A 57,671-nucleotide genomic window follows, 5' to 3' on the forward strand; every position below is an offset into this window, starting at 1 on the left:
TTGGCTTCTGCTTTAAATGAACCGGAGCAGGCTGATATTTCTCTGATGTGTGCATCGTTGGATCAACATTTACAGGGTCGTTCTCCTCATGAACAGCTTCGAGTAGCTGGGGATGCGATCAAGGATATGGCTGAGGTTTGTCTTCAACGGGCAGAGCTAATGATCCAGGGTTGGGAAGAACGATACAACTCTGAAGGTCCAGTGCTGGATGAGGATTTTTTAGCTGGGATGGTGCAGCAGACCATGTTTTTGGATATCTCTGATCTTTGTCGTCAGCCGAAATCACGGAAAAGTCGCCAGGGGTTCACGGGGGAGCCTGTTGAGTCAGTTGTGGGTGATGTTAGCAAGGAATCAGTGCTGGAGTTTGTGGATGAACTGGAGAGTGGGAAGGAAGTGGCACTGAAGGTCAGTCACGTCGATGATGTTGGAGCATGGGTGAATGCGATCGCACAGTATTTGGAGAGGGCTTCGGAGGCGTTGTCGTTTGCGGAATTGGTGAAGGGGCTGGGGATGCCTACTGTTGTTGTGCTGATCGGGGTGCTTTTAGGGGGCTTTCAGATCGAGCAAACCAGAGATTTTTATGGGAGTAGCATTTGGATTAAAATTTGAAATTTTTGAAAATGCAAGTGGGTCAAGACAAAGCAAGTTGGGACTGGTCGTATGGATGCATTCAAATATTTAGGCTGCTGCTGGAGGGCGCAGGGCAATTAATTCTGATGCTCTTTTCTTACCCAAGATGCTGGAAAGTTGGAGTTCTGAACAAGTCCAAACATCCTGACTTGACTTAACACCATTGTTTAAGAGGGCAAGATATTCACCACGGTACAGACGCAAAGGAACCGACAGAAGCCCAAGAGCCTCTGTTGGGAGACCTACCTCAAGCTGCTGCTGCATTCTGTCTACCTCCTCATCAGAAGGATTATTCCCAATATGTATCAGAGCAGCTAGCTGATGTGCTGAGCGTAAATAAAGCCGAGTTGCATCGGCAAATTTTTGGATATCACCATACCCAATTTTTCCTTGATATGGATTAGGGGTATATAGCCGTTCTATCTCCTCGATGGCTACTCCATGCACCCAGTCCCAAAGCAATGAAGCACGTTTACACCTTGCAAAATAGTCAAGCTCTCCTTGTGCTAGGTGTTGCAGAAGTCTAACAACTTCAGTTCCATAGCGCTCTGAAGCTTGTTGAGGGCGGATAGATTCACTTCTGCCTTTCTTCATCATTGGAGTATAGCCACCATCTGACTCTGGAAGCTGCTGCAGAAGAGCGACCAATGTAATTACAGATAAATCATCAGTTTGAATACTACGCACTAAGCGGATTAGGCGCATGGCTGAGTCAAACGACAGAGCAGACTCACCAACGGCCCGACCGAGAAGAGTCAACTGAATATAAACATCCTCTTCTTCGATCAAGTCCTGTTCCATCATTAACTCAATCAGTTCCTCCAGATGTTGTTTCATACGATCTCGCCAACTGGGATCTGAACGATTGGCAAGATACCCTCCATAGGTATTGGAAAGAACAGCCACAATCTCAGCTCTTTGAACTCTCTCCATCTGTGCTAGCAATCTGACAAGCCACGTCTTTAGACTTTGTGAATCTAACGAAGATCGGATAGGCTCCAACTGCCCTTGAACGTATTGCCGGAACAAGCTCTGCCTTTCGTAGCTGTTGTCAGCCAGTAGAATGGCTTGCCCTCGTGAATTACTTGTATGTCCCGGTCTACCAGCACGCCCTGCCATATTCTTGTATTCAGCCACAGTGAATTGTCGTCCATCTTGGCCAACGAATTCATGTTCAGCCAATATTACAGTTGAGGCAGGGGTATTAATCCCTGCTGCAACAGTTGTTGTGGCCGATAGTACTCTGACCTGTCCATCTAGACTTCTGAAAGCTTGCTCAACGACTTCTTTCTCTTCCCGTGTCAAGTTGCGATTATGAAATGCAGTGCCCCCATGTAGGCATTCCCGGAGAGCTTGAGACGTTGTAGGAAGGTCATATTGGGGTAGGACTGAGATCGCTTCGGTTGCAGGAGACAACCCTAACTCTTTCGCCAGATAATTGGCACATCCTTGTGCTGGCCCTTTCTGATTACGAAAAACAATAACGTTCTCTCCCTGCTGCACTAACTTCTGGACCAATGGCACGATGACATCTTGACTACTCGCTTTTTTTCTTCTGACCTGTATTTCACTGGGAGAGAGAAGCTGAGTGACCTGCTCATTTCCATCGGTATCAACAAACTGGAATATACCTGACCGATCTAGGGCACCCTCAACCAGCGGTACTGGCCGCTCTTGAGAAATTAATTTGTCACAGTCTAGCCATTCATCAAAATGGTTAACATCACCCACTACTGCAGAAAGAGTGATGAGCTGTATCTGAAAACCTCGCTGCTTGGCAGATAGAAGATATGTGAGCAGAAGTTCCACGCTTATTCCACGAGTTGGATCCGTTATAAACTGAGCCTCATCAAGGACGACTAGACCAAGCTGATTAAGCACCCCAGTATTGCTCACAACCAAGTTCAGAAACATTTCGTAAGTCAGTAAGGCTAAATCGTATTTGCCTCGAACAAAGAGATCGGTTTGATCTACATAATCACCACAGCAGCGGATAACCCGCATTCCGAGGCCATCACCATACACTTGAGAGAACTGCTCATATTTTTCATTTGTGAGCGCTCGGTATGGAAGTAAAAATACAGCCTTACGGCCTTCGCATATTGCCTGGATTGCAGCCAGCTCACCCACAAATGTTTTCCCCGAACCAGTGGGTGCGATCGCTAATAGTGATGAACCATCAAGAATTCGATAATCATTGATCGCTTGAAGCTGGAGGTCATTCAGGGTGGGAAACTGCTTGGCCCACTGGTTCAAGATTGTTAGGGGAAGGCCAAACCCGGCTAATTCTTGAATATCAGCATCTACTCTTAACCCCCCTTTTTGAGGGAACTTAGTATAGAAATGCGGCCCCGGTTTAATGGGTGGAAGAACCAGCCCTCCAGTAACATGGCCAAAGAGGACCGGAGTTTGCGCGATTCTCATCTTAATCGCAACGCTTCTGGCCTTCTCAACGACCTGGGCACTCATTTCTACTAAATCAATGGTCGGGGATGTTGTTTCTATGAACGTATCAATCAATGCCTTGGTGAGTAACCCATGCCCTTCACCAGGAACCTCATAAGCCTCTTCACTCTCCCTAGATGCCGCAAGTAATATTCTTCCCTCTCCAGCCAAGGTAGAAACGGACATGCTGATGCTCCTTGATACTGGGATATCTCCTAAAACTTTTGCTGGTGCCCCTCCACTAAAACAACAGTCAAGGATAAACAGCACTGCTTTAGCTTGAGTTTCCCGAAAATAGTGTGCTAGCTCCTCCATCGGGATTGTGGTGTCTGCTGGATCAGTGCGGCTCGTGTCATGAGCCACGATTTGATGATTGGAAGTACCATGCCCCGAGAAAGAAAGGATCACGGTATCGTCTGAAGTTGCCGCTCCCAAAGTGGACTGCAGCAGTTGACGAATTCCATGTAAAGAAGCGTCCTTATCGGTGATGAGTTTTGCTTGAATGTCAGGGATGGAGTCACTGAACAAGGCCCACAGTGCCTCAGCATCTCGTCTAGCACCTGTCAATTCAGGAATTGTGATGTCTGCGAAGCGATCTACACCGATAAATCCAGCCAGAAGAGCCATTTTGATGAACCAAGCAATGCGAACCTATATATAGTAGTCAAAAATAATTTATTCTGCCTTCAAACACTATATATGGACTAAATAATTCTTGCTATCATCAAATCTGTCTCCTGTGACTAACTCCGGCATAGCTCGCCGGAAACTCAGATTGATGGGAAATGGCAATCAGTATTTTTTTGCTTTTGATTCGAGCTGACACAGGCAAAGCCGGAATAACAGTCTGACTATGGGTACCATATACCTGAAGTAACCCACTATTCTTTAATGCCCAGCCTTACCAAAGTCGCTGAACTCACTGAGATCGCAACCTCAACCCTTGGTGAGTTCGCAACTGTGAAGTCATGATTATGCAGCAAAATCAATGATGGAAACGTAACAGATATGCCTGCTTATGCTGCAACTCCGAGGGCAGTCATCACCGTGGGTTGCCATTATTGTGAAGATACATATTTCATCCAAGCCTGAAGCAGTTCATCTTCAGATATACCTCTGAGTTGATCTGTGTGTTCCAGCATTGCAGCAATAGCAACCCGAATTAGTGTATTTTCTGTAATCCTCTCCCCAGAGTTTTTTCTGGCCCTATTGAGCTGCCTTGCAAGCATTGTCAATTGATCTAAGTGCTCTTGAGGTAAGCGAATCTCTTTTCGCTCCATTGTCAGATACTTTGGAACTTCGTTACTTACAGACTCAGGAAGTTCTTGAGTTCCTTTAGCTAGTTCTACCTGATGGCTAGACACATAATTATCTTTGACTTCAGAACTTTGTGAGTTAGATTCTTTGGAACTAACAGAGTTCGTAAGTTCGTTACTTAGTAAATCTGTTATTTTGCGTTTAGCCATTATTTTTGACCCTTCAACTCTCTTACAAGTTCATCAACCACTTTTCGATAGTCGTTTGCAGCTTCTTTCCCACCAGAACCTTTGTATTCAGTAATGAGTTTGCCATCTAGTATTGCCCTTTCATGAGCTACCAAATAGCGCACTACAGCGTTAAAAACTGGAATATCTTCATCCATTAGTTGTGACTGCATGTCTAGTGCCTCATTGATCCGACGACTATCTACACGCGAAAGCAATACACGGTAGGCAGTTTCTGAAGGAACTACCACTTGCCCAATAGTTCTAGTTAGCTCTCTAATATCTAACGGGGAAGGAGGTGATGGAAGTATCGCAAAATCAGAAAGCTTAAGAGTGATGGTCAGTGTCTCATTATCCAAGCCAGGAGGTGTGTCGCAGAGTATATAGTCATACCCACCTATTTTCCTTAGCTTAGATATGACATTGTGATCAGTTTCATGAGCCACATCAAATCCTGGTGATGCTCGATCACTTATCCAAGACAAGCTACCCTGTGGGTCAGTGTCTATAACTAAAACCTTTGTCTTACGCTTTTTTGAGAGGAATGCTGCAACACTCAATGCCGTAGTTGTCTTACAGCTCCCCCCTTTTCCTGAAGCGATTGTGATGATTTGCATTACCACCTAATTAAAGATACTTGCAGTTTTACATAAAGTCTGTAAGTTTGTAACCCATAGAATTCCTGGCTTACAAACTTACAGACTTATAAGCCTTTGGACTATGCAGCAGATTGTATGTATCCATGCCTAGTCAATGATCTACAGACTTACGAATTTACGAACTTCGGAACTTACTGAGATACTGAGTTGTAAACTTTGGAGACTACAAAGCATGTGACTTTGTTACCCACAAGTTTGTGAGCATATAAGATACTAACTTATATAGTTACGAGCTTACAGACTTCCATAGTGACAAGCCTACAAATTTAAAAGCTGCCAGATATAAACAATCAACTTACGAGTTTACTGACTTTGAAAGTAACAAACTTACAGAGTTGCTGATTTACAGAGAATATAGCTCAGGTATCTATAAACAAGCACAAGCTTTACTCATTTCAATCAAACAAACGAAGTTACGAACTTACGGACTAACATAGTTACGAGCTTAAAAAGTTAAAAACTGTCAGACAGAAACAACCAACATACTGATTTTCAGGCTTTGGAGACAACTAGCTTACAGAGTTCGTAACTCTGATACCTGTAAACTTATGTACTTAGTTAGTTACAGAGTTACTAACTTACGGAGTCTTGAACTTTACACACTACAATCTAAGGAAGTTACGGACTTACAGACTAATCTAGCTACAGACTTACAAAGTTTTTAACCATCAGCTATGAACAACCAGCAAACAGACTTACGGACTCCGAAAATAACAGACTTACAGAATATCAAGCTTACGAAATATTTCTCACCCCTAGACCCAAGCTACCCGCTCTCGATCCAGGTATATGCATACTGTCTTTTCAATTAACTCTGTCTTTTCAATTAACTGGGCTTAATCATAGAGTTATACCTAGGAACGGTAAACCTCAACAAGAGCAATTACAAACAGGTTAAGCAGTCAATAAATCAACAAGCTCAGCCTTCTTGATACCCTTTGGTACTGTAATTTCTCGCTGTATAGCCTCTTTTTTCAGATCAGAAACTTTCATCTGTTCGAGTAGATACCGCACATTATTAAGATAAGGTGGAGCGCATGGCTTCAAATGAAGTATCTGATCTAGTCCTTTAAGCTTTGAAGGAGTTAAACCACACTTCAGTTTGGTCAAAGGCTTGTAATCATGCCAATAGAGACGTTCTTTAGATGAAAAAATAGCACTGGCAAGCTTTGTAAGATTTACATCTACTAACTTACACTGAGGTAAACACGCTGCTGTCTCAAAGGCTTCTAATAACTCAGCTTCTGATGCAGTATTTAAAATGATTGGGTTTATTTCAATGGGTAAAGGAGCTGCATCAAACACTTCTGATAATACTTGAAGCTTACTCTTCGTAAGACCACACTTAAGCTTCGTCAAAGGTGTGAGCGAAGACCATCCCCGCCGGCCAGCAGCCTGGTAAATTCGATCTGCTACTAGTGCAATGTCTAACTTACCTAATTTTCCACGCAGATGCTGTAACGCAGCAAAAATCATGTCATACTCAGCGCTACAGATATTGATTGTGAGAGGTATTTGACCAGTTAATAGCTTCACTTGTTCTTCCGCTGAAGCATCTTCTGGAACAACAGCAACCCATACATACTCTTGTCCAGCAGCTTCCATTGCTAGAAGAATATGCTCATTACTTATCGCCTGATATTGTCGAGGTTCCGGTTCTTGCACTATTACTGGGATCCAATTTCGTAAATCTGGCTCCTGCAATATTGAGGAAAGTGCTGCAATCTGAAAACCGGACCCCTGTGATTCATCAGAAACTTGGACTTGTTCAATAGGTACTTGAATAAGCTGTCCAATATCTTTAAGGCTTAACATTAGAGCAATACCTCCCGAATCAGATGTTCATAAACCTGCTTAGCACGCCGATATCTCAATGGGGCAGGAACATATTTGGGGCCTTCCAATGGGGCACGACAAATCTCAATTTTGTATGGCAATTCAAAGCAGTGTTGACCTCTTCTAAATCTTTTTGGTGGCATATAAAAGAAGTTATTAAAAGCATCTTTCCACTCATTGTTCTTTGCAACTATATCTGCTAAATATCTATAACAGTTTCGGGCTTGTGCATCAGTATGCTGATATTGGTTAAGCACAAGGGGAAGTAAGTTCGGCCCTCCTTCCTCAAGAGCAGCCCGCCTCTGATTAACTTGAGGGATGAAATTGGTTACTAGAGCTTCTAAATTCCTGAGAGATGCACGGTCAATATGACTAGCTGGGACTAACAAGGTGTCAGACGCCTGAACACCTGCTTGGGCAAACCATCTCCAATTGGGCGGCATATCAATCAGAATATAGTCATAGTCTTTTGATAATTCTTTTAGGCGATTTCTAAGAAACTCAAGACGAATTTCTTGCTGAATTTTTACATCATGTGACTCTAGAAAGCTTTTATCAGCAGGTATAAGGTCAAATTGTACCTGTTGTTTTCCTTGGCTGAAAGAACAATGCTGAATAATGGCTTTACCGGGTACTTTTCCTTTTAAGAAATTCCATACTTTCCCTTCAACAACTGGTTGTTGAAGGGAATCCGTAAGATCTGCTTGGTTAGGATCGAAGTCAACTAGCAAAACCTTTTTCTGACTTTGTGCTAGAACAATACCCAAATTAGTGGTAAGAGTAGTTTTCCCAATTCCACCTTTGTTGTTGTAGACACCAATAATGATTCCACGCTTATCTTCTTGAAGAATTCTCAATAAGCAGTTTGAAACTTCCTGAGCGTTTTGAGTATTTAACGAAAGAATAGATGTTGCAGGGTGAACAACCTTGTGAAATCGCTTAAATAGTTGTAATTCCCAACCGTTAGATATTAATCCAAAGTGAGCACTCATTGCATTGTTACCAAGCAGTTGCTCTTTCAATTGTGCAAAGGCTTTCCAGTAATGAGGGCTGTTAAGAGACAGTTGTTGGCCTGTTGATTTCAGCTCAACCAGTAAAAAGGGATCTTTTTGTTGCTGAAAGAAATTATTGCCTTCTTTATCTGGGTAACGGCAAGCGATATCAGATTTTCGTGATGGGCTTGAATTAGCCTTGAATTGTGGGACTCGATCAAGCTGTCCAAACTCAAGAGTTACCAGTAGCTTCTCTATGATAGGGGTTACAACATTACCTTCATCTCCAGACCCTCTAACTGTTGGTCTTGAATCTAGCTGTAATTTCAATTCTGCTAGTGCATGTTCACTGATCTTTGGCATTAATTTAAGCATTCCCTGAAAAATCGATTATTTCCGCTGCTCGAATTGAAATAATTTTCTGAGTTAGCTACAACAAACCATGCACAAAATTTAAATATTTGAAATTTGAGATGGATTATTTTTTAGTGCTTTAAAAATTATGCCCAGTAAAGAATACTTATTCATACACTCAATTAACTTTGTATAGCTAAGTACCTTTGGACGATTGTGGGAAGGTAAAGATGATCTGCTTGAGGCACGAAGAAATAAAGTATCAAAGCTTAAGTCATGTCAAAGCCTAAATCGATTCCAACCTTTCGCTTAAATGCCCGTATAGTAAAGGTTATAATCAACATCGACTAAAACTTGTCATTTTTTTAAAGGGGTTTGCAAGCTACTCAATAGCGACTTACACAACAACCAGTCACCCCCAAACCATACTCACCCGCTCCCGATCCAACTACACCCCGATCATCTCCTCGATCCGCTCAATGGTTTCCCCTGGCCGCAGACTTAAAACCTGCAACACGTCGAATGTGTACTCCAATTCAAGGGTGTACTCGAAACAAAATTCAGGCGTTGCAAATGAAATTTTGATGAATGGCTTACTACTGCCTTCGACGGTGATCCATTAATTCCCTGAGCTGCTTCGGGACACCGTGAGATACTCAAGTTGACCCTTTTGCCTGATCTGCTGAACCAAGTTCTTTGTTTGTCATCAAGCTCAATGATTTTTCGATCAGCACCTTGCCTAACAATCGAGGATGAGTTTTATGCCATGGATTGGACAAACAGGGATTTCGTCTTCTCGATTCGTGCGATACCAATACTGATTGCATTTTTCGACGTGACAGACATACCGAGGGTATTAGACGACAATCGAGCTGACGGATTAATGACGATGTCACGTCGGCTATAGCTATGAAGAAACCAGGCATCCCCTGAGAAGGATAAAACTAGATCTCAATTCCCTAGAAATGATGTGTGAGATCGCGTTTCTAGAATTCAATCTCAAGAAAAAAGACACTTTTTACATCCCTAATCAATAGAGGGCTGTACAAGTGCCTAACAAAAGAATTGATTCCTATCATACTCGTGTTTATATGAACGGAAGAGACCTCGGCTTAAAACAAGCTGATGCAGCTTACATTGCCGAAATATCTACAAGAACCGGACAACGAATTGAGGCCGGCACCCATCAACCTAATCGCGGCCGCCTTCAGGACCAACGCACCGTTCCCGACCCCTTAGCTGATGTGTGGGAAGACGAGCTAGAACCAATGCTGCGTCGAGACCCACGCCTCAAACCCATGACCCTGTATGAGTACCTGCAGGATAAGTATCCAGGCCAGTATCCCCAAGTCCTGCGGACCCTACAACGTCGGGTGAGAACGTGGAAAGCCTTACATGGACCAAGCCCTGAAGTGATGTTTGAATTGCGTCATGAACCAGGGGTACAAGGGTTCTCCGATTTTACAGAACTCAAAGGCATCACGATTACCATTGCCGGCAAACCCTTTGAGCACCTGATTTACCATTACCGTCTGGGATACAGCGGCTGGCGATATGCCCAGATCATCGAAGGAGGCGAAAGCTTTGTCGCCCTCTCAGAAGGATTGCAAAATGCCTTTGCAGCCTGTGGAGGTGTTCCTACACAGCATCGTACTGATAGTTTGAGTGCAGCCTATCGCAACATGGGCGGCCGCCGGTCCAAAAACCTCACTCGTCTGTACGACGAACTGTGTGACCACTATCGGCTAGAACCCACTCGTAACAACAAAGGTGTAGCCCATGAGAATGGCTCCATTGAATCTCCCCATGGTCATCTGAAGAACCGAATTAAGCAGGCGATCTATCTGCGCGGCAGTGCAGATTTTACGAGCGTTGCTGAGTATCAAGCCTTAATTGATGCACAGGTTGCCAAGTTGAATCAGCAGTGCCAAACCAAGTATGAGCAAGAGAAAGACCATCTACAACCACTGCCCAAATATCGAACCCCTGACTATGAAGTGCTCACGGCTAAAGTCAGCAAACGCAGCACCATCGATGTTCGCTGCATTCTATACACCGTCCCTTCTCGACTGATTGGTCGTCAATTGGAACTGCATCTATACCATGACCGGATTGTCGGCTATCTGGAGCGACACCCGGTGGTGGAATTGCCGAGGAAGCGCGTCAGTGGCAAAGGCAAACGTCGCGACCGTTGCATCAACTATCGCCATGTTATTGGTTCAATGCGATTGAAGCCTCGTGCTTTTATCTATTGCACCTGGCAATCAGACCTACTTCCCAATCCTGAATACCGCCAAATCTGGGAACAGCTCAAAGCCCAATTTGACCTGGAGCAGGCTGCCAAGATCATCGTGGAAGCCCTGTATATTGCTGCGGTTCAAGATAAAGAACAGGCCGTAGCAGTGTACTTACAGCAGCAGCTTCGCTCATCCAGCCTTACCCTCAATCGCCTGAAAAAACAGTTTGAGCCGCCTCAGATGAAGCAGGTTCCTGAACTCAGCATTGAACAACATTCACTTGAACTTTATGACAAACTCCTCCCCTCCTGCTCAGTCCCCGCTGAGCCCCTACCAGCACCTGAGCCTCTATTTAAAAAAGCTCAGGCTCTCCCACATGTTGACCCATTGGGAATCTATCGAATCCCAAGCCATGCAGGAAAACTGGTCTTATGCGGAATTCTTACTAGCCTTGTGCGAAACGGAGGCCCAACGAAGAGAACAAGCTCGTCTAAAACGTGCCCTCACCGAAGCCAGGCTCCCAAACGCAAAAAGTTTTACCAACTTTGACTTTAGCCATTGTCCCCAGCTCAATCCAGCTCCCTTGATGCAATTAGCCGCAGATCCGGGTTGGTTGGAGCGCGCCGAGAATTGCCTTATTCTGGGGCCCTCGGGTGTTGGAAAAACACATCTGGCCACTGGGGTGTCCAAAAAGATGCTGGAATTCGGTAAGCGGGTGAAGTTCTTTGCAGCCAACGCATTGGTCCAGCAACTGCAACAGGCGAAGCTCCAACTGCAGCTGCATCCAATGCTCAAAAAACTGGACCGCTATGATCTGTTGATCTTGGATGACTTGGGCTATTGCAAAAAGTCGGAAGCGGAAACGTCCGTTCTGTTTGAATTAATTGCGCATCGCTATGAACGAAAAAGTTTGTTGATTACAGCGAATCAACCCTTCAGCCAATGGGATGACATTTTCACTGATTCGATGATGGCGGTGGCTGCCATTGATCGCTTAATTCATCATGGCTTGATTATCGAAATTCAAGCCGATAGTTATCGGCGCAAATCAGCGACTCAGAGAACGGCTCAAACTCAGTCTCAACCTCAAAAATCCCAGTCCAAATAATCGAGCGATCACTGGTTGTCATTTCGATCACGGGTTGTCGTTTTGTTCTGAAGGTATCGTATGAGGTCTGAAAAAGAGCTAACGCAAAGGGAGTGTACGCCAAATAATACGGTTCAAATTTGGGGGTTGATCCGCCTTGTGGTTGTCGCGACATCGCCTATGGGGTTGACATCCAATACGAGGGCTTTCGACAGGATTCTTAATTCCTGAGAGAGGATAATAGATTCTAAGGGCTTTGAGAATATCTTCAGCAGGATGCCCTTCTTCTAGATATAATCTCAACCAATCGCGGGTGGATTCATTTTCAGCCAATAGGCTTGAGAGTTGAATATGACTCCCTTGTTGGATGGAGTAATCAGTCATCAGCCCCTCTAACTGCCTCTCTAGTCGTTGAGCACTCGGAGCATCAAGAAGTTCTGAAATATAGGGTTGGATCGCCTTAGCTGCTTTACAGATTTCATCAGGTGAATATTTCATTATTCGCTATGCTCGATTACTCGTTGAATCTTTTTTAGATTGCCCCAAAGATGACAATCGCTTCTTATTCGTTCATCAATCACTTGATAACTCTTGCCCCCAGATCTGAGCCACCCTCTCTCGATCCAGATATACTCCAATCATCTCCTCAATCCGCTCCATTGTCTCCGGTGGCCAAAACTTAGTTACTTCAACAAATTAAAGTCTCTTTTAGTTCTGATACTGCCTCAAAGCAATATCCAGACAGCTTTCCAGTGTTTTTGAGCAAATATACTCTCTTCAGTAAAAATACTGGATTTTCTCCCTTTTTCGGGTCAAGTTTATTCTCTGATTTCAGTATTTTTAGCGTATTACCTCTAAAAAAGAAAAACTATTCTTACTCTTGGCTCATTAACTGGTTCTGGTTCAAGTCAACTATTTCGGTGAATGAGTCGCATATAAACGTGCTATTCATTCACTAATTGGGGGGATCACTTTTTATGTCAGTTGCAGTAAATTCCAACAAAGAGCATTCATCATTTCTAAATTTCATTCCAAAATTTAGGAGAACCTTAAGAACATTTCATCATACTCTTGATAGCAATAGTCCAGAATTTTTTATTGACTCAATTGATGATCAACCGGGCTTCTATCAGATGACATCTCAAGGGCCAAGGCTCAGGATTGGGCAGTCCATTGAAGTCGAGCATTCTGGACAATATCAGACTTATCAAGTGGATGATATCGAATTCTACAATGAACTTTCAGATATTTGGACGGCAGTATTGCATAGAATCTAGCTAATTTGCCTAAATCGGTTGGGAGTAAGCGAGAAAGTAATCCTTTGCATTATCACCCCCAAACCCTACTCACTCGCTCCCGCTCCAACCACACCCCGATCATTTCCTCGATCCGCTCAATAGTCTCCCCTGGCCGCAGACTTAAAACCTGCAACACGTCGAACGTATTCTCTAACTCCAAAGCGCACTCGAAGCAAAACTCGGGCGTTTCAAATGGAATTCTGATGAAGGGCTTGCCAATTTTAAGAAATAGATCCTCAGCTCAAGAGCCTTCAGCATCTATCCATCCCCTAACTGTCTCAATGGGTATTCCGATGGGTGCAAACAAAACTTTCAGAGTCTCTACTCCTCCCTCCTTCAAGGCATTCTGTAAACGCTGCCGAAAAGTTGGATCTATCTTTATTCTCTGCTCAACCACAGTCTGTATATCTGTCGGATTAGTTTTCTGCAACTGACTCAGTAAATCCTGAATTTCTTTTGCCGATTCAGCCGGGGTTTGTTTTATTTCTGGAGCGTAGTTGTGTTGAGTGGTTTGTTGAATTCCCTCATTTACTCCAGCCACATTCCCAACTGGAGCATTGATGTTTTGAGTAACTTTATCTTTGTTTGCCATGGTCTGGACCATTGAAAGTAACTGGGCATTTTTTTGGCGTTCAAAAGCTAGAGATTCTTTTGCTAAATCTAATGTTGCACCTTGGAGCTTCATTTTCTCAATAAATTGTTCTTCAAGAACCTTTAGTTGTTTACCATATAACTCTTTAGCTTTAGTTTCTATCGCACTCTTGTTAGCCTCAGGTGGTGCCTCCAGTCGAACAACAAAGGCTGCGCCTTTCTTTTCAATAGCTTGAATGCCAACCTCATATTCATTGAACTTGGATCGGAGTAGCTGAAAAGACTGAAAAAAGGCTTGCCAGTCAATACCATCAACAAAAATAAGATCAATCGTTTCAAGAGACTTCTGGACTAAAGCAACAAATTCACCTGGGCAGAAGTTTCCTTGGAAGGGGCGACGTTCTTCTTGATTTACTTTGAGATAGATGTAATCACACACCACACCTTCAAAGCCAGTCTTAGAATTAATACTCCAATCCTGAATACAAGCCCCTGTCAATATTGCATTTTGAAGTTTGCTGCCCAGGAAATTTGCTCGGTAAAGATTTGAGTTTCTAAGGTTAACACCACTGAGGTTAGCATCATTAAGGTCGGTACCACTGAGGTCTTTTCCTTCCCCACCTTTATTTACCAATTCGTGAACCAACTTCCATTTAGCGTCAATCTTTGTTTCAGCAGAAATTTTGGTATTCCTGAGGTCGGCACCACTGAGGTCGGCATCACTGAGGTTGGCATCACTGAGGTCGGCACCACTGAGGTCGGCATCACTGAGGTCGGCACCACTGAGGTCGGCACCACTGAGGTCGGTACCACTGAGATCTTTTCCTTCCCCACCTTTATTTACCAATTCGTGAACCAACTTCCATTTAGCGTCAATCTTTGTTTCAGCAGAAATTTTGGTATTCCTGAGGTCGGCATCACTGAGGTCGGCATCACTGAGGTCGGTACCACTGAGGTTGGTATCACTGAGGTCGGTACCACTGAGGTCGGCATCACTGAGGTCGGCACCACTGAGGTTGGCATCACTGAGGTCGGTACCACTGAGGTTGGCATCACTGAGGTCGGTACCACTGAGGTTGGCATCACTGAGGTCGGTACTACTGAGGTCTTTTCCTTCCCCACCTTTATTTACCAATTCGTGAACCAACTTCCATTTAGCGTCAATCTTTGTTTCAGCAGAAATTTTGGTATTCCTGAGGTTGGTATTCCTGAGGTCGGCATCACTGAGGTCGGCATCACTGAGGTCGGCACCACTGAGGTCGGCATCACTGAGGTCGGCATCACTGAGGTTGGCACCACTGAGGTCGGTACCACTGAGGTCTTTTCCTTCCCCACCTTTATTTACCAATTCGTGAACCAACTTCCATTTAGCATCAATCTTTGTTGCAGCAGAAATTTTGGTATTCCTGAGGTCGGCACCACTGAGGTCGGCATCACTGAGGTTGGCACCATTGAGGGCGGCACCAATGAGGGCGGCACCAATGAGGGCGGCACCAATGAGGGTAGCACCCCTGAGGTCGGCATAAATGAGGGTAGCACCCCTGAGGTCGGCATAAGTGAGGTTGGCATCCCAGAGGTTGGCACCACTGAGGGTAGCACCCCCGAGGTCGGCACCACTGAGGTTGGCACCCCCGAGGTCGGCACCCCAGAGGTATATAGACTCACCTGTATTCTTTTCTCTCCATTGATTCCAAGCCTCAGCACCCTGCTTCAATAAATCAACTTGTTCTTGATTAGCCATCACACTCTCAAGACATTCCTGGATCAGTCAATACCACTCAGCTCATTTACCAAACTGATGAATGATACCCACATATTCTGAATTGTACTAGCCCCAAAAAGATAGAATCCTGGTTAGAAAGTCAATGATTTATGAGCTGATCCATCATCTCCACCCAAAATCACCCCAGATTTCCCCTCGATTCCATCATCACCCCTCTCTTTCTGCCCGATTTCCTGATCATTTCCACAACCAAACTCATCGTTTTCAGTTCGCTTTTCCATTTCTGTAATTAGATCACTGTCTTTCTTACAGATTTCACAACTTGGTCTATTCTTCTCCAATCGTTGATTCCATTTCGCCTGAAACGCCTTCAGCATCTGGTCTTTGTACGCTTCATTACCTGAATAGCGAATCACATATAGACTCACGGATTCCTCACTGCCCACCTTGACCAATTCATGGGCCACTCGCTTAACCAACTTGTTGACAATGGCAACGGCACTCTGACCTTCACAAACCACATTACGGAAGTGTCGATAAATCTGATAGCGATATTCCAATGCCTTCACCTTGATGTCTTCCAACCGCTGATCGGCCTCCGACATCACCATGATTTCCATCCGCATCCGGGCCTCCACCTGCTCATTCAGAAACCTAACATTGCTCTGTCATTGGAAAGCTAACGTAAAGTATCACCACTGAACTGCTACTTCAAAATCATCAATAAGCCTAAAAATCACCTACTGCGCTGCAAGCAGACAGGGTACGGAATACTATTTCCTTCAAAACCGTAGATTTGGATTGGAATCCCATTTATTCACTTGAAACGGCGGGAAATCTCCCCCCCCCACTAGATTAAAAAATAGTGCCTAACTTTTGTACTTAGCCATTATGTTGGCAATACTCTTCCCCGCAATTTCGCAACCTTCAGATAAACAAAGCTATCATCATGAAGAAATCAGGATAATCAATATCAACAATGAAATCTATCAAGGGATTTTGGCTTTTTCTGGACACTGCTATAAAAGATATCCCTTGGGGAGATGTAGCCCTGCACGGTATTGAAGCCATGAAGGCGTTGCCGGATGCTTCAAAAGCTTGGCAAGACAATGCTGATAAGATTCAACAGCTTGCCCCTTTTGTGCAAAAGGCAGAACCACTGATCAAAGCCCTTGATATTCCAGTGACAAAGTTGGTTATTTCTGGGCTGCCATTTATATCTGCTGGCATTAACTTGCTGAAAATTGGGATTGAACTGGCAAAAGTGGAGTCAACTTTCGAAAGTTCAGTCACAATTGTCGCCCAACTCGCCTATCTCCAGAGTTTAGAAATAGTGTTGGTGAAACAGGATGAGACGATCAAAGCGAAACTAGCGCAGCTATCTCTCAAGGATGTTGTCGAGAAACAGCTTTCCAAATTTTATAGAACGGAACTGACCCTCACTGAGGCAAAGACAGCCACTACCCAGTTTCGAGAGTCCATATTAGTCGAGAAGTTTGGAGAAGCACTGACAGAGCAGTTGCAACAGGTCGGGCTGGACAACAGCCAAACTCAGCGATTAACAGATCAGGTTATTTGGGGGAGTCATCGGTATTTCCATCTGGCGATTGTAGAAGCTGGGGAGAGTGTAGAACCTCTAGCAGAGTTTTACCGTACTGGTGGACAGCAAGAGCTAGAACGCTACACAGCTATCGACGAGTATTTAGAAACGCAGATTAAACCAACACCGCTGGAGCAAGTCTTTGATGAGAGTGCCCCCAGAGTAAGCTTTCAAGATATCTACGTACAACTGGAGGTGCAGCCTTTAACTCAAGAAGGTGAGGTAAAACGTGGTGCTAGCCCCATCTGTAGTCATGAATGGACCAAGAAAATCCTAGAACAGTCAGCCAACCAGACCCGCAAAGTGATGTTTATGGAAGGTGAAGCAGGTCGGGGTAAATCCGTATTTTGTCGCATGATTGCTGATTGGGTGTATTCGGAATTTGGAGATGCTTTTATTCCCTTGCGGATTAGGCTGCGAGACTTACGGGCACTAGCTAACAACTTAACTGAAACTCTAGAAGACTGCCCAGATTTAGAGCAGGCAAAATTCGTGCGTGGGGAATCAAACTGGTTAGCGGATAAAAACACGCGATTTTTCCTTATTTTGGATGGCTTTGACGAAATACTGCTTGAAGGGCGTACCAGCGGAGGTTTAAAAGAGTTTTTGCAGCAGGTGACAGATTTTCAGCGACGTAGCCATCATCAGTTGTTAGTAACAGGACGACCCTTAGCACTGCAAGGAATCGATAGACTTATCACCCAAAACAAGGACTTGGAACGGGTGCGTCTGAAACCTATGAGTGATGAGTTGAGAGAACTCTGGCTGATAAAATGGCAAGCCATATTTGGAACGAATCAGGTCAATCAATTCCGGCAGTTTCTGACGGCCTGTCCTCAAGACATCACTGATACTCTGGCCCGTGAGCCGCTACTGCTCTATTTGCTGGCTCGGCTGAATCGCGAGGGGCATCTGACCCAAGAGATGTTTGCAGATACACAAAAGGGCTTCAATAGCGAAACTCAGGCCAAGCTGCAGATTTATCGGGAATCGGTGAATTGGGTACTAAAGAAACAGCGGCAGGATGAGAACTTACGGCTTTCAGGGTTGGACACCTTGGATGATTTACGGGAGGTATTACAGGAAGCAGCTTTGTGTGTGGTGCAGTCGGGGAATGAAACGGCTCGACTGGAAATGGTGAAACAGCGGTTTAAAGGCAGCAGCAACCCTGTAGCTGACTTGCTGAAGCAAGCCCAAGAAACCACTGGGCAATCAGAAAATAAGGCACTAAACAACTTACTGACAACCTTTTATCTAAAGCCGGGCGAAAAAGATAAACGAGGTTCAGTGGAATTTGCCCACAAGAGCTTTGGGGAATATTTATTCGCAGAGCGATTACTGATCGCCTTTGAAACGTGGACAGAGTTAGATAAACGAAAACGGTTCCGGCTAGATGAACGATCACTGAATGAGCAAATTTACGATGTATTTGGCCATGGCGGCCTGACTCAAGAAATTGTCGCCTACGTGATGGTGCTACTTGAGGAGGGTAACATTGACCGTTTACAGCTGTTCACACGACTCAGTCATTTCTATGACCGCTGGTGCCAAAATGAGTTTTTAGATGCTCTTCCACATGAGAATATTCCGCAGAAGAAAATGATACAACTTCTGGATCAGGATATCACTACCGGATTAAAGCAAGTGGATGTATTTACGGGCTTAAATGCGATGATTTTTCTGTTTAGGCTACATGCATCTACCCAGCCCAAGGACTATCCCTATCTTGGAGACGATACATCTCAACACGAAATCTATTTTTACCCCTGTGGTAAACCTGAGCCTGAAGGCTTGCAAGCAGACCGTCTTCTCAAAATCATTCGTTACGCAGATTCACTCGTACCAGGGATTTTTAACGAAACCGTTGGACCTTACCTAAGCAGCGCCAACCTCAGCAGCGCCAACCTCAGCTTCGCCGACCTCAGCAGCGCCAACCTCAGCTTCGCCGACCTCAGCTTCGCCGACCTTACCAACACCGACCTCCTCAGCGCCAACCTCAACGGCGCCGACCTCCGCAACGCCAATCTCAACAACGCTGACCTTCGCAGCGCCGACCTCAACAGCGCCAACCTCAACGGCGCCGACCTCCGCGATGCCAATCTCAACAGCGCTAACCTCAGCAGCGCCAACCTCAGCTTCGCCGACCTCAGCTTTGCCAACCTCAGCTTTGCCAACCTCAGCTTCGCCGACCTCAGCAGCTCCAACCTCAGCCGAGCCCTGGTTTCTGACTTAACACAGATCGATTATGAGTGGCTATCAGGTTCTAATGATGAATATCTTATTGTTCTTAGAACTCATCAAAACTTTAATATAAGAATTTTCGATTCAGATATAAACTCTAATGATCTTTCCCAACTTCAAACTGCATTAGATGAATTTACTAAAATCTCTGGGTATGAAGAAGTAACTGTAACACGAGAAGAATTAGGTTCCTTCTTCAAGGATATTCGATATAAAATCGCCCGATTGTTTTATGATGATGTGCAAAGAGAAGCAATAGAAACAGGACAAGAGCTTTATCGCACAGGTAAAGCGAATATCTTAACTCGATTGGAGTGGAAAGGAGTTGAATCTTCCAAACAACTGGCTGAAGCAACAGCTGCATTATTGGAAAATGTTGATAAATTCGACAATGTTGTTTTACAAGCTGGGAAAATTATCGTAGTAAAAATTACTGATGAAAATGGGAAATCAACCCTTTGTTCAAGAACCGTTTCTTCAGAGATTAAATTCCTACTAGAACGAACCCCTCAACTGATAGATAATCCCCAAGCTTTATACGATTTGCTGACTAAGAACCCAGAACAACTACAACCAAGCATTGAGAATCGGACGACTTTACCAGCTCCCTCCGAACCCCTCAAGTAACTCCCGTGATCACCCCCAGGACATGGCCACTCGCTCCCGATCCAACCACACCCCGATCATCTCCTCGATCCGCTCCATAGTTTCCCCTGGCCGCAGCTTGATTACCTGCAACACATCGAACGTGTCCTCCAACTCCAAGGCGCACTCATAGCAAAACTCGGGCGTTTCAAACGGAATTGTGATGAATGGCTTACCAGTAATTTCCACGGTGATCCAGAATTTCCCTGAATTGCTTATGGAAACGGTCAGATATTCAAGCTGACCCTTCTGCTTGGTCTGCTGAACCAGATTCTTTTGTCTGCGCTCAAGTGCGTGAAACTTAGACTCAAATGCTCTGGAGACTCTGGGGGGTCTGACTCTTCCTGGTGTTTCCCGAGCTGTATATCCTCGCTGTGTTCTCCGCACAAAATCGGGTTCTCGGTGAATGTGGATAGGGGCTGATTCACGCTTGCGCTCATCTGTACCAACATCTGGAGATGGCTTGCGTCTTACTGGCTGATCATCTTTCCTGGCAATCGTTGGGAACGCAGTCTTGTCTGAATATGCAGGGTTTGATTCGATGTTTATTGGGGGTTTCCCAGTCGATGAGATTGTTGGCTTGGGCTTCAGTGAGACAAGTTTGGGGTTCATACAACTATCCTCTGCCAAGATAAAATCAGTGTAGCTTCTGGGGATATGCTCTGGTGGATTTCAGGGGAAAGCTTAATTTGGGGGTAGGTGATTTACAGTGGGGAAACTAGAGGTAAAGATTATGCTGCGATGACTAACCAAGTGCTAGTTGAATTACTGAAACGCGGTATTGGAGTTTGGAATTCGTGGAGAGAAGAAAACTTATATGAAAACCTAGACTTTCGAAGAGTTCAACTCAGTGGTTCATATCTCAGTGAAGTTGACTTCAGTCATGCCAATTTTGAAATTGCGTACCTCAGTAGTGCAAAGCTCAGTTGCGCAAACCTTGAAGGCATCAACCTTAATCGTGCCTACCTTGGTGGTGCCGACCTCTACAGTGCCAACCTTAGAGGAGCTAATCTCATTCGAGCAAACTTCAATGACGCCCATCTTAAAGAAGCCGACCTGACTAATGCTAATCTCTCTGGTGCCCATCTTAGGGGTGCCAATCTCTTGAACGCAAACCTAAGCGGTGCCTTACTCAGTCGTGCCAACCTTGAAAACGCTGACCTAAGCTACGCCAACCTCGAAAACGCTGACCTAAGCTACGCCAACCTCGAAAACGCTGACCTAAGCCACGCCAACCTTAAGAACGCTGACCTAAGCAGTACCCACTTAAAAAGAGTAATTGCCCTGGATACAAGTTTTCTAAAATCAACATTAACTGGAATCTGCATACAAGACTGGAATATCAACATTAACACGAACTTTGATGATGTTATTTGCGAATACTTTTTTCGTTCATATAATCCTGACTTAACCCAACCAAGTAACCGCCATCCACTCAGCAGAAACTTCGATCCCGGTGAATTTGCTATCTTGATTAAAATGTCCTTAGAGACCATAGACTTAATTTTTGTAGATGGAATTGATTGGCAAGCATTTCTCCAGTCATTTCAAGACTTACGTTCTCAATTTAGTGAACAAGAAATCGCTATACAGGCTATCGAGAAGAAGGGTACAGCATTTGTCGTTCGCCTGGAGACACGACCTGAAGCTGACAAGAATGCTATTGAAGCTAAAGCAAAGGAGTTATACAGTGGAAAGCTTTTGAGAATGGAGCAAAAGTACAAATCTGATTTATTAGCAAAAGAGAGTGAAATAGCTATCTATAAAAAACAAAGCGCAGTTTTACTTGAAATTGTTAAGTTACAGGCAACAAGACCTATAGCAGTCGAGGCTACAGCCGTGGCAGAGAAAGCAACTAACCAAACTAAAATTAAAGACAGTACTATCGGTGCCATGCACAGCGGAAGCGGCAACATCACCAACTTTTCTCAGGCTATTGGCAGTAATCTCCATGAAATCACTAAAATAATCAAGAAATTAAAAAAATCGGCAAAAAATATACCTGAAGAATATCAAGAGGATCTTTCAGAAGATTTTGACGATTTGGTAGATGCTATCAATAACTCTGAAAAGCGAACTGAGAAAAGATTACGAAAACGAATCATGGCTTTATGGGCTATCGTTTGTGCCATCGCTGTAGGAGTCGCTGGAGCGACTGACTTTAGCAACAATCTTGTCGATTTAGCTCAAAAGTTAAATGTGCCCTTAACTGTCGAAGTAATAAAACAAAATCCACATGTTCTTCAGGAACCAAATCAACCTTAAGTTCAGTACTTGATTTCACTAGCAAGATCCATGAATTTACTGAAGCTATTGAAAGATACTTCTCTTTACTAGTGCTGATTCAAGCATTACCAGTCAACCAAGCTTTGATTGTCGCTTTGATTACTTTGAGATATCTGTTCTCCAATACAAATTCCTCTAGGGCCTTTTCTCCACCAGCTTGCATGGCTGAAACAACCCTCTGTTTAAATTCGGGTTTTGTAGCTATATTGACGTACTGAATCTGATCAGTTTCGCTAGCTGCGGGATTGCTTTGTTCAAGTTGTTGTAAGTATTGCTGTATTTCAGTAGCAACTTCTACTAGCACTTGCTGTTCAGGTGAAGCATAGTTGTTGACGTTTCCACTACCAGAATGAAGGTTTTCAATCTTTTCAGCGTTTATAGTGGTTTGACTTATAACCTGCTCATTATTCATTTCACCTTCATTATGAGCCGCTACATTGCCAACTTGCGCATTGAAGTTTTGAGTGGTTTCCATCGGTTTACCCGCAAGAGTTTTGATAACATCAGACATTTCTCTATACACTCTCAATTCTCCATGAGCTTCACTTAGCTGGAGCTTTGTTTTGTAAAGTTCTTTTTGAACTGACTCTATTGCACCTTTGTTTGCCTCATATGAAGTTTCCAGACGAACAATAAAAGCATTACCTTTCTTTTCGATGGCTTGTATACCAATTTCCTGACCAACAAACTGGGAGCGGAGTTGTTGAAAAGAATAGAAAAAGGCTTGCCAGTCAATTCCATCAATAAATATGAGATCTATAGTTTCAAGAGACTTCTGGACTAGAGCAACAAATTCGCCTGGACTGAAATTTCCATTAAGCGGGCGACGTTCTTGCTGATTTTCTCTAAGATAGATGTAATCACAGACAACATTATCAAAACTTGTATCACCGTTAATTTGCCAGTCTTGAATACAAGCCCCTGTTAGGTTTGCATACTTGAGATTGCTACTAAGGAAATTGGTTCCGATGAGATTGGTCCTTTTAAGCTTAACTCTGCTGAGATTAGCATGGCCGAGATTGGCATAACTGAGATTAGCCCCCATAAGAATCGCAGAACTGAGATTGGCATTAACTAGATTTGCACCCCATAGATTAGAAGATGTGAGTTGGGCACAGGTGAGATCTGCGTTGCTAAAGTTTGCCCCTTTTAGATTAGTTGCACTGAGATTTGTACTAGTGAGTTTGGTGCCACTGAGGTTGACACTCTTTAGATCGGCACCACTAAGGTTAGCACCACCTAAGTCAAGCTCCACAGTAGCATTCATTTGCCTCCAAGAATTCCAAACTTTCACATCCCCGATTAATAAATTAAGTAACCCTTGATCAATCATCTTATTACCTTAAGAAGTTACTGCTCAGGCTGATGCGCCAGTCTACTTTAGGATTGCTAGCAAAAATAACTCTGAATGCGTTCAGTAAAGGGATATCTTGCTTTCTCAAGGTTGAAATATAACCGTGAACGCGGCAGAACTGCTGGCCACCCGCCAATGAACGGAAGCAGCCCGATATCTTCTGCTTCAACTTCATCATGCGGATATCCCGTTCAGCCTGATTGTTATCAAAAGGCACTTGAAAATCATACATAAACGCCAAGACGGCAGCTTGGTGCTTTTGAAGTCAGTCTAGCAAGTTTTTCGGTGCTCTCTGCTTTGGTTTGCCTCGTTTCTTGGGTGCATTCTCATCGACGGTTGGCATTGGATTCGCCATGATTCCATTGGCTAACACTTGACGATAACGCTGCTCGTAATAATTCTGATGACATTAGCCCTGAATTTTTTATTGACTCTATTGAAGATCAGCCTGGCTTCTATCAGATAACAGCCCAAGGACCAAGACTCGGACCTGGTGAGTCCATCAAAATCGGGCAGTCTGGACAATATCTGGTTTATCAGATGGACAACATCGAATACTACAGTGAGCCTTCTGTTATGTGTATGGCTGTGTTGCGTAAAGTCTAACTCGTTTTTCTAGAGGGCTTGGGAGTGGAAAAGAATTCCCTGGCTCATTCACCCCCTACACTTTGCCACCCGCTCCCGATCCAGGTATTTTCCCACCATCGCCTCAATCCGTTCGATAGTCTCCGGTGGCCGCACCTCGATAACCTGCAAAATCTCAAATGTGTCCTCTTAGTCCAAAGCGCACTCAAAACAATTCTTAGGGGTTTCAAACGGAATTCTGACGAAGGGGTTACCGCTGCCTTCCACGCCTATCCAAGATTGCCCAGAAATGCTTAGGGAAACCGTTAGAACCTCAAGCTAACCCTCTAGATTGGTTTGTTGAATGAAGTTCTTTTGCCTGCGTTTAAGGGCATGGAGCCTGAACGCAAAAGCTCTATAGACTCTGAGGAATGAGATTCTTTCTGATGTGTGCTGAATTAATTGCCCTAGCTTTGTTTGTGTTCTCCAAGTATCCGCGAATAGTTTCTTTTGTTTAAGCTTATATCTCACTGATACCTAGTTGCTTCAACCACTTGACTGGTTTATTTATATATTCTGAAACCGACAACTGCACTTTTACTAGAGCATTAATATCTTTATCGATCTTGATTAATGTTTTTGTCTCCTCTCGAAGACGCTCGTTAAATTGCGAGTAAACTGCAATAAGCTTAAGTTTATTCAAAGGATTTGGATCAATTGCCACATTGTACATGTCGTATAATTGTGCTTTAGTACTTTGAATAGCAGTTATATCTGGATAAATTAGCGTAATTTCCTTTAGTGAATTCTTAGAATTTTTACAATCTCCTAAGCGGTAATGGCACAATGAAAGGCCTAGGTAAGCAACTGCTAGACGAAAATTCTTCTCTAATCCTATTGCTCGATTGAAGCTTAAGCGTGATTCTCGTAGTAAACTAATTGTCTCTTTTTCCGAAGAGCTTGCTTGATCTAATGAAATCAAGGCAGCGGATAAATCAGCTTTTGTAAGTCTGTCTAACTTAGCATCCACTGAGTCAATTAATCCAGTTAAAGCAGCTATCGAAGAAGCAACCTTTCCTGCAGAAAATATTAATCCTATATCCAATAGTAGTTATCCTCTTTTATTGATTAAAAAAATTTTATTAATTTATCAATATTTCATTTAAACAAAAATATAAATTTAATATTTTCTAGATTTAAAATCTAACATCATTCAAATCCCACTATTCAATTTTAAGGAATTGCAGCTCAACTCAAGATTCTTAAGCATCTATCCATCCTCTCACCATCTCAATAGGTATTCCTATCGGCGCAAATAAAACTTTCAGCGTCTCCATTCCTCCTTCCTTCAAAGCGTTCCGTAAACGCTGACGGAAAGTTAGATCTGACTTAATTTTCTGCTCAACCACAGCCTGAATATCTGTGGGGTTTTCCTCCTGCAACTGAGCCAGTAAATCCTGAATTTCTTTTGCCGATTCAGCCGGGGTTTGTTTTATTTCTGACGCATAGTTGTGTTGAGCAGCTTGTTGAATCCCTTCGTTTACTCCAGCTACATTCCCAACTTGAGCATTGAAATTTTGGGTAACTTTATCTCTGTTTGCCATAGTCTTGACTATTGAAAGTAACTGAGTGTTTTTTTTGCGTTCAAAAGCTAGAGATTCTTTTACTAAATCTAACGTTAAATCTTGGAGATCCATTTTCTCTATATATTGCTCTTCAAGAACCTTAAGGTGCTCACCATATAATTCTTTAGCTTTTGTTTCAATTGCACTTTTGTCAGCATCTGGTGATGTTTCCAAGCGAATAACAAAGGCTAAGCTTTTCTTTTCGATAGCCTGGATATAAATTTCCTGGTCATTAAACTGGGAGCGGAGTTTCTGGAAAGACTGAGAAAATGCTTCCCAGTCAAAATTGTCTAAAAAGATCAGATCAATTGTATCCAAGGATTTTTGTATTAGTGCGGCAAACTCACCTGAAACAAATGCCTTATCTGGATCAATAGGACGCCTTTCAGTTGGAACTATTTCATTAGTTGCATCATTAAAAATTGACTTTAAAAAAATAAAGTCACATACAACCTCTTCAAAATTAGTCCTATTATTGATATTCCAATCTTGAATGCACCCACCGCTTAGGATTGCACGTTGAAAATTTGCACCCAAAGCAACTGTTCTAATCATTTTAGAATTTTTGAGTTCAGCCATACTCAAATCTGCATCAATGAAATTCGCATTTAAGAGGACCGCCTCATTGAGATTAGCAGTGCTAAGATTGGCCTTATAAAAATTTGCCTGGGTGAGATTAGAATTACTGAGGTTTGCACCTATAAGGCTAGCTTTACCAAGATCTGCATTCAGAAGATCTGTATTTTGCAGGTTTGCGTTCTTGAGGTTAGCACCTCGAAGATCGGCATCTCCGAGATCTAAATTACTGAGGTTTGCCTCTTCAAGATTACCGCCAGATCCAATTAACCACAATTTTTCTACTTGTTTAGGATTAAAGCCCCTATCCCATGTTGTAAGTTCTGAGTAAAAGGCTTCACTGAGATTTGCTTCTTCAAGTTTAGCGCCACCGAGATTCGCACCACGAAGGTCAGCTCGACAAAGAATACTTCTATTGAGATTGGCTACGATAAGACTAGCTTTTCTAAGATCGGTGCCGGAAAGATTGGCATCTTCAAGGTTCGCTCGAACAAGGTCAGCCCCCTTGAGATTCGCACCACTAAGGTCTATTGGTTCATTAGGATTTTCCCATCTCCACTTATTCCAAAGTGAAGTTCCCTGCCTTATTAAATCAACCTGATCCTGATTAGCCATTATGATTTCTCAAGAAATCCTTTAAGCAGTTTATTGTACTCAAACTTATCACCAATAAATTGTCTGTTCTACTATTACCAAAACATAGCAGTTCTAACCTCTAGATATATTTTCCAGAGATTTAGTCGAAATCGCTTAATTCGAGGAAAGAAAATCTAGGTCTGATCAATTAACACCCAAAATCACCTCAGATCCCCCCTCAATTCCATCATTTCCCACCTTCAATTGCCCGATTTCCTGATCATTTCCACCATCAAACTCATCAATATCAGATCGCTTTTCAGTTTCTGTAATTAGATCACTGTCTTTATTACAAAGTTCACAAACTGGTCTATTTTTCTCTAATCTCTGATCCCATTTCGCCTGAAACGCTTTCAGCATCTGGTCTTTGTACACTTCATTGCCCGAATATCGAATCACATAGAGACTCACGGATTCCTCACTGCCCACCTTCACCAACTCATGGGCGACTCGCTTGATCAGCTTATTGACGATAGCTACGGCACTTTGCCCATCACTGATGACATTCCGAAAATGGCGGTAAATCTGATATCGATATTCCAACGCCTTCACTTTGATGTCTTCTAATCGCTGGTCCCCCTCCGTCATCACCATGATTTCCATCCGCATCCGGGCCTCAACCTGCTCATAGCGGGCCTGAGTAAACGCCTGAGACTGCTGCTCAATGGCTTCCACTAAACCTTGCTTTTGGTACTTAAGAGCCTGCTTTTGCTGCTCCAACTGCTCCAGCTCCCCCTTCAGCTTTGCCTTCCTGGGATGGGCCTTTCTGCCCAAAGCCGTCAACTTCGCTTGGATGGCCTTCTGCTCCTGAATGACTTCCCTGATCTGCCCAGCCAGTCCCTTGGCTTCCAATCTCAAAGACTGTCGTTGTCTTTGCACCTGGCGACCCTTTTCCAACGCTTTGTCATACGCCTCATAATCAGCGCTGGTGACGTTGTAGGTATCCACTAAATCAAATACCCCCAAGTCACGAAGTAACTGTACCTGGATGCGATTATTGGTTAACCGATGAGTGAGAACGAACTGACTATTGAGCTGTTTCATAAAATTCCTCCGGTCTAATTCCTCAGCAACTTCAGGGTGATACGACATCCAATGCAACTTCGTGGCACTCTTTAAGCGTCCTCGATGCTCAACACAGACTTGATGAATAAACTCATCCGTTAGGTCCACACCGGGTAACTCATCTTGTAATAAGACTTTCTTGGCATCCAACGTATCTTTATAGGTGGCAGAAGAACTCCCCATCACTCGGATGGCCTGCTCCACCGTGAACCGCTCCCCGTCAGCCGTCCCCAGCATTACCGCCGTTTCCACCTCCATCTGCTTCCGCACTTTACTGAAGGACTCGACGATATCGGCATTGCGTTCACTCAGCTCCTCCATCTCAATCGGATGCCCATGATCTGCCAGCAACAAGGTCAGGGACTCTCTTAGAGCTAACAGTGAGGCAATTGAGCGGGTCTGATATCGAGCAAAACTGACGTTGTGACAGTTGTTGGGGTTCTGCTGGTATGCCTTTAGTGCTGCCAACTGCTGAGCTGTTTCCGGTGACTGGTCATGGATGAGCTGCTGTTCTAAATCAATGGACGCAGCCACATCTTGTCCATACTTGGACTGCAGCATGATGACCTGTTCCACAGACTTAATCGAAGGAATATCTGGGATATGCGCCTTCCTGGTTACATAGATTTCACGAGTGACCTTTGCTCGATATCTCCAGAGCTGCTGATAGACACTGCGGGCATGATTGGATGAGGCGTAGCAAAACACTCGACTGAAATAGGGAATCAATCTCGGTTCATCAATGCTGACCCCACTCTCAGCGGTGGGACTGAGGAACAATGCCGTGGGTTGATACTCTTTGACAAACTCAGTGGGATTGGCCTGGAATATCTTATTCTCAGTGCGCTCCGATGTCTTGCGGTCATGGCGCAGAATACCTTTGGCAAACTCCGGGTTCATGTCTGCAATCATCCGCTCCAGCTTCTCAAGGAATTCCTGAGAAGTGGCAACAACAATAAACCGCTCATCGCAGGCCACGGCATTGAGGATTCTCTCTAGAAACTGAGAGGTCTGACCAGAAAACACCTTCGTGGGAAAGTTATCATCAGGCTTGTACTCATTGACGACAATCTTGGTGTTGTACTTCCCGCCTGTAATGCCCTTGATATAGTCAATGGGAATTTGAGACAGGGAATCTTCTAAGAGAATGATATTGCCCCGAGTTTCTAAGACCCGGTTTGCGATCGCATGAAAATGTTCCAAGATCTGATTCTGCCGATCCCCCAGAGTCTGACCACTGAGAACATGGAACAGAGCAGCATCGGCTTCATCCAAGATGATGCAGCTATCGGGTTCAATATCATCGAGTTCAATCTTGAGAAGACTATCAAAACAGAGCAAGATAGACCGCTCAGAGCGAAAGCCCATGCTGATATTGCCCTGGTATTCCTTATTGAGACGGAATAAGTGAATGAGCTTATAGAGGGTGTTCCCGGCATCATCCTTCTCAGTGAATCGGTCTTCGGTATTAAACAGCAGGTTATTCCGGTAACCGGGCATAATCACCTGGCCCTTGACCTGGCTCACCAGGGACTTCAGCATCTCCGTCTTGCCCGTGCCACACATGGAAGCGATGGCGACGACAGACCCCGGATCAATGGTGCCTAGATCTGAGAGTTCAATGTATCGCTTATTGATAACCGTCGTGGCTTGATCCGATAGGCCATTGAGCTTCAGAAAGAGCTGACCCAGTTCATATTCCAGACCCAGACTATTGAAGAACCAAGTGGGCTTGAACACAATCTGAGCCAATTCCACTGGGGTGAGTTCATCGATATCGCAGGAATTTTCCTTGTAGGTCTGTCCCCACCAGGCCACCTCGACGATATAGCCCCATTCTTCCAGCAAGCGAATGACTCGCTGATACTGACGGAAAACATTGAGGTTCCGTACTGCCCCCGCATCAGGATAGAGGGTGATGATCGGGGATTGCTCAGCATCTTTCGATAAGACGGTCAGAGTTTCTCTCAAAGTGTCAGGAGATGAGGCCCAGAGTCCCCCCGCTGCCCCAATCGTGGGGAGCTGTAATCGTTGAGAGAGGAGATAGGGTTTGACCCCTGTTCCTTCAACGAGGGCAATCCGAGAATAGGGACCAAAAGACTTGTAGATGGCTAAAGGAATCTCACCGTGAACATGAGGACCATTACCGTTGGGATTGCGGCGGGTAGAACTGGACAACCAGATGTAGCGGTTGTCTTCATGAACATTGCGCTTCCGCAATTGCAAGGCCACGATTTGATCGTGGACATCATAGAGAGGCCAGAGATAGCCCCCTTGAGAATTGAGGATGCCACCGGGAAGGACACCGGGCAGATCTGGGGATAGGTCTTTGACTCTCTGGAACTGGCCGACAGACACAGCATCAAACCCATCGATTTCAGCCTGGGACATGCCTCGTCGGCCCATGTCTCCTCGATCCATTGAGCAGAGGGATAGATCAGAGAGGAGTTGTCGATACAGGTAATCGCGTTGGCCTACGGGCAACTCCTTGGCAATCCGTTGACGCCGTTCTTCCTTAGCTTGTTGATCACGGATGGCCTTGCGGGCCTGCCAATTAATAGAGTTGTAGTTGTCATCACCCGTGTGAGGTGCCCAGATCCCCCAGTTACTATCTTTCGAAAGCTTTCTGAACTTATAGCCGTTGATGATACCAACATCATAGGTTTCGGTGAGGCAAAGGATGATATCGCCGCCTTTGCTGCATCTTCCATCATTAGAGCCGCAGATGGGGCAATGATTTTGTCTTTTGAAAGGAATCAGCTTTGAAGTATATCGGGTAGGTGTACCAAAGCCTAGATGAGGTGAGTTCAGAGTGAGTGATGGTGTGGAGGTCATTGATGGCCTCCTTGATGATGCATAGATATATGAGTCGATTTCCAAACCATTAGCAGTTCGGGGAATAAAAATGTAGAAATCATTGAAAGTCCCTCTATCAGTTGTCCGTAGCGAGATAGAGAGGTGTGGCTAGGTTAATTTAAATTACAAAATTCTTGCCAGCACAAAGTCGGCTGTTCTAGAATCAGAACACACCACTCCTGTGGGGCACTAACTTTCTGGCTCGTCCAAAGCTCTCGGTTAGATTCCACAATCTCGAAAAAATATTTAGTTTTTTCCTGGATCCCTAGCTATTCGCGTAGCTGGGATTCCTTTTTTTTAGGGCATCGTCACCTCCTGGGGGGAAATACAAAGATTCTTAGTGAACCATACTACGCTTCAGCCCTCAATACGCAAAGGCTTTAAAACAAAAGATCATCAAGGGTTTCAGAATCCTGGGCAGCATGATTCGATGAGGAAAAAATGGGTCAATTCCTCGAATGAGAATGAAGAAATTTGTTGCTTGATCAGAGAAAATCTAAATTGGTATCTGGGAATTAATTTGGTGGCCGAGGGTGTTCTTTCCTATATCCACCCTCAATGACTTTAGATACACCTGAAGTAATGGACGACATTATTGACCTCCTTTCGTTCGGTCTATCATTGTCCTGTAATCTTCTAACAGACTGAGATACAAGCGCTAATGGCAGCAAGATTATATTGAGAATTACTGGGCTGAATCCCAGATGTCCTCGCCAATCGTCTTGAGTTCTCTCCAGTTGATGGCATCGCTGATTCTCTGGGGTAAGTCGATGCCTCGCGACATTAGCAGCCTCGTGACTGCTACGCCGACGAAAAACCAGAATGTGTTTCTGAGCATTGGTCAGTTCTCCAGGCTCATGAATATGACTCTCCTTATTGGTTTGTTTGAAAATCTGTTGAATAGCTCTGCCGATTTTCCCGCCCAGCCGTGAGGCGTCAACCCTTTTTACAGTAGGCTTCTCGATTCCTTCGGGATGAATTAGCTGGGTCTTGTCAGGTTGTGGGAATCGAACTAGGCAAGATCCATAAGTGATAAGGTGCTTGAGATATTCAAGAGCCTTTTGATAAAGCTGCCTAATTCTTTCGCCAGAAAGCTTGAGCATTGTCCCAATCTCGCGATAGCTATGACCGTCTCTCCTTGCACGGACAATAAAACTTTCGCGATCAGGGAGCTGAGCAATGTAGTCTTTCATATTGATACTCTCGGCAAAATCCCAAGAATCTAGCTGTTCAAGATCTTCAACAAAATCAAGACATTCAATCCCTTGCTCTGTCCCAGTCAAGACATTGAGGCTAGAGGTATCAACTACTCGTGCTTTACTCCAGGCGTTAGTAATTACTCGATGTGAATATCCTGTACGTTCAGCCAGTTCATCTAGAGTGGGTTTTCGTTCTAACTCCAGCTTTAAGTCTTGTTCAGCTTCATCAATTTTTTTTAGGTGTTTCGTAATTTCTCTACTGAGTCCTCTTTGTTCACAAATCAACTGCCTGATTTCAGTTCTGATAGGCTTAACAGCGTAGGTACTGAATTGAAAGCCCCTCGATAGATCAAATTTTTGAATAGCAATGGATAGTCCTAGGGTTCCAGCATTCACTAAATCGTCCCAGTCAACTAATCCGCGATATCGTTTAGCTTCATTGAAGACTAACCGCTGATTCTTTCGTATAAAACGGTCTTCAGCCCTTCTGTCACCAGCCTGAGCGCGTTCAATCTGTGGGTACTGGACTTTGCGGCTAAAAGGTCCGGTCTCCAGGGATTGCGAATTGAAAACATTGGTGTATACCATTGTTTAAACCTTCAGATCCGTAATCTGTGTCTAAGGTTTTCGGACCCTCTGGTTGTTTGATCGCGGTTAGAGGGTCTTTTAGTTTTTTCATCAAAGGCTAACGGTGCAGTTAGCCTCAATCGGTGTTTAAGGTTTCGGACCCTCTGGTTGTTTGATCGCGGTTAGAGGGCAATAGTAATCTTGTGTCGTCGGCAATCTAGGTAGCGAAGATCGAAATACCCTATTACCTAAAACGTGTTTGCAGTGGAGAAATCGTTGATACTTCATGTCACCCCCCGATAAGCATTTGTTTTAATTGCTTGTTCTGTTTGTTTTCAGTCCAGAGGACAGATTGAGAATTGTGTAGCTAGATAGTAAAAATTCTCATTAAATATAGTACATATGTATCAAAAATATCAATCATTCACCTCTTTGTAAATGGATTCTTAGGGTGTGCTTGTCGAGAATCAGGGATAAGGAAGAAATTGTGGCTCGGTGAAGAACAGTTTCTTTGCCTCAAGAACTATTTGAAAGACGCGTTAATTCTTGCTGCACATGACTTAGTTCCTTCCAGGTCTAGCTTTGTTTTGTAGGCAATGAAGGAAGCTACAGGACAAAGAATGAGGGTCCATTGCACAAATTAACTACCTGATTTGTGGATTGAGTCTCCCTGAGCCGTTTTGACGGTAAATTAGGAAGCCAATTTTTTCGCTTCTTAATTGGTATAGATAAATATTACATGTTACACATGGATTATGCAATTAATGATGAAATGCTAGCCTAAAGTTTGAATCTATACGTATTCAGTTGTAAATATAGCTTTACCAATAAATGATGTAATTTTTGGAAGAAGTATGAACAATGAAAAAAGTAGTGATCAACTGGAAACTCGCTGAAGTAATGCAAGCTAATGGTATTAGCCCAACCGACCTTGCTGCTGAGATGAAAATTAGTCGGAATGCCATATCAAAAATGAGAAAGCATTACATGCCACGCATGGATGGTGAAAAGCTAAATAATTTATTGATATCCTTAAACACTTTGAGAAAGCCTGGAAAGAGGCCAATACGAGTAAGCCACTTGATAGTTGAGAGCTATACGTTGGAGGAAATGGAGCGGGCAAAAGTTGGTGAGTCTACATAGATTTTGATCTCATAGCTACTCTCCCTACCCTTCCTGTGTAGCTCATCGGCCACACAGAAAATGCTCAAAACCACATTATTGTCACTTGGATTGTTGGCGATCACATTCTCGTCAGCCCTCGCCAATCCCGCTACAATTCCCATAGACAAGGCATTTAAACACACTCAGAAGCTAGAAGTTTCAGATGTAGATCATCTATTAGACTTCACGGATACCCGCTACCGGGTTATCAAAGCCTTTCCCAGTAACCCTCAACAGTTGCGGGCCTTAAGCCTGTCTCGTAACGATCATCAGCAACTCCTTCTCAAGTGGACTCCCAACGGCACAGCCAAAAAGGCCAGTGTCTTCCTACGAGTCATGGGTCCAGGGGGAGAGCAAACCATCACCCTCTTGGTGAAGCGGTCTGGTAATGAACCGGACAATATCAGAACAGCGTTTGTCCCCAGCCAAACCGTCTCCAAAGATGCCGTGATCGGGGAAGTAGCTGAAATTCCCCCCAAGCCAACTGTTGCACCCATCCCTAACCAACTCATTCGCCCCAACTGGAAATCCCACAATTCACCCAAAACCGCACAGCCTGTTAAAGCTCCCTTAACCCTCACTCACCCGAAATCCCCACCCGTCCTCAAACTCAGGGCGACACCCAAACCCATTCCCAGAATTGCCAAGGTCACTACTACAGGTCGGCCCCTTATCGACCGCACAACGCTAGACAACAAAGCCTTAGCCAACTACCTGTTGAGAGGACTACACCGGGCCAGAGGACTGCGGCAAATCAACCGCCATCACGACAACTACTGGTTCGCTCAATCAATGGCCCGCTATCTCAAACGAGGAGTGTCCGTTGATAAGGCCCTGCGCTGGTCCCGACTGCCTGAAAAAACCTTCAACGACCTCCTCGGCCACGGTGGTGTCAGTCGCTGAAAGTACTGCTGTTAAGGCAAATTTGCACCTTCAAAGCCATCTTACCTATGTTTCTATCGTCCCCCCATCGGAGATTGAATCGTCATGCAATCCCCCTTCCTCCAACACACTCGGCACTATGCCCATAAATACGGACCTCAATGGTCTGCTCCAGTCCTCCTCGTCATCCTCACCCTCTGCCCCGTTTTTCTGCCATTAAATCCAGGCACCCAAATCGCCTGGTTAGAAATCATGGCACTGGTCTGGTCCACCGCCCTCTTCCTGCATCTCTATCAACTCCTCAATATTCAAACCAAGCTGGGCCTCTACCTCTTCTTCTCCGGGATGATTGCCTTGGTTCCCTCTATGGTGAAAGCCCAAAACGTCGGCAATGCCCCTTCCAGTGCCTGTAACTCCGGCTTCTTCCTGATCGGCCCCATGCTCGGAGCCGTGGATACTTCCTTGGGCTGGTTTCTGGGTGGCGTCCTCGCTTACTCCCTTTGCGCCTTTATGATTGCCTTGATGATTGTCTTCTTCCTTGTCGTCATCGTCGGTTTAGTGATGGCTGGGGCAGAATCCCACAACAGCAAACGCACCCTGTTTGAAGTCCTCTCCCAATATCTGAACGTGATCATCACCATGATGGTGATCGCCTCATTGGTGACCGTCTTTAACCTGCAATTGAGTAATAACGGCAACGCCGCTCCTATCCCCGTCGGTGGACAGAATCAGCCCCAAGGCGCGACCTCTGTGTTGAACTAGGAGGACATTACATGACCCAGACCGAACAGATTGAAAAAGAACTGCGCTACGGCAAAATCAACCCCTACATCGGCCCCACTCAATTCCAAGTCCTAAGTGGACAGCAGATTATCACCCTAGCGGCCAGTGGCTGCATCTGCTTTATCCTCGGCTTCTCCATCGGCTGGTTTATGGCTGTATTCCTCTGGTTAGGAATCTTTGTCCTCACTGTGTTGGCCTTGGGCAAAGACTACTCCCGCATCTTTGCCCGCATGAGCAAACAGCGACGGTACTACAGTGACCGTCCGAACTACCAAGTCAAGGGAGGAGTCCCCCTGATGGTGATTGAACTACCTGAACCCTTCAAACTCAGTCAGCTTTTCCGCCGACAGACTAAGCAGAAAGCCTTGAAGAAAATAGAGCCTGAATTTGACCTCAGAGCCTATGGAGAAATGCTCCTCGGTGAAGACATCGGCTTCTATCTTGTCCATCAAGACAAGCATGACCGAGCCATGCTCATTTTTGGCTTCACCCTAAAAGGGATTGACCCCACCCTGTCAGAGCAAGATGCAATGGACAGATTGCAGACCATTGTCATGGCCCTCCAGAAAATTCCTGGCATCGAACTCAAATTCTTCTGGGACGTGGAAGGTTCTGCTGATGCAGTCCTCCTTCATCAACATGATCTCGTCACCCACAACGATCTAGATCTTCTCAGTGAAAAGCTGATCAAAAGTGAGGCTCAAGTCGCCGTTGACCTCGCCGCAGAAGGTAAACTTGTCCATTCCGTCATCCGTGTCTATGCCAAGTATCGCCTCAGCTTAGCCGATGACTATGCCGTCAAAGAAGACCGCTTAGATAAACTCCTCGCCCATACCCAGCCCCTAGTCGGCACCTTCCAAGAATATCTCAACCCCCAACCCGAAGGCTTTAGCTCCAAACAAGCCTGGGAGAAAGTCTTAGACCGGGCCTATCAAGCCGGGTATATCCCCACCGTCAAAGCCTTGACTCAAATGGGCGTCAAACCCCAGCCTATGAGCAAAGAAGACCTGTGGGCCATCGACTGGGAAGACACCCATGCAGAACCCGCTGACCCCTGTCCTCAATCGATTACCTACAGTGAAGCGGGCCTGTCTCCCTTTAATGAAGATCAGCCTCTGCCCTATCACATCCTCGGAGAACTGTTCAGCCCCGAGCGAGGCTTACCCGCCGTTCCCACCCCCTACCTCTACACCCTCTATCACCCCATCAAGGATCAATGGGCTGCTCTCGTCAAAATCAACCAGCTTAGTACCTACAACAAAATCGATAACTTCCTCTCTATTGGTTACATGAAATTCCTCCTCCAAGCCCTAGAGGGATTTCATGGCTATCGCCTGATCTCAGAAATCACCCAGATTGAACCTGACTCCCGCCTGAAGCTCGTCAACTCCGCCATCAAAGAACGCAACCGCAAAGCCATCGATGCTCAACTCCTGCACAGCACCCGCAACGTCCAGGCAGAGACGGATGTGAATGAACTCGTCGATGCCTCCCGTGAACTTAGTTCCGGTCGCTGGCCCCTCAAAGTCAGCCTCGGAATCTGGGTCTATCGAGCTGACAAAGCCAGCCTTACCGCTGCCGTTCAAGACCTGATTCGCCGACTGCCCACCAGCAAAACCGAGCAAGTCAGCAATCACCTGATGACTCATTGGATCTCCAGTCATCCCTTCCACTGGCAAAGCTTGTTCTCCAAACCCCAACTGCGGCGAGAAGAATACCAATGCAATCAGGGGGTTCCCTTGATGCCCCTAGTCCATCCCCAAACCATCGATAAACAGGGTATCCCCTTTGTCTCTCGCGGCGTTGCCATTCCTGTCCATCTCAACACAGCCTTAAAGAAGAATCTGATAGCCATCTTTGGACCCATGGGAGTGGGTAAATCCGTATTGATGAACCGGATGATCCTAGAGAACATCATCCACCGCATCTTTACCGTCGTGATTGATGTCCCCCCTGGAAACGGCAAGAGTACCTATCAGCCGTTTTTGAAGCAGCTTCAGGCCATCAATGTTGCTGCAGCCTACTTCAATATCAAAGAACACATCATCAACGTCCTCGCTGAAATCGATACAAGCTGGGCAGGCGATCTCCTCAGTGTCCAACTCCTGAAGAAAATCAAGCAAAACCACCTCAGTCTCCTGCGGGCCTTAGTCCTAGGAGATGACCTCGACCATCCCCTCTACAAAACCATCAAGTCTGTCCTGGCATTGAGCTATCAAGACTGGCGGGCCTTATCGGAGATTGATCAACGCTATCGCATCGCCAAAGCCGCTGCCTTTGGGTCTGAGCCATCCCAACGAATGCCTATCCTCCAAGACTTCGTAGATTACTTTCCCCAGTGGGTGAGACAGTACAAACAAGACAAAGACTGTGAGGATTTGGAACTGCAAGCCATCGCCATGATCCGCACGGAACTGGAAGCCGTCCTCACTACGGATCTAGGAGCTTCCATCAATGGCATCAACACTTTTAACTTCGACCTCCAAACCCTCGTCATTGGCCTGACGGACCTGCAAGACCCCCAAGAGAGCGTCATCTATTCCATGGCTGCGATTAACTTGATGGAGCTGCAATCGTTCCGCTATCCTCGCTCCGCCATCTTTGGCGATGAAATCTCCACCACCTTTAAGTACCGCTCCATCTCCATCCGCTTCGCTGAGATCTGCACGAAGGGAAGGAAAGAAGCCAAGAACGTGGTTATTGCTGGAACTGAAGAGAACACCCTCGTTCAGTCAGAAGGAGGCCGAGATATCCTTAACAACCTGGATGCTGTCTTCTATGGACATTGCAATCCCACTGCCGTTGAGAATGCCTCTAAGCATCTGCGCCTCAAGCCTGAAGTCCTCTCCAAATATGTCCGAGCTGAATATGCCCCCAACCTCGCGGAACTCTGCACCTCCTGGTATCTGCGGAAAGGGAATCAACACTATGAACTGCTGTTCTACACCTCAGCCCTGATGATTGCCCTGCTCTGTACCCAACCTGAAGAAACTGCAGCCAGGGACCGGATCCTGGCTCTCTATCCTGACAATCCCCTCCAGGGCTATATCAAATTTGGGCATCTGCTGAAACGGGCTTACAAACTCAACCTACCCCTGTCTCATATCGGAGCCTAAGTCATGAACCGTAACCAAGCTGTTCTCTTGTCCCTGATCATTGTTTTTTCTAGCCCCCAGCTTACCCAAGCCCAAGTCTTCTCTGATGACATAACCCTACCGAAGAATGCCCCCACCTTCCCATCGGGTAGTCCCAGTACCACAGGGGATGTCAGTGTAACCCAGGATAATCCCTTTGACGATAGCCCTAAACCAAACTTCCTCAAAGATATCTTCTTGGGTCCGAGCAACAATAGACCGATTCATTCCAGCACCTTGAAGCTGTTCGATATTCTCGGAAAAGCCCAGAAAGGCTTAAAGAGCTACAAGTTTGCTGAACAGGTCTATAAGGGCATTACGGGGAAAAACGCTAACAGCATCACCGATGGAGTATTTGGAATTCTAGAGCAGTACGGCATTATTGACCCCCAGAAAGCCACCACTGCCTCAAATCGCTCCACCCCCATCCTGATTGGTCAAGGGAATCAAGGTCCCGCCTATGCCACGGCTGGCTCAATCGGAGCCTTAAAGCTGGAACCCAAAGAACCTTATGAATGGCGGGTCAAAGCCTTAAACGAAAACATCGTCTACAAAAACGCCATCCAAAAGACCGGGGACTTCGTGTACTCCCCAGAAGCTCAAGAGATCCTCAAAGTCCAAGATCAAGTCGCCGCTGATGCCAGAGACGCTGCCGCTGCCGCCGCTCAAGGGGGGCTAGAATCCGTCCTCGCCTCTACCCAAGTCAAAGACCAGAGCATCTATGCCAGTACCGTTGTCGGTGAATATGGCACCTCCGCTCAAAGCGCCAAATCCACCCAAGCCGTCAACAAACTTGAGACGAAGCAAAACACCGAGATTGCCAACATCTTGGCGGGCAATGCCTTTCAACTGAATGCCATCAACGAATCAATGGTCCGCAACACTTCAGCCTTGGGCAATATCGTCACCACCCAATCCATCCTCGTAGACAAACAGACCGTTTCTCAATATCTAGATGCCGCTCAACTGCGACAAAACGGTCAGATATTTACCACCCTCAACAACCACTATTCCTATGAAAAGCGCAAGGATATGTATCAACACCTGGCCGCAGCCGACACCAGTAACCTGCTTCATTTCCCAAACTTGGTGGAACCTCAGCCAAATCCTTCAGGACAAACGCAACCGTAGGATAGCCATCGCTCTGGTCTTGGGGGTGATCATCGTCCTCTATCAAGCGACCCATGCCCATGCGGATTTTGCCGAAGACCTGATCAGCGATTTAGAACCCTCCGTTGCCCATGACGCATTTTGGGATGACCTCTGGAACGCCACCTTTGACCGCTCCACGGGTATTAGTGGTGATACCCAAAGAATTGCCTTTGGAGCTGTGGGTACAGTTGTCCGATGGGTGACCCTGATTGCCTTATTCGTGGTCCTTCTCCATTACGGGTCGGGGATGATGTCCAGCGGCACCAGCTTGCGAAAAGGCAATGAGTTCACCATTAAAAGTGTCTTCCCCGTCGTGGTCATCCTCGCCCTCCTCGCCAATCAGTTTGCTGGGGTCCATGCCGTGGGGATGTTCGTCAATCAGGCCCGCTTAGGGATTACGGGAGAAGCCTATGCTCAATCTGAGTTTGCCACCACCTTCCGCAGTGCGATTAAGGATGCCTATTTCTCAGAGAAGTATCGAGAGAATGTGGCCTTTCGCGCCAAGCAATGCAACCAGATTGAGACCCCCATCACCACCATTCCCTCCTTAGAAGAACCCACGAATCCCGAGACGCCCCTCACGGATGAGCAGCGTCAGTACTACAAGAAGGTTCGGTGTATTCAGTCGATGGTGGACTATATCAAAACCCTGCAAGCCAAAGTCGAGGCTGAATGTGCCGATGGCTGTGTCGGTACAAGGGTGGGTATCGTCAAAGACTTGAAGAGGTACGGGGTCCAAGGTGTGCCTGCGATTGTGGCGGAAAACCTGGATACCTTCGTCATCCCCATTCAAAAACTAGGAGAACTCGCGGCAGATGCCGCTAAGCATGGGGCACAGGAGACCTACCGCCTAATCTTCCGAGCCATTCAATGGGCCTGGACCTCGTTTTTGAATATGGGGTTCTATCTGACGGCAGTCGGCGCACCGATTACCTATGCCATTTCCCTGATGCCCACCAAGCGACATTTTCTCTTTGATTTGAACCTGTTCTCCCTGCTGATGTTTTCCCTAGCGGAGTTTGCCAATATCTTCTGCATTGGAATCGTGGCCCTGATGCTGCAACGACCCACCCTAGTTGACTTGGGCGGGTATATCTTCCCTTTGACCTATGGATTGCTCGCCCCCTTGGTGTCCGGTTCAATCTTCCTCGGTGGGTTTAAGGCCGCTGCTAGTTTTCGAGGGGGTGCCTTGGGTGTTGCCAGTGCAGCGGGGGGCATTGCAGGGGGCATTGCCACCTCAGCGATGATTTCAGCCCGGAACCGCCGAGAGCAATATTACTAAACTAATTTGCTGCTCCTTCCTCATTCTGTCTATGTTCACACTAAGCCCATGAGGTCATTGAGAGGTCAATAAAAAATGCCCTTATATCTCACCCTAATCGTCGTCTTTGTTGCTTTTGCCATTCTGCTGATGGTCATTCGAGGTGGAATGGCTGAACTCAATCCCCTATCAGGCTTGATGGCCTGTGTTGTCTTGACGCTGTTTGCCGCTTATCACCGCATCTTTGCTGGGGCAGACCAGCTTTCGGGGTTAGATTCTTTTTTCACCTTGGGTTGTGGGTTAATTACCTGTCAGCTCTTTATCCCTGAGTTTCGATTCTGGTGGTCGGACTTCCGGTTTATCTATGGCATGACCGTGCTGTTCTATTTCGCCTTCTGCTGGACCTTTGACCATATATACATCGTTTGGTTTTGGTTTACGGGATTTGTGCTGTTTCTACTGTTGGTGCAATTCCTTTTTGGAGTGGCGAGTTCTGGTGGTGGGAGAAGGATTAGAGGGGTTTGTGATCCTGATTCCGAGTTTGATTATTCGATCTACGACGAGTGGTAATGAACGATGACTAAGAAACTCTCTCGCTTCCTCCCCCTACTGGTGGTATCCGCCTTACTGCTGAATATCCTCGTATGCTTTTCCTGGTTTACTCAAGGAGCTAGAGCGCAAGCCCCCTCTCAGGTGTATATCCAAACCGACTCTGGGTTGGTGGTCAAAGGTAAGCCCGTGGATCCCCTCTACCGGAGTGATGAGGTGGTGATGCGGTTTGCCCAGGAATTTGTCTCCGTGGCCTACACCTGGCCGATGAATGGCGAAGGTCAAAATGAAGGCAAGCTAATCTATCCCCTGCCCATGTACACCCAAGCTTTCAAAATCCATCCTGATATCCGGGCAGAGTGGTTAGGGCGTCAGCATATCACCTATGCCAAAGCCAAAGACCCTTTTGCTAACTATGTGGGCAAGCCCCAGCATACAAAGACGACCATTACGGGAGCCAAGATTGAGCGTATGGACCCAGAGGCCCATGAATGGGATGTGCGCTTGTATGCCACCCAATACCGCTTTGATGGTCAAAACAACCTGATCTTTAACCCCGTCAAGGTCAACAAGATATTGACCCTGAGAGCCGTCCAAGGCTTTCGACCCAACTGGCAAATTGCCGATACGGACCTGGGCCGCATGATTGATGATGCCCTGCATTCAGAGCTACTGATTACCAACATTGTGGATCTGCCCACCTAGAACAACCCAGAGAGCAAAGACAAGGAGCGAGACATGCCGACAGACAAACGCCAGGTCGAGGAAGCCAAAGCGGCATTGTTGGATGACCCGGAACTCAATGAACTCTTAGAAGAGAACAAGATTGCTGAAGGTCGGCCCATCAACGATCTAGAGAAACTGGTCGATCCAGGGGATAAAGTCAAACATCCCTACTATCTCCAGCCCTGGTTCAGGATTGGGAGTATCGCCATCCCCCTGATCATCCTGGGATTTGTGGGCTATAAGATTTGGGGGCCAAAACCCCCGGTGGTGATGGCCTTGGGGGACAAGGATAAGCAGATTATCGAGCTGACGGAAAAACTTCAGCAGTCTGAATTAGAGAAAGCCCAGCTTACCCAAGACAATATGGGATTGACTCAGGCCGCAGAGTTAGAGCCATTTCAACAGCGACAAAAGCGGCTCAAGCAGCAGGCTCAGAAAGCTCGACAAGCCAAACAAAAGAAGCCTGTGCCTGTGGGGGGTAAACCCGTTCAGCGCCAGAATACCGTTAGCCTTCCTCGTCGGCTCTATCGCAGTCCATCTCCCAAAAGCAGCTTTACCCCAGCTAACCCCAGCCCCTCCTTGCTTGCGAAGGGTCCCTCATTGAGTGAATGTGTGGGCTATGTGGAGCGGAATATTAACGTTCCAGGCTGTAAACGCTATCAGATTAGCCAGAAACCCCAGTCATCACCTCAGACCAATTCCATTGTCAAAAACCCAACAGTCCCTCGTCCCGCCTATACGCCAAGGCCCCAGACTAAGCCTGTTAAGTTGGCCTTTGCCAGTAAGAGCAAGTCCAAACCTCGGAAAAAAGTAACGCCTGACTATCAGGTGAACTTTATGGCAGGTGAGATTCAAACGGTGGATCAGTTTGAGGCGGAGTTCTATGGTGCAGGCCAGAGCGCTACTGCACCGACGCGCACCTCAATGAAGGCCAAAGTGATTGATCATGTGGAATGGTTATCCCCTCAAGAGGCTCAACAGATGGTCATCCCTTTGAAAATTACCAGTGGTCCCCACAAAGGTCAGATGGCTGAGGCCAAGATTCAGCAGATGAATGGCTTGCAGTTCACGGCTCATGTGGTCAGCATCAATGGTCAAGCGATTGAACCAGGGACGATGGAGGTCAGGCGCAAGAATACCAAGTACCTGAGAGCGCAACTGAAGCGTCAGGGAGGAGAGTCTTTTGGGGATAGAGTGATGGGGACGGTAGCTGCAATAGGTGGGGAGATTGCCACGGATCAGTTAGTGGATGTGCGGGGTGGGAGTCACATTTCGAGGCTCGTATCTAATCCTCAGCGTAGGACCAGGGAAGTGACGCAGTACTGGCGGTTCGATGGAGAGGTTGAGTTGGTGCCAGTGGGTTGATGCGGTGTGTATCAAAGTTACTGAATTGTTTACAGAAAACATCAAACTGCAGCAACGATTTCAGCTCAATTCACCACATGTACTGAGCTGAAAGCCTGATAGTGATTTGAATTAGGCTTTAGATCCCTCGGGACTGTATTGCTTCGTAAGTTTATCATGCAATTTAAACCAGCCTGAAAGCCTCAATCTCATCCATAAACCACTTAGAATCATTTTTGCAGGACCGTTAATAATACTAAGATCCTTAATGCTCTCCCAAATAGTTATTCCGGCAGCTTTGCGATAGTCAGTACCAGTAATAACGCCTAAAAAAGTTGGCATGTTATCACGAGAGATACCATACTTAATACAAAAATCAGCTAATTCATTGCAATATTGAACGTATTCTAAGACATCTTGGTTGGTAATTTTTTTTATTTGAATATCTGCCAAAATAGCTCTTGCCTCTAAAAAAGTAGGGGCAGTTGTTGATTTTTGAGCACAATTAAAGGCTTCTTTGTTATAGTCCATATTTCGATAAATTAACGACTTAAATTAATTTTGGAAATGAAATTACAGTTTGCAGCTTTATAATTTGAGTAACTAATTTATCATATGCTTTTGGTGAAATATCAATTTCAAGAATTTAATTTATGCGAATGCTTATATTTCTTCACATTAGCAACTCTCATATTACTTTTTTATACAATTAAAAAAATCATAAACTACAGCTTTTGTATGCCTCTTAGAATATTCGTTTCATGATGTGCTATTAGCTCAATTTATGCCACGATCTGGCCTAGAATTTTAGTCATGAACCATATCGTTAGCTTGATGTTGAAAGAGGTCTTGTCCCTGTTATATCAAACGATTTTCACCGCATAAGTTATCATGCCTATGTTTCCTTTGTAGCCCATCTACAGGGGATTCCTGTTTGTAACCCTCACTGTTCTCAAGCGATGCCCTACCCTCATCGCCTCCATCCTTATTGCAGCCTTTCAGACCCTTAGTAAAAAGGAATTTTCCAGAGTATTTCTAAAGAAAATTAGTAGAATAATCTGTTGTTTCTCGTCAGTTATTCAAATTAGAATCGAGTTAAAATATTTCAATTTTATGTTGGGATAAATACCAAAGCCTGTTGAACCAAAGTTCTTTGTTTCTTGCCGGGAAAGATTTTTGGCTCTGATGTAAACCAGCCATCACCATGGTAAATAGCCCAAAATGTACCTTCCCAACCATCAACATCTGCATCATCTTTCAAAAGACCAATTTTTGAGTATTGTGGTTCAGATGCAAAAAAATTAAATTTACTAGCAATACCAGATTTGATAGGCCGTCTAGCATTATCAATAAACCAACGCAATATTTCACCGTGTTCATCATTTGGGTTTATACCTGGAATGTCAACCCAGTAGCTTTCATGCGTAAGTGTATCTCTTGTTCCGAGCTTAGAAGTACTACCGTACTGTATAGAGTAATTGGAAACTTCATCAAACCTGGGTGCATTTTCCAAAATATCGATAGGTTCTTTATACTCTGGCGGATTGTATGTTGCTGCAGGATCTAATAAAGTCATGGTATTTACACCACCAAGGAACTTTGCAGCATAGGCTCCTACATAGCTACCTAAGCTATGGGCAATTATGTTTATCTGCTTTGTTTCCACACGAGCTTGTTTCAGTATCTCTGACAGGGCATGACCAACACGTTCAACAGTTAGTGAGACAGAAATATAGTTTAGTGGTATCCCCTTTAAAGTGCTGCTTTTTGCAGCAGTACTCCAGTCCATGATTAAAATCTGATCGGATGGACTAATTCCGTATAGATTTTCAGTATTGACATGTGGTATTACTTCGCCTTGTTTAGATCGAATTATTTCATCAAGGCTATTTACAAAGTGTTCAATCCTACTAGATTTAGGACTACTATTAAATCCGTGTATAACTATCCATATATTTGGTGCATTAGCATCTATTTTGTAGCCTCTTTCTTTGTGGTTATATGGAAAAAGAGATACTTTATAATTGATACTGACTTCATATTCTAGACTTGTTTTAAGCTGGTCTAAATCAGGATGATTATTCATTTGATTTTTAGAGATACTCTTGAATTGTGATAGTTAGAACTATTTATTTAAAAGATTGTTTGCTCTTAGCTCTATAACTTAACTTGTATTTTGAAAAGACTATTAGCACTTTTAAAGTCAATCTTTAAAATTATTTAATATCTTTCTAAAATTTCTGTGACTCATTTTCTCTTAACTCAAAAACCCTTACTGACAAACTCTTGAATTGAATTCATCATTTCTTCAAAAAAAGGATTTTTAGGTTCCAATGGAGAGCCATTTAAAGCCAAGACAGGTTCTTTCAGTACAACACTGGCGTGAGGAACATTGAAGTGCTTGCCAATCCTATAGAACTCAGTGTTCTTATTATTCTTTGTAGTTTTGAAAATTAGTTCCTCTACCCCCTCAATATCCGCCGCCTGGTCGCATTCAGAGTGAGCTACGAATAGAGGTTGGCTTAAAGGACTTTTTTTACCAAGTTTTCCAGTTATTTTTTCTACTTCTTGAATAAGATTAGACAGCATTTTAGCGCCACCTGTATCCATCCTTGAGTATCGGTAGGGGTTATCGCCAATGAGGGGTTCACCCCATCTATCCTCCACCAAGTCAACAATTGATGAAATTGGGGTGCGTAGTAAAAATTCCTTAAGATTACCCTTCTTCCCCGCAATATCTAACGCAGCAGAGAACAGAAATATGCCTCCATTGATATCATCAGAATCTTTCATTGCCATAAAGACACTTAAAGAACCCCCAGTTGAAAGCCCACCAATGGATACTTTCTTCCCTTTAGTTTTTGCGTATTCAACCGCAAATTCTACATTTCGCTTCCATTCTTCTAAAGAAACACCTTTCATCCCATTCGGATTAAGTAGGCCATGACCTTGGAGTAATGGAATATAAACATTGAACCCTAAAGTCTTGTGGAAGAACTCACCAATTGCCCTCATGAAATAGGGAGAGTCGGTCAAACCATGGATTAGAACAATTGCTTGATCACGCTGATCTTCCCATTCCATAATTACGGGATGACATTCTGGTCTAATATCTGCTTCAGTAATATAACTGAAATTCTTATAATATTCTTCCCAGATTTTGAAATTATTTTTTGAATAATCTAACATGCTATATATCCAAATCTTAAAAATGAATATAGGAATATATTCGAGTATATAAAAACATATTCAATTTTAGTTGTTTTGGCAAATGAAATACATTTTTCTTTGCCTTATGGACTATTTGTGATACTCAATAATAATATTTCTTTCAGGTTGCATAAAATATCAATTTCGATCTGATATATACTGAATTTATTGAGATTAAGTCTAATTATTTAGAAAAATTTAATAGGTGTAAGTTTCTATGTCTTTGTATTACTGGTTAATGATTTATCACAAATTTACGAGCTTTAATCGATATTTAGGTTGATAATAAGCCTCTGTCCTAAAAATAAATGTATGTTACTTGCCCTTTCACGATTTAAGGTCAAATTATGTCACAATGCCTTGATTAAAGATGAGATCAATAAAGAATGATATCCTGACCTAAAACCTTGATAGGATCCTCTCTACTCGATCTTAAATTTCATATTAAATTGATTACTAATTGGTAAAAGTAATCATGTTGGTTACTTTTACCTTAGTGGTGCGTAAACTTTCTTATGCTGAAAATAGAAGAGCCTAAAGAATTGATATCAATGGTAGAAACCATCACTTTCGTTGAATTTTCCTGAAGAACCCTCACCCATAATCCTTTATAGAATCCTTTGCTCGTAAGTGATACAAAGGTAAGCAACCTTGAATTTTGGAATAAGTTACACATGTGTAGCCAAAATTTTGTGTTGCTAATACTGATTAGTGGCTTTTCCTGATATCAAGTCTGCATCTTTGGTAAAGGTGACTTCCCAAGCTATGCAGGCAACAGCCTCAACCCCTGACATATCAACCCATTTGCACCTCAAAGGTCATCCTGCCTATGTTTCCTCTGTAGCCCATCTACAGGGGATTCTTGTTTGTGACCCTCCATGTTCTCAAGCGATGCCCTACCCTCATCGCCTCCATCCTGATTGCAGCCTCTCAGACTCTTCCCGTCTGGAGTCAAACTCAACAAGTCGGGTACTATCCCGCCCTAGAACTCGCCAATGTTCCTGGGTTAATCTACGAACCACCCCCGGAAGCTCAAGGGGTTTCCTTCTCCAGTCTCCCCGGTGCCAGCTCTCCCGGTTGGGTTGTCGTGAATGACCCCAACCTCAACTATGACCCCAACCGGGCTTGGCCCGCTGGAGCCACACCAGATCGGATCATCAAGTTTGGAGACTTAAAGCAAAACCCTCAGTTTGCAGGTTTTACTAAACACAGTCTCAGAGACTTTAACAATGCCATTGGCACCGACATCGGAGGAGTGCCCATCGGCCAGATTGAACTAGTCAATGGCCTCAACCTTGAACAGGTTAAAGACATTTACAACAACGGCGATATCAAACTCAAAGACTCAGCTCCCCTATTCCAAGCCGTCGTCGGTGTCGTTCTAGATCCCACAGGTGCCCAGAAGCAGCTTCAACGCAATGCCCTGAGTACGGGCAAGAAAGCTCTGATTAACGAACTGAATAAAAACCCAGCCCTCAAAGATATCCCCTTTGAAGACCTCCTAGATGGCAATTGGCAAGGGGTACTCCAAGAAGGTGAACAGGTCTTACTTCGAGAAATTGGCAATGACATTCCCGCAGAGCTGCGCCGCTTACCCGTGGGTGCTCTCACCATTGAAGTCATAGAAGGCAACTGGAAATCCGCCCGACAACGCGCCCAGAACTATGCCATTGATGAGATCCAAAACTTCACCCTCAATGAAATCATCCAAGAATTCCCCGAACTCAAGCAAGTGCCCATCGGTGGCATCGTCCATATCGCCAATCAGCCCCTAGACCAAGCCCTTCCTCAACTGGCAGATATGGCTTTAGAGCAATTCCCCGGCATTGAAGACAAGATCCTAGGCTCCGTCCCTGGCCTCAGTGATACGGCCCTTGGGTCTATCGTCGCTCCCGTCGTCTTCAACCTTCTAGCAGGGGATATATTTGGTCGGTTTGATATTGCCCATAGTGGTCAAGATGGGCCAGAAGAACATTATGGTAGGCCGATCAGTGGGGGCACCCCTGATGCAAAATTCAAGCCAGAACATGGGATTAAGAGTGCCACGAGCAGGAGCAAGCGACCAGAGCGAGGGTTCCCTCGGTTTGAGATGGCCCCTCTTGAACCAGGAACTACGATACTTGGTGATCCACTTCTAGGAAAGGAATGGATGAGTCGGGATCAGGAAGTGCCAGGGTGTAAAGGGTTTCTCTGTCTGTTTGGCAATAAGGAACGTGCAGGTATCAAACCCTTTGGCAATGGCTCTCTCACTAAGTTCAGCCTGGGGAATATCACGGAATATGATGACAAACCCGCAGAAGCCAGACTATGGATTGACTTTCAGATCTGTGTCACCATCCTATTTGAGAAGCACTGCACAGCTCATATCTTTAGTTTCAAAACACCATGGAAAGTCAAGGTGGGGGGCATCTTCCCGATCCTCGCCCGTCGTAGAGTCCAAGATTACTTTCCAGGGATTAACGAGAAGGCCAGAACCATTGACTTCTGCCAAGTCCCTGACTTCTTAGGGGGAACGACAACATCGGGGAATAGTCCCCCACCCCAAGGCGAAGTAGAAGCCTTTGAACAATTCAAGTCAGATTCAGCCGCCATAGGCTTAAGCTTTGACCGAGATCCCCAAGGTCGCTTACTGGTGAATGAAGAGAATGAGGATGCGACCATAACCTGGGTTGCTCAGGAAGCAGGAACCTATGGATTTGAAGTGAATCAAGCAGACAATGGCACGATAACCTTTAATTACACGGGTGTTACACATCCATCGCCATCCCAAAGTGCAACCACCAGTAATGATGGTTTTTCGGGTGTTTTCCCAGGGACACTTCAACACCAACAGAGCAACAGTGGTTTGCAATCTAAAGCCCAATCCAATGGCGTTCAGCTCCAGCCGATTGATGGGTCAAGTGGTGCCCCACAATTGACGGGCATACCGGGTAGACCAGGGGCAGTCAGTAGCCAGGGAATTACAGCCACCAAACCCTCAGATCCTCAACATCGTCTGAGACAGTATCTCGCCCGCATTGCCTTGGGTGAATCATCTGGGGGAACGGATATTGACGCCCATCCGAATACAGGAGCGTATGGGGAATATCAGTTTATCCCTGAGACGAGGCAAATAATTCTGGAGCGTTATGGTCTGGATGCTTGGTCAACGAATAAAGCCGAACGCGATCAGGCGGCAGTGGCCTTGATCCAAGCCTTTGGTGATGAGATTGGGACGGACATTCTCGGCTTGATTGAGGCGGGTGAGTTTGAGCAAGCGGATCAGTTGCTCGGTCAACATGTTTACAGTCATGCTGGGAATGTACTTCGGTATGGTCAGTTCACCTCTTTACCGGGTGGAGCTGAACAGCATGAGATATGGAAAGACCCTGCAATTCTGTCTCAATATGGTCCGAATGGGAATGCAGGGCAGAATCCACTGCTGGCAGCAATCAATACGAATTCACAGCGGTGTAATCCTGCGTTGTTGGCGAGCAATGGAAGTGTCAATTTTCAGCAAGGATCGGGGGTGGCGTCTGGGAAACTGGCTAACCCTTTAGCTGACTCATCTTACGTTGTTACAAGTAATTTTGGATGGCGTTACGATCCTTTTACAGGGGACACTGACTGGCATTCTGGAATTGATTTAGCCCATTCCGCTGGCACCCCATTTAGGGCTGCAGATGGTGGAACAGTTGTAATGAGTCAATGGAATGGAGATTATGGGAATTTCATTCTGATTGACCACGGCAACGGGTTGGCGACTTGGTATGCTCACAATCAAACCAATTATGTAAAAGTAGGTGATACCGTAGATCCGGGACAGGTCATTGGCACAGTAGGAAGCACAGGCAGATCTACTGGTCCCCATATAGATTTTGGAGTGGTTGAAGGCTATGTAAAAGGGAATATCCATTCAGGGACTAACGTTGACCCCAGAAAACATATCAACTTCAAGGGATTGAGGCAGTAATCATGAAAAAACTACTATTTGCGGTAGCATTTCTGTTGTTAAATGCATTACCATCCCAGGCTTCACCCCAGGCCGAGGCTTGCCTCAATAAAACCATTACTCAGACAGAATCTAGCGTTTCATCGGCTCAGTTAGTTGCGTCTATCGAGCATGATGGAAGCCAGTACCATTACATAGAGGGGGCATCAAGTAACCCCAGGATTCCTGATGCAAGAATTTTTTTGAGAACGGATCATCAAGGCGGATGTGAAGAGATTATGTCTTACCTAGTTGGTTCCGCTCCATCTGAAAAAGTTTTCCGGGAAAGGCTTGGCAGTGAAGTTTTCCTTAAGCTTCAGCAGCAGGCCAAGGCATCAAAGTCGAATTGATAAACCTAATATCGGGTGCGACTACTATAAAGGTATGGGCAAAGAAGTTACCAATAAATTTATCCAAATCTTCCTCTAACAAGACTGAATTTGCACCCCACAATACAATCTACCTATGTTCCTGTTAGCTCCACCTAGCAGGAATTTTTTATGCCCCAACAAACCACGCAACCCGCACCAGAATACAGAGGGTTCCACAACATTCCCATCAACTATGGCTGGCTCACCGTAGGCTTTCTCAGCATCGTCTTTATCATCTGGCTCAGCACCCTCAATCGACGCAGAACTCAAATTCCAGAGGGAATGCCAAATGCCAGAGAAGCCACCCCCAAAGAAATCAAAGAAGGGTCCAACAAAGCCAGACTGATCCGAGCTGAGGGTGATATCGAGAAGTCCGCGATCCAACTCAACCCAGAAACAGGCATCACCCTTGGACCTATCAACCCCGGTGGCCTCGTCTCAGGCAAAAGCGGTGGGGGAAAAACGGAAAGCTTTGCCCTTCGCCTGATCGAATCCCTCGCGGAAGATGGAGCCTCCCTGCTGATCAGTGACATCAAAGGCGAACTCATGGAGAAAACCGCCGCCTATCTCCATGACCTCGGCTATGACATCCACTTTCTCGCCCCTGGCATCAAAGAAACCTCAAAGTACTCCGTAGAAAAACTCCCCTTCTCCGGTGGCCTTAACCTCCTCGACCTGATCGCCAATGATGAAGACCTCGCAGGCACCCTTGAGCTGACCCGAGGCATCAACATCAACGCCGCCGAGAACTATGAACGCAGACATCAATACTTCGGTCCCCAGTCCGACCTTCTGCAACAGTCCATGATGCTCGGAGCCAAAAGCAGTGAATATGCCGACATGCTGATGGTCTGGGAACTGATGGGCCTCAACAACATCGCCGAACGCTTAGCCGCAGCCAAAGACAACGACAAGATGGGGAAAGGACTCCCCTACTTTATGACTCATCTGAGCCGAGGACTCAGAACCGTCGCTCATAGCTCCAGTAGTGCGAATCCTGGTCCCACCATTCAATCCACCGCTAGTCAGAACTGGGTTCAATTCCTCGACCCTGAGATCGCCAGATGCATGACCAAGACCACCATCCCCTTGGACCTCACGGGCAAACAAGCCATCTTCTTCCGTATCAATGAAGACCAGCTAGAAGCCACCAAGACCTATCTCGCCGCTGCCATCCATATGCTGGTGAAGCGCAATATCAGGTATACCCGTAAACGTCAGAACAACCTCGGCGTCATCATCGAAGAAGCCAGTTTCACCTTATTCCCAGATGCGAAGAAATGGTCTGCCCTAGGACGGCAAAATGGCCTGTTGCTGTGGATGATTTATCAGCAAGAAGAACAGATGCAGGAACTCTATGGCGAGAAGCGATGGGAAAGCACTGCTGCCAACCTGCCCTCCCGCATCTATATGAATCAGGGGTCCTACAAGAGCAATCAAGTCATTGCCAGCCGCTTAGGGAAGAAAACCATCATCAGCACCACGGAAAATGAGTCCTTTGGTTCCAACCGTTCTCGGAGTCGCAATGACAGCTTTCAACAAGTGGACTTGATGACCGCAGACCGCTTAGACGCCATGAAGAAACCAGGGCAGTGCATCATCGTCGATGCCTCCACCAATGGTCACCCGATTATCTATGAGAAGAAACAGCTTCCCTATGACAAGAACAGCTCCCAGGCCAAGATTAGGGAGCAGTGCAAAGACGCATGGCGAGAGAACATCCTTCCCAGCCTGCAAGAGGAACATCAGAAGCACTTTGGGATGATCAATGTCCAAGTGGCAATGGAGAACAGAGCCGCAGCCGCAGAGGATCTACTCCCACCTTCAGAGTATTACGCCATTGAAGAAGAAGCCGCTGAGATTGACGCAGAAGAAGCCACTGAAGACACCACAGATATAGACGAACAGGAGGATATTCAAGATGCAGCATAGTCAAGACCAGACCTTAGAGCGGGATGCAGAGAAAGGAATGCACCTGGCCGAGGAAGGGGTAGAAAAAGCAGCCAGACTGACGGCTGAGACTCTACGAATACTTAGGGCACAACTCGCTAAGTACAACAATCGAGTGTCCATTAAATTTGAGTCACGAGCAGATGATATTGCTAACGTCAAAGCAGGGATGCAAGGAGGACTCAAGGGTGTACAGCTCAGGCAGATTGTCAGGGCGGGTGACTCGATCAAGGAAGTGGCTCAGCGAGCCCAGTCAGCGGAGAAAGTGAAGCTGTATGAGGACCGGGTCATGTCCAGGGCACAACATGAGTTGAATCGAGAGAAGGTGGAACATCGTCGTTCCCAGCAGTCGCAGCAGTCCCAGAAACAGAGTCAAAGGCAGTCTCAGTCTCAGAATCTGGGATTGTAGTCGGTATCAATCTAAGTTTTAAAGTCAGAAATAACAAATCAACTACCCCGCTGCAAGCAGACGAGGTATGAAATACGACTTGCTACCAAACCGTAGATTTGGATCGCAATTCCATTTCTTCGCTGTAAGCAGCGGGGAATCAACCCCTACTAGATTGAATTATATAGTCTAAGAAAATTGAAATATTGCAAGTTTACTTGCCAGAGAGTTCGCAAGTGAAAAACGACAATTCCTGATTCTAGCAGCAGTTATTTTCGATTTATGGTTAATTAGTTCAGTAAAATACTCAATTTCATTTAAAATACTCCTTTTAAAATCTTTTGAATGCCTTATTAAACTTAGCCTTTAAGATTTTTATCATCCCTATTACAACCTATTTAGCTTCCAGAGAATGCTTAAAATTGCCTCAAATAATTTTTAATAATATCCTGGTTAAATAATAGGTAAAATATTTTAACTAAAAATATAATTTTTCTAGGAGTTGAAATACATAGTTATGCCAATAGTGTATGGAAATGCTGGTAAATTTTTTGGAAATTACTGGTATATGAATTTTAACTTTGATTTTGAGCTTGGTGATGCATCAGAAGCTTCTGGAAATAGTGGATTTTATCTAATTCATGCCAGCAGATTAGTTTCTGTTAAGCCTATAGGGTTTTGCCTAGAATTATCTGAAAAGCCATTAAAATATCAAGTTGTTTATTCTAGTGGACATACTATTCAATCGTATGGTGATCAGTATTTCTACGATAAGTCACCTTCAGTTTATAGATTAGAGAAAAAAGCCGATTTTGACTACTCTTTACTTATGCCTGAAGAAGGAGGCAATGGGTTTCAAGCACAGCCTCATGTAGTAGGAGATGGTTTAGTGGTATACGGAACTAGCACAGGTAATGCATTTGTGCTAACGGGTACAGAGGGAGGAAACCCCCATTTAACCTTGAAGATATCACCATTAGGTGTCGAAGTTGGAAATGGCTAGAAAAATAACAAGGTCTTTGAAATATCTTCTTCTAAAATGAAGAATGGTTTTAATAACTTTATTATAATGAAGTGAGAAAATTAGATTCCTTAAAATATTGTCAATGACCTAAATTAGACCTCTTGTAGAATTGATCTAACGATCTGATTTAAGATAGAAAACCTAAATTTAGATCGCAGTATAAATTTTTTTGTTAGCTCATCACTAAACAAACATTGCAAGAGGTCTATTGTCCAAGGCGTAACATGAACTGAATTGCGAGAAGGTTGAACATCGTCGATCCTAGCAACCAGAACAGTCCCAGAAGCAGAATCAAAAGCAGTCCCAGCCCCAGGATTTTGGGTTGTAGATTTAGGGCTTTGTAATCGATTGCTGCTGTACTTGGGAAATCTAAGGATGCAGATGCGGGAACTAACTAAATTAAAAGCCTGACGTCACTAGCTTGGAAAATCACTTCACAAAAATTTAAGGCTAAATATCGCCTTAAATATTTGCATATAGGGGTTTCAATTATCAGGTGTCTTATAACCGTAGTTTTACGAAGATTAACGCGATGAAGCAACCGAAATTTGATGAAAATAGTAGTGACCAAGAGACCTTTGCACCATTTATCCTTGATAATTGCATGAATTCAGAATGGAAAGATGTGAGGCTTATCTTTGGAGAATGGGAATGGTTTGAGGAGAACTTTGGAACTGAAACATTCGACGGATACTATTTCAACGGCTATGGGCTGCAAGGGCTGGTGATGGCAGTACGTCTTGATGCAAACTTGGATGTTGAGCCAGAGACCATTCACTACAATTCAGAAGGAGACATTTGCAATATCCACTTCACAGAAATGGCGGAAGCGATCACAACTGCCAACCTTGCCTCGGAAATGATTAAGGACAAGGCGCAATTGAAACGAGCGATCCAAGTTGCGAGAGAAAATGGTTTTGAAGATTGAAAGCAGTAAGCGAAAAGCTTCTTAAATAGTGAATTTTCGAAGTGGTAAAGATGAAAAGGGTTTTAGACGACAATTTTCATTGATTACCTCTATGTTCAGAGTGATATACGTCAGGTTTCGTATAAATATAGCGAGCATTCAAGTATGACCGATAAGATCGACCTGACTTCTCAAATTTTAGAATTCAGGAACATTGGACTGCCCTTGATAGCGATCCGATAGCTGCATTCACCTAATCAAGACATGTATCAATGAATATTCTTAAAAAGATAATTGGATTTGGTTTATTAATTTATAGCGTTCCAAGAGTTGTGCATGTAATGAAGCAGGTTATCGAGAGTGGTGGTGATCCTCAAGCAATTGGAGCCGCTACCGCGTCCGTTTTATTTGTCGCCATTGGCCTTTGGCTACTGTTCTCAAAGGATAAGGATAGAAACCCTTCATGAAGGAAGGTTGTGACTACCCCTCAGAATTCTCATAAAACCCTTATAGCCTTCTCAGTCAATTACAGGGAATCACCCAGTTCGTCATCATTCCAGCTTCAGACACCCCTCGTACATTGAAGTCATTGAAGTTGGAGAACAAACATGAAACGCATTCATCAAACCGCTTTTTCAGTCTTAACAAGCTTTACCGTCCTCAGTATTGGCCTTGCTTCCTCCGCCCTAGCTGAAACCATCACCGTGACCCGTGGCCCCAATGGTGCAGCCCATCAGGTCAAAGTAGACCGTATTCCTCAAGATGCTCAAGTACGATCTGAAACTCCTACCACCGGATTTCCTAACATTGTCACCCGTGGCTCTCATGGTGCGGCTCACATCGCTAAAACGGACTCAGACCGTGACACAACTGCTCAGTCTTCGGTAAGACGTCAAGTTATCACTCGTGGCCCGAATGGTGCAGCCTACATTGCCAATTAGGTCATGAGAGCAACAACGAGCTGACCCAGAGTCCTTCATTCCCCCCAAGAGCTGATTGCAAGTTCACCTCACGTTGCAGTCAGCTCTTCTCTTCGTCACAATCTCCCTTTTTTCTCCAACAGACCCCTTACGACTGAGGGGACAACTCCTTAGTCGTGGGTTTTTCTTTAAACCTTCATTACACAGATCCAAATATCCTCGCACCTTAAGTACAAAAGGCTGAAACCTCAAACACAGTTCCCAAATAACGATTTGTCCCTCCCAGGTCATCTTGCCTATGTTTCATAGGTAAACCTCGCGAGGGTTTTAAATGTCTACCTTCAAAGACCTATACAACACGGCGAAGGAGGCCGAGGATGTCGCCTTTGCCCTGTCCCCGATCCCCCTTGGATTCGTCAAGAGTGGGATTCAAAACGTCGGTGTGCCCTTAGTCGTATCGGCTGCGGCCACCCATACTCCATTTATCGCCCCAGTCGCAGGTGCTGCCATTCAATGGGGGAGTGATGCCCTTCAGTCAGGCACCCATACTCTAGCCCAACAGGCCATGAGTAACTTTGGGGAATCCGTCATGTCTGGCCTACCCGCCTTTGGTGGGATTCAAACCAGCTTTGATTGGATATCATCTCAGTCCGCTCAAGTCGCCCTAGCAGGTCAGGATATGGTCACCCATGCCGTGGGTGCCGTGGGGTCCTCCGTCATGTTGGGTCGCACCGTCACCAATTCAGCCGTATTGACCTTTCAAAAAGTCAGGCATATAACCGTGGGCGAAGTGATCGCTAGTGGTCAACGGGCCTTAGAGCGGTCCCAAGAATTCTTGGAGAATGCCGCCAGTTATGTTCGCCAAACCGGGATACGAGCCGAATTATTTGTAGAACAGGAGTTTGCAAAATTGTCTAACACCGAAGAACAGACCACTAACGTTCAACCGACTGAATCTCCAGAGCAAGCCACCGTGTTCGCCACGGATAAAACCCAAGGTGAAGCAGAAACTCAAATCAAATCTGCGGCCCAAGTCGAATCAAACGGCACCCAGCCCGAGGTTAACTATCAGCCCTCTGAGAATGGCAATAGTCATACAGAGAATGGCAGACAGGCCAATATCTTTGAGGCGGCAGTGGAAAGCGCTGTTAATGTAGTCAATCCGATTCGTTCTGAATCTTCTCAAGAGGCAGAAGATTATGTGTTGGGTCTGGTGGATAAGTTAGCCGCTGGCAATATGAACGTGGATCGGCTGTATATCAAGATGGATGGCATTGACATCTTCAAGATGAAGAATGGTGCCCCGGATCCATCAACCTCGATCACGGATACTCAACGAGACGCCTTGCAGCAAGCCTTGGAAGACCCCGCAGCCTTTGGGGGGAA

Annotated in this window: 40 protein-coding genes and 4 pseudogenes (2 of these 44 cut by a window edge); 24 read left to right on the forward strand and 20 right to left on the reverse strand. The window is 45.1% G+C overall.

Annotated elements, in window-relative coordinates; translation table 11 throughout:
- On the forward strand, positions 1 to 609 hold the 3' portion of the coding sequence (locus AM1_RS37140; RefSeq protein WP_012168478.1) for a hypothetical protein. 36 nt of this gene lie to the left of the window's left edge; 609 of the gene's 645 nt are visible here — the last part of the coding sequence; its start codon lies beyond the left edge, outside the window; its stop codon occupies positions 607 to 609.
- Between the two features lie 69 nt (positions 610 to 678).
- On the opposite strand, the gene AM1_RS37145 is transcribed toward AM1_RS37140, so the two are convergent.
- The 6 genes and pseudogenes from AM1_RS37145 to AM1_RS44635 form a co-directional block, all read right to left on the reverse strand.
- On the reverse strand, positions 679 to 3,702 hold the full coding sequence (locus AM1_RS37145; RefSeq protein ID WP_012168479.1) for a DEAD/DEAH box helicase: 3,024 nt from the start codon (positions 3,700 to 3,702) through the stop codon (positions 679 to 681).
- A gap of 431 nt (positions 3,703 to 4,133) precedes the next feature.
- Positions 4,134 to 4,541 carry a hypothetical protein gene (locus AM1_RS38180; RefSeq protein WP_012168480.1) on the reverse strand — a complete coding sequence of 136 codons (408 nt, stop codon included), beginning with the start codon at positions 4,539 to 4,541 and terminating at the stop codon, positions 4,134 to 4,136.
- A complete protein-coding gene (locus AM1_RS37155; RefSeq protein ID WP_012168481.1) occupies positions 4,541 to 5,176 on the reverse strand; it encodes a ParA family protein in 636 nt (211 codons plus the stop codon). Before AM1_RS37155 ends, AM1_RS38180 begins: the two co-directional genes overlap by 1 nt.
- 936 nt (positions 5,177 to 6,112) lie before the next feature.
- Positions 6,113 to 7,033 (reverse strand): hypothetical protein, encoded by a 921-nt coding sequence (locus AM1_RS38185; protein ID WP_012168482.1) that lies wholly within the window; start codon positions 7,031 to 7,033, stop codon positions 6,113 to 6,115.
- A complete protein-coding gene (locus tag AM1_RS37170) occupies positions 7,033 to 8,409 on the reverse strand; it encodes a ParA family protein (RefSeq protein ID WP_041661556.1) in 1,377 nt (458 codons plus the stop codon). The genes AM1_RS38185 and AM1_RS37170 overlap by 1 nt, the downstream gene beginning before the upstream one ends.
- Positions 8,410 to 8,848: 439 nt before the next feature.
- Positions 8,849 to 9,097 (reverse strand): annotated as a pseudogene (locus AM1_RS44635) (hypothetical protein); the annotation flags it as partial.
- A gap of 394 nt (positions 9,098 to 9,491) precedes the next feature.
- On the opposite strand from AM1_RS44635, the pseudogene istA reads away from it, so the two are divergent.
- Together istA and istB are read left to right on the forward strand one after the other, a co-directional pair.
- Positions 9,492 to 10,544: pseudogene (gene istA, locus AM1_RS43845) on the forward strand (IS21-like element ISAcma26 family transposase); the annotation flags it as partial.
- Positions 10,545 to 10,926: 382 nt separating this feature from the next.
- Positions 10,927 to 11,745 carry an IS21-like element ISAcma26 family helper ATPase IstB gene (gene istB / locus AM1_RS37180; protein ID WP_012168214.1) on the forward strand — a complete coding sequence of 273 codons (819 nt, stop codon included), beginning with the start codon at positions 10,927 to 10,929 and terminating at the stop codon, positions 11,743 to 11,745.
- A gap of 78 nt (positions 11,746 to 11,823) precedes the next feature.
- Here istB and AM1_RS37185 read toward each other — a convergent pair whose 3' ends face one another.
- Complete coding sequence (locus AM1_RS37185; RefSeq protein ID WP_012168485.1) at positions 11,824 to 12,222, reverse strand: hypothetical protein; 399 nt, start codon at positions 12,220 to 12,222, stop codon at positions 11,824 to 11,826.
- A gap of 479 nt (positions 12,223 to 12,701) precedes the next feature.
- On the opposite strand from AM1_RS37185, the gene AM1_RS37190 reads away from it, so the two are divergent.
- On the forward strand, positions 12,702 to 13,001 hold the full coding sequence (locus tag AM1_RS37190) for a hypothetical protein (RefSeq protein ID WP_012168487.1): 300 nt from the start codon (positions 12,702 to 12,704) through the stop codon (positions 12,999 to 13,001).
- A 52-nt stretch (positions 13,002 to 13,053) separates the two neighbouring features.
- Here the strand turns inward: AM1_RS37190 and AM1_RS39505 are convergent.
- From AM1_RS39505 to AM1_RS37200, 3 genes and pseudogenes are all read right to left on the reverse strand, one after another.
- Positions 13,054 to 13,239 (reverse strand): annotated as a pseudogene (locus AM1_RS39505) (hypothetical protein); the annotation flags it as partial.
- Positions 13,240 to 13,263: 24 nt separating this feature from the next.
- Complete coding sequence (locus AM1_RS38190; protein WP_012168489.1) at positions 13,264 to 15,354, reverse strand: pentapeptide repeat-containing protein; 2,091 nt, start codon at positions 15,352 to 15,354, stop codon at positions 13,264 to 13,266.
- A 113-nt stretch (positions 15,355 to 15,467) separates the two neighbouring features.
- Positions 15,468 to 15,962 carry a hypothetical protein gene (locus AM1_RS37200; protein ID WP_012168490.1) on the reverse strand — a complete coding sequence of 165 codons (495 nt, stop codon included), beginning with the start codon at positions 15,960 to 15,962 and terminating at the stop codon, positions 15,468 to 15,470.
- Positions 15,963 to 16,315: 353 nt separating this feature from the next.
- Between AM1_RS37200 and AM1_RS37205 the strand changes: the two genes are divergently transcribed.
- A complete protein-coding gene (locus AM1_RS37205; RefSeq protein WP_012168491.1) occupies positions 16,316 to 19,804 on the forward strand; it encodes a pentapeptide repeat-containing protein in 3,489 nt (1,162 codons plus the stop codon).
- Positions 19,805 to 19,813: 9 nt separating this feature from the next.
- Here AM1_RS37205 and AM1_RS37210 read toward each other — a convergent pair whose 3' ends face one another.
- Complete coding sequence (locus AM1_RS37210; RefSeq protein WP_012168492.1) at positions 19,814 to 20,434, reverse strand: hypothetical protein; 621 nt, start codon at positions 20,432 to 20,434, stop codon at positions 19,814 to 19,816.
- 129 nt (positions 20,435 to 20,563) lie between these two features.
- Between AM1_RS37210 and AM1_RS38195 the strand changes: the two genes are divergently transcribed.
- Complete coding sequence (locus AM1_RS38195; RefSeq protein WP_148216146.1) at positions 20,564 to 22,087, forward strand: pentapeptide repeat-containing protein; 1,524 nt, start codon at positions 20,564 to 20,566, stop codon at positions 22,085 to 22,087.
- A gap of 79 nt (positions 22,088 to 22,166) precedes the next feature.
- Here the strand turns inward: AM1_RS38195 and AM1_RS38200 are convergent, their stop codons facing one another.
- From AM1_RS38200 to AM1_RS37250, 6 genes and pseudogenes are all read right to left on the reverse strand, one after another.
- Positions 22,167 to 23,441, reverse strand: coding sequence for a pentapeptide repeat-containing protein (locus tag AM1_RS38200; protein ID WP_012168494.1), 1,275 nt, complete (start codon positions 23,439 to 23,441; stop codon positions 22,167 to 22,169).
- A 4-nt stretch (positions 23,442 to 23,445) separates the two neighbouring features.
- Positions 23,446 to 23,712: pseudogene (locus AM1_RS37225) on the reverse strand (IS66 family transposase); the annotation flags it as partial.
- An 834-nt stretch (positions 23,713 to 24,546) separates the two neighbouring features.
- Positions 24,547 to 25,131 carry a hypothetical protein gene (locus AM1_RS37235; RefSeq protein WP_012168496.1) on the reverse strand — a complete coding sequence of 195 codons (585 nt, stop codon included), beginning with the start codon at positions 25,129 to 25,131 and terminating at the stop codon, positions 24,547 to 24,549.
- A 157-nt stretch (positions 25,132 to 25,288) separates the two neighbouring features.
- Complete coding sequence (locus AM1_RS37240; RefSeq protein WP_012168497.1) at positions 25,289 to 26,842, reverse strand: pentapeptide repeat-containing protein; 1,554 nt, start codon at positions 26,840 to 26,842, stop codon at positions 25,289 to 25,291.
- 165 nt (positions 26,843 to 27,007) lie between these two features.
- Positions 27,008 to 30,763, reverse strand: a complete 3,756-nt coding sequence (locus AM1_RS37245; protein WP_012168498.1) for a plasmid replication protein, CyRepA1 family — start codon at positions 30,761 to 30,763, stop codon at positions 27,008 to 27,010.
- 536 nt (positions 30,764 to 31,299) lie between these two features.
- Positions 31,300 to 32,571: a sigma-70 family RNA polymerase sigma factor gene (locus tag AM1_RS37250; RefSeq protein WP_012168500.1), complete on the reverse strand. Its 1,272-nt coding sequence runs from the start codon at positions 32,569 to 32,571 to the stop codon at positions 31,300 to 31,302.
- A gap of 840 nt (positions 32,572 to 33,411) precedes the next feature.
- On the opposite strand from AM1_RS37250, the gene AM1_RS37255 reads away from it, so the two are divergent.
- The 9 genes from AM1_RS37255 (at position 33,412) to AM1_RS37295 (ending at position 43,566) form a co-directional block, all read left to right on the forward strand.
- On the forward strand, positions 33,412 to 33,693 hold the full coding sequence (locus tag AM1_RS37255) for a helix-turn-helix domain-containing protein (protein WP_049783931.1): 282 nt from the start codon (positions 33,412 to 33,414) through the stop codon (positions 33,691 to 33,693).
- A 60-nt stretch (positions 33,694 to 33,753) separates the two neighbouring features.
- Positions 33,754 to 34,617, forward strand: coding sequence for a hypothetical protein (locus tag AM1_RS37260; protein WP_012168502.1), 864 nt, complete (start codon positions 33,754 to 33,756; stop codon positions 34,615 to 34,617).
- A gap of 84 nt (positions 34,618 to 34,701) precedes the next feature.
- Complete coding sequence (locus tag AM1_RS37265) at positions 34,702 to 35,358, forward strand: hypothetical protein (protein WP_012168503.1); 657 nt, start codon at positions 34,702 to 34,704, stop codon at positions 35,356 to 35,358.
- Between the two features lie 11 nt (positions 35,359 to 35,369).
- A complete protein-coding gene (locus AM1_RS37270; protein WP_012168504.1) occupies positions 35,370 to 38,495 on the forward strand; it encodes an ATP-binding protein in 3,126 nt (1,041 codons plus the stop codon).
- A 3-nt stretch (positions 38,496 to 38,498) separates the two neighbouring features.
- Positions 38,499 to 39,644 carry a hypothetical protein gene (locus AM1_RS37275; RefSeq protein WP_012168505.1) on the forward strand — a complete coding sequence of 382 codons (1,146 nt, stop codon included), beginning with the start codon at positions 38,499 to 38,501 and terminating at the stop codon, positions 39,642 to 39,644.
- The gene (locus AM1_RS37280) at positions 39,529 to 40,947 is read left to right on the forward strand and encodes a hypothetical protein (protein ID WP_238549406.1); all 1,419 of its coding nucleotides are present in this window, start codon (positions 39,529 to 39,531) and stop codon (positions 40,945 to 40,947) included. Before AM1_RS37275 ends, AM1_RS37280 begins: the two co-directional genes overlap by 116 nt.
- A gap of 75 nt (positions 40,948 to 41,022) precedes the next feature.
- A complete protein-coding gene (locus AM1_RS37285) occupies positions 41,023 to 41,496 on the forward strand; it encodes a hypothetical protein (RefSeq protein WP_012168507.1) in 474 nt (157 codons plus the stop codon).
- 6 nt (positions 41,497 to 41,502) lie between these two features.
- The gene (locus AM1_RS42780; protein WP_012168508.1) at positions 41,503 to 42,180 is read left to right on the forward strand and encodes a hypothetical protein; all 678 of its coding nucleotides are present in this window, start codon (positions 41,503 to 41,505) and stop codon (positions 42,178 to 42,180) included.
- Between the two features lie 33 nt (positions 42,181 to 42,213).
- Complete coding sequence (locus AM1_RS37295; RefSeq protein ID WP_012168509.1) at positions 42,214 to 43,566, forward strand: hypothetical protein; 1,353 nt, start codon at positions 42,214 to 42,216, stop codon at positions 43,564 to 43,566.
- Between the two features lie 111 nt (positions 43,567 to 43,677).
- Here AM1_RS37295 and AM1_RS37300 read toward each other — a convergent pair whose 3' ends face one another.
- The 3 genes from AM1_RS37300 to AM1_RS37310 all read right to left on the reverse strand — a co-directional run bounded on the left by AM1_RS37300 (position 43,678) and on the right by AM1_RS37310 (position 46,734).
- Positions 43,678 to 44,076: a hypothetical protein gene (locus tag AM1_RS37300; RefSeq protein WP_012168510.1), complete on the reverse strand. Its 399-nt coding sequence runs from the start codon at positions 44,074 to 44,076 to the stop codon at positions 43,678 to 43,680.
- Positions 44,077 to 44,656: 580 nt separating this feature from the next.
- The gene (locus AM1_RS37305) at positions 44,657 to 45,631 is read right to left on the reverse strand and encodes an alpha/beta hydrolase family protein (RefSeq protein WP_012168511.1); all 975 of its coding nucleotides are present in this window, start codon (positions 45,629 to 45,631) and stop codon (positions 44,657 to 44,659) included.
- Between the two features lie 176 nt (positions 45,632 to 45,807).
- Positions 45,808 to 46,734, reverse strand: coding sequence for an alpha/beta hydrolase (locus AM1_RS37310; protein WP_012168512.1), 927 nt, complete (start codon positions 46,732 to 46,734; stop codon positions 45,808 to 45,810).
- A gap of 889 nt (positions 46,735 to 47,623) precedes the next feature.
- Here AM1_RS37310 and AM1_RS37315 point away from each other — a divergent pair.
- The 9 genes from AM1_RS37315 to AM1_RS37355 form a co-directional block, all read left to right on the forward strand.
- Positions 47,624 to 50,707: a M23 family metallopeptidase gene (locus AM1_RS37315; protein WP_049783932.1), complete on the forward strand. Its 3,084-nt coding sequence runs from the start codon at positions 47,624 to 47,626 to the stop codon at positions 50,705 to 50,707.
- A gap of 2 nt (positions 50,708 to 50,709) precedes the next feature.
- The gene (locus AM1_RS41930) at positions 50,710 to 51,075 is read left to right on the forward strand and encodes a hypothetical protein (protein WP_041661559.1); all 366 of its coding nucleotides are present in this window, start codon (positions 50,710 to 50,712) and stop codon (positions 51,073 to 51,075) included.
- Between the two features lie 150 nt (positions 51,076 to 51,225).
- A complete protein-coding gene (locus AM1_RS37325; protein WP_012168517.1) occupies positions 51,226 to 53,028 on the forward strand; it encodes a type IV secretory system conjugative DNA transfer family protein in 1,803 nt (600 codons plus the stop codon).
- On the forward strand, positions 53,018 to 53,455 hold the full coding sequence (locus AM1_RS37330) for a hypothetical protein (protein WP_012168518.1): 438 nt from the start codon (positions 53,018 to 53,020) through the stop codon (positions 53,453 to 53,455). The genes AM1_RS37325 and AM1_RS37330 overlap by 11 nt, the downstream gene beginning before the upstream one ends.
- A gap of 496 nt (positions 53,456 to 53,951) precedes the next feature.
- Positions 53,952 to 54,437, forward strand: coding sequence for a hypothetical protein (locus tag AM1_RS37335; protein ID WP_148216147.1), 486 nt, complete (start codon positions 53,952 to 53,954; stop codon positions 54,435 to 54,437).
- 553 nt (positions 54,438 to 54,990) lie between these two features.
- Entirely contained in the window at positions 54,991 to 55,386 is a 396-nt protein-coding gene (locus AM1_RS37340) for a hypothetical protein (RefSeq protein WP_012168520.1), read from the forward strand.
- A 251-nt stretch (positions 55,387 to 55,637) separates the two neighbouring features.
- Entirely contained in the window at positions 55,638 to 55,832 is a 195-nt protein-coding gene (locus AM1_RS37345; protein ID WP_041661560.1) for a hypothetical protein, read from the forward strand.
- 141 nt (positions 55,833 to 55,973) lie between these two features.
- Entirely contained in the window at positions 55,974 to 56,306 is a 333-nt protein-coding gene (locus AM1_RS37350) for a hypothetical protein (protein WP_012168522.1), read from the forward strand.
- Between the two features lie 310 nt (positions 56,307 to 56,616).
- Positions 56,617 to 57,671, forward strand: the 5' portion of a protein-coding gene (locus tag AM1_RS37355) for a hypothetical protein (protein ID WP_012168523.1). 469 nt of this gene lie beyond the right edge of the window; 1,055 of the gene's 1,524 nt are visible here — the first part of the coding sequence; its start codon is at positions 56,617 to 56,619; the stop codon falls past the right edge of the window.

This window comes from Acaryochloris marina MBIC11017, assembly GCF_000018105.1.
Lineage (GTDB): Bacteria > Cyanobacteriota > Cyanobacteriia > Thermosynechococcales > Thermosynechococcaceae > Acaryochloris > Acaryochloris marina.

Bases quoted from the DNA above. Each gene is read 5' to 3' on its own strand.
- AM1_RS37145 (WP_012168479.1), bottom strand. From the start codon at position 3,702: ATGGCTCTTCTGGCTGGATTTATCGGTGTAGATCGCTTCGCAGACATC.
- AM1_RS38180 (WP_012168480.1), bottom strand. From the start codon at position 4,541: ATGGCTAAACGCAAAATAACAGATTTACTAAGTAACGAACTTACGAAC.
- AM1_RS37155 (WP_012168481.1), bottom strand. From the start codon at position 5,176: ATGCAAATCATCACAATCGCTTCAGGAAAAGGGGGGAGCTGTAAGACA.
- AM1_RS38185 (WP_012168482.1), bottom strand. From the start codon at position 7,033: ATGTTAAGCCTTAAAGATATTGGACAGCTTATTCAAGTACCTATTGAA.
- AM1_RS37170 (WP_041661556.1), bottom strand. From the start codon at position 8,409: ATGCCAAAGATCAGTGAACATGCACTAGCAGAATTGAAATTACAGCTA.
- istB (WP_012168214.1), top strand. From the start codon at position 10,927: ATGACAAACTCCTCCCCTCCTGCTCAGTCCCCGCTGAGCCCCTACCAG.
- AM1_RS37185 (WP_012168485.1), bottom strand. From the start codon at position 12,222: ATGAAATATTCACCTGATGAAATCTGTAAAGCAGCTAAGGCGATCCAA.
- AM1_RS37190 (WP_012168487.1), top strand. From the start codon at position 12,702: ATGTCAGTTGCAGTAAATTCCAACAAAGAGCATTCATCATTTCTAAAT.
- AM1_RS38190 (WP_012168489.1), bottom strand. From the start codon at position 15,354: ATGGCTAATCAAGAACAAGTTGATTTATTGAAGCAGGGTGCTGAGGCT.
- AM1_RS37200 (WP_012168490.1), bottom strand. From the start codon at position 15,962: ATGCGGATGGAAATCATGGTGATGTCGGAGGCCGATCAGCGGTTGGAA.
- AM1_RS37205 (WP_012168491.1), top strand. From the start codon at position 16,316: ATGAAATCTATCAAGGGATTTTGGCTTTTTCTGGACACTGCTATAAAA.
- AM1_RS37210 (WP_012168492.1), bottom strand. From the start codon at position 20,434: ATGAACCCCAAACTTGTCTCACTGAAGCCCAAGCCAACAATCTCATCG.
- AM1_RS38195 (WP_148216146.1), top strand. From the start codon at position 20,564: ATGACTAACCAAGTGCTAGTTGAATTACTGAAACGCGGTATTGGAGTT.
- AM1_RS38200 (WP_012168494.1), bottom strand. From the start codon at position 23,441: ATGATTGATCAAGGGTTACTTAATTTATTAATCGGGGATGTGAAAGTT.
- AM1_RS37240 (WP_012168497.1), bottom strand. From the start codon at position 26,842: ATGGCTAATCAGGATCAGGTTGATTTAATAAGGCAGGGAACTTCACTT.
- AM1_RS37245 (WP_012168498.1), bottom strand. From the start codon at position 30,763: ATGACCTCCACACCATCACTCACTCTGAACTCACCTCATCTAGGCTTT.
- AM1_RS37250 (WP_012168500.1), bottom strand. From the start codon at position 32,571: ATGGTATACACCAATGTTTTCAATTCGCAATCCCTGGAGACCGGACCT.
- AM1_RS37255 (WP_049783931.1), top strand. From the start codon at position 33,412: ATGAAAAAAGTAGTGATCAACTGGAAACTCGCTGAAGTAATGCAAGCT.
- AM1_RS37260 (WP_012168502.1), top strand. From the start codon at position 33,754: ATGCTCAAAACCACATTATTGTCACTTGGATTGTTGGCGATCACATTC.
- AM1_RS37265 (WP_012168503.1), top strand. From the start codon at position 34,702: ATGCAATCCCCCTTCCTCCAACACACTCGGCACTATGCCCATAAATAC.
- AM1_RS37270 (WP_012168504.1), top strand. From the start codon at position 35,370: ATGACCCAGACCGAACAGATTGAAAAAGAACTGCGCTACGGCAAAATC.
- AM1_RS37275 (WP_012168505.1), top strand. From the start codon at position 38,499: ATGAACCGTAACCAAGCTGTTCTCTTGTCCCTGATCATTGTTTTTTCT.
- AM1_RS37280 (WP_238549406.1), top strand. From the start codon at position 39,529: ATGAAAAGCGCAAGGATATGTATCAACACCTGGCCGCAGCCGACACCA.
- AM1_RS37285 (WP_012168507.1), top strand. From the start codon at position 41,023: ATGCCCTTATATCTCACCCTAATCGTCGTCTTTGTTGCTTTTGCCATT.
- AM1_RS42780 (WP_012168508.1), top strand. From the start codon at position 41,503: ATGACTAAGAAACTCTCTCGCTTCCTCCCCCTACTGGTGGTATCCGCC.
- AM1_RS37295 (WP_012168509.1), top strand. From the start codon at position 42,214: ATGCCGACAGACAAACGCCAGGTCGAGGAAGCCAAAGCGGCATTGTTG.
- AM1_RS37300 (WP_012168510.1), bottom strand. From the start codon at position 44,076: ATGGACTATAACAAAGAAGCCTTTAATTGTGCTCAAAAATCAACAACT.
- AM1_RS37305 (WP_012168511.1), bottom strand. From the start codon at position 45,631: ATGAATAATCATCCTGATTTAGACCAGCTTAAAACAAGTCTAGAATAT.
- AM1_RS37310 (WP_012168512.1), bottom strand. From the start codon at position 46,734: ATGTTAGATTATTCAAAAAATAATTTCAAAATCTGGGAAGAATATTAT.
- AM1_RS41930 (WP_041661559.1), top strand. From the start codon at position 50,710: ATGAAAAAACTACTATTTGCGGTAGCATTTCTGTTGTTAAATGCATTA.
- AM1_RS37325 (WP_012168517.1), top strand. From the start codon at position 51,226: ATGCCCCAACAAACCACGCAACCCGCACCAGAATACAGAGGGTTCCAC.
- AM1_RS37330 (WP_012168518.1), top strand. From the start codon at position 53,018: ATGCAGCATAGTCAAGACCAGACCTTAGAGCGGGATGCAGAGAAAGGA.
- AM1_RS37335 (WP_148216147.1), top strand. From the start codon at position 53,952: ATGCCAATAGTGTATGGAAATGCTGGTAAATTTTTTGGAAATTACTGG.
- AM1_RS37340 (WP_012168520.1), top strand. From the start codon at position 54,991: ATGAAGCAACCGAAATTTGATGAAAATAGTAGTGACCAAGAGACCTTT.
- AM1_RS37345 (WP_041661560.1), top strand. From the start codon at position 55,638: ATGAATATTCTTAAAAAGATAATTGGATTTGGTTTATTAATTTATAGC.
- AM1_RS37350 (WP_012168522.1), top strand. From the start codon at position 55,974: ATGAAACGCATTCATCAAACCGCTTTTTCAGTCTTAACAAGCTTTACC.